57 protein-coding genes and 2 riboswitches (1 of these 59 only partly in view) are annotated in these 57,671 nt (G+C 47.9%); of the genes, 35 read left to right on the top strand and 22 right to left on the bottom strand.

Annotation, left to right across the window (positions count from 1 at the left end; genetic code table 11):
* Positions 1–1,230 carry the 3' end of a PAS domain-containing protein gene (locus B2633_RS00945; RefSeq protein ID WP_483168664.1) on the top strand. The gene continues 1,422 nt to the left of window position 1, outside the view, so only the last 1,230 of its 2,652 coding nucleotides appear in the window; its start codon lies beyond the left edge, outside the window; the stop codon is at positions 1,228–1,230.
* 151 nt (positions 1,231–1,381) lie between these two features.
* Here the strand turns inward: B2633_RS00945 and B2633_RS00940 are convergent, their stop codons facing one another.
* From B2633_RS00940 to B2633_RS00920, 5 genes are all read right to left on the bottom strand, one after another.
* Positions 1,382–2,059 (bottom strand): DUF4489 domain-containing protein, encoded by a 678-nt coding sequence (locus tag B2633_RS00940; protein WP_483168662.1) that lies wholly within the window; start codon positions 2,057–2,059, stop codon positions 1,382–1,384.
* 625 nt (positions 2,060–2,684) lie between these two features.
* Entirely contained in the window at positions 2,685–4,046 is a 1,362-nt protein-coding gene (locus B2633_RS00935) for an MATE family efflux transporter (RefSeq protein WP_483168661.1), read from the bottom strand.
* A gap of 92 nt (positions 4,047–4,138) precedes the next feature.
* Entirely contained in the window at positions 4,139–6,094 is a 1,956-nt protein-coding gene (locus B2633_RS00930; protein ID WP_483168660.1) for an ABC transporter ATP-binding protein, read from the bottom strand.
* Positions 6,095–6,163: 69 nt separating this feature from the next.
* Positions 6,164–7,888, bottom strand: coding sequence for an ABC transporter ATP-binding protein (locus tag B2633_RS00925; RefSeq protein ID WP_483168659.1), 1,725 nt, complete (start codon positions 7,886–7,888; stop codon positions 6,164–6,166).
* A 93-nt stretch (positions 7,889–7,981) separates the two neighbouring features.
* Positions 7,982–8,428 carry a MarR family winged helix-turn-helix transcriptional regulator gene (locus B2633_RS00920; protein WP_483168657.1) on the bottom strand — a complete coding sequence of 149 codons (447 nt, stop codon included), beginning with the start codon at positions 8,426–8,428 and terminating at the stop codon, positions 7,982–7,984.
* 403 nt (positions 8,429–8,831) lie between these two features.
* On the opposite strand from B2633_RS00920, the gene B2633_RS00915 reads away from it, so the two are divergent.
* The 10 genes from B2633_RS00915 (at position 8,832) to B2633_RS00870 (ending at position 18,609) form a co-directional block, all read left to right on the top strand.
* Entirely contained in the window at positions 8,832–9,134 is a 303-nt protein-coding gene (locus B2633_RS00915) for a polysaccharide biosynthesis C-terminal domain-containing protein (RefSeq protein ID WP_483168656.1), read from the top strand.
* 75 nt (positions 9,135–9,209) lie between these two features.
* Positions 9,210–10,319, top strand: coding sequence for a non-hydrolyzing UDP-N-acetylglucosamine 2-epimerase (wecB, locus tag B2633_RS00910; protein WP_483168705.1), 1,110 nt, complete (start codon positions 9,210–9,212; stop codon positions 10,317–10,319).
* A gap of 505 nt (positions 10,320–10,824) precedes the next feature.
* The gene (locus B2633_RS00905; protein ID WP_483168654.1) at positions 10,825–11,076 is read left to right on the top strand and encodes a hypothetical protein; all 252 of its coding nucleotides are present in this window, start codon (positions 10,825–10,827) and stop codon (positions 11,074–11,076) included.
* A 64-nt stretch (positions 11,077–11,140) separates the two neighbouring features.
* Positions 11,141–12,712, top strand: coding sequence for an RNA-directed DNA polymerase (locus B2633_RS00900; protein WP_483168653.1), 1,572 nt, complete (start codon positions 11,141–11,143; stop codon positions 12,710–12,712).
* Complete coding sequence (locus tag B2633_RS00895; protein ID WP_483168652.1) at positions 12,688–13,467, top strand: HRDC domain-containing protein; 780 nt, start codon at positions 12,688–12,690, stop codon at positions 13,465–13,467. The genes B2633_RS00900 and B2633_RS00895 overlap by 25 nt, the downstream gene beginning before the upstream one ends.
* An 88-nt stretch (positions 13,468–13,555) precedes the next feature.
* Positions 13,556–13,867: a P-II family nitrogen regulator gene (locus tag B2633_RS00890; protein ID WP_481038328.1), complete on the top strand. Its 312-nt coding sequence runs from the start codon at positions 13,556–13,558 to the stop codon at positions 13,865–13,867.
* Between the two features lie 718 nt (positions 13,868–14,585).
* Positions 14,586–15,914, top strand: a complete 1,329-nt coding sequence (locus tag B2633_RS00885; protein ID WP_483168650.1) for an ArsB/NhaD family transporter — start codon at positions 14,586–14,588, stop codon at positions 15,912–15,914.
* A gap of 163 nt (positions 15,915–16,077) precedes the next feature.
* Positions 16,078–16,800 carry an AAA family ATPase gene (locus tag B2633_RS00880; RefSeq protein ID WP_483168649.1) on the top strand — a complete coding sequence of 241 codons (723 nt, stop codon included), beginning with the start codon at positions 16,078–16,080 and terminating at the stop codon, positions 16,798–16,800.
* Positions 16,801–16,919: 119 nt separating this feature from the next.
* Positions 16,920–17,375, top strand: coding sequence for a PaaI family thioesterase (locus B2633_RS00875; RefSeq protein ID WP_483168648.1), 456 nt, complete (start codon positions 16,920–16,922; stop codon positions 17,373–17,375).
* A gap of 247 nt (positions 17,376–17,622) precedes the next feature.
* Positions 17,623–18,609 carry an MBL fold metallo-hydrolase gene (locus tag B2633_RS00870; RefSeq protein WP_483168647.1) on the top strand — a complete coding sequence of 329 codons (987 nt, stop codon included), beginning with the start codon at positions 17,623–17,625 and terminating at the stop codon, positions 18,607–18,609.
* A 141-nt stretch (positions 18,610–18,750) separates the two neighbouring features.
* Here the strand turns inward: B2633_RS00870 and nrfD are convergent, their stop codons facing one another.
* The 4 genes from nrfD to B2633_RS00850 form a co-directional block, all read right to left on the bottom strand.
* On the bottom strand, positions 18,751–19,689 hold the full coding sequence (gene nrfD / locus B2633_RS00865; protein WP_483168646.1) for an NrfD/PsrC family molybdoenzyme membrane anchor subunit: 939 nt from the start codon (positions 19,687–19,689) through the stop codon (positions 18,751–18,753).
* 24 nt (positions 19,690–19,713) lie between these two features.
* Entirely contained in the window at positions 19,714–20,364 is a 651-nt protein-coding gene (locus B2633_RS00860; RefSeq protein ID WP_483168645.1) for a 4Fe-4S dicluster domain-containing protein, read from the bottom strand.
* Complete coding sequence (locus tag B2633_RS00855; protein ID WP_483168644.1) at positions 20,343–20,903, bottom strand: Gx transporter family protein; 561 nt, start codon at positions 20,901–20,903, stop codon at positions 20,343–20,345. The genes B2633_RS00860 and B2633_RS00855 overlap by 22 nt, the downstream gene beginning before the upstream one ends.
* 142 nt (positions 20,904–21,045) lie before the next feature.
* Complete coding sequence (locus B2633_RS00850) at positions 21,046–21,753, bottom strand: FMN-binding protein (protein WP_483168643.1); 708 nt, start codon at positions 21,751–21,753, stop codon at positions 21,046–21,048.
* 379 nt (positions 21,754–22,132) lie between these two features.
* Here B2633_RS00850 and B2633_RS00845 point away from each other — a divergent pair, with 379 nt between their 5' ends.
* The 7 genes from B2633_RS00845 (at position 22,133) to B2633_RS00815 (ending at position 28,003) form a co-directional block, all read left to right on the top strand.
* A complete protein-coding gene (locus B2633_RS00845) occupies positions 22,133–23,209 on the top strand; it encodes an FAD:protein FMN transferase (protein WP_483168704.1) in 1,077 nt (358 codons plus the stop codon).
* Between the two features lie 21 nt (positions 23,210–23,230).
* Positions 23,231–23,605: a NusG domain II-containing protein gene (locus tag B2633_RS00840; protein WP_483168642.1), complete on the top strand. Its 375-nt coding sequence runs from the start codon at positions 23,231–23,233 to the stop codon at positions 23,603–23,605.
* A 25-nt stretch (positions 23,606–23,630) separates the two neighbouring features.
* On the top strand, positions 23,631–24,461 hold the full coding sequence (locus B2633_RS00835; RefSeq protein ID WP_483168641.1) for an energy-coupling factor transporter transmembrane component T family protein: 831 nt from the start codon (positions 23,631–23,633) through the stop codon (positions 24,459–24,461).
* Positions 24,458–25,855 (top strand): sensor histidine kinase, encoded by a 1,398-nt coding sequence (locus B2633_RS00830; protein WP_483168640.1) that lies wholly within the window; start codon positions 24,458–24,460, stop codon positions 25,853–25,855. Before B2633_RS00835 ends, B2633_RS00830 begins: the two co-directional genes overlap by 4 nt.
* Positions 25,852–26,523: a response regulator transcription factor gene (locus tag B2633_RS00825; RefSeq protein ID WP_481038340.1), complete on the top strand. Its 672-nt coding sequence runs from the start codon at positions 25,852–25,854 to the stop codon at positions 26,521–26,523. Before B2633_RS00830 ends, B2633_RS00825 begins: the two co-directional genes overlap by 4 nt.
* Positions 26,524–26,850: 327 nt before the next feature.
* A complete protein-coding gene (locus tag B2633_RS00820) occupies positions 26,851–27,150 on the top strand; it encodes a hypothetical protein (protein ID WP_483168639.1) in 300 nt (99 codons plus the stop codon).
* A gap of 322 nt (positions 27,151–27,472) precedes the next feature.
* The gene (locus tag B2633_RS00815; RefSeq protein ID WP_483168638.1) at positions 27,473–28,003 is read left to right on the top strand and encodes a hypothetical protein; all 531 of its coding nucleotides are present in this window, start codon (positions 27,473–27,475) and stop codon (positions 28,001–28,003) included.
* A 33-nt stretch (positions 28,004–28,036) separates the two neighbouring features.
* On the opposite strand, the gene B2633_RS00810 is transcribed toward B2633_RS00815, so the two are convergent.
* On the bottom strand, positions 28,037–28,525 hold the full coding sequence (locus tag B2633_RS00810) for a YfcE family phosphodiesterase (RefSeq protein WP_483168637.1): 489 nt from the start codon (positions 28,523–28,525) through the stop codon (positions 28,037–28,039).
* A gap of 119 nt (positions 28,526–28,644) precedes the next feature.
* The gene (locus B2633_RS00805) at positions 28,645–28,821 is read right to left on the bottom strand and encodes a YgaP family membrane protein (RefSeq protein WP_481038344.1); all 177 of its coding nucleotides are present in this window, start codon (positions 28,819–28,821) and stop codon (positions 28,645–28,647) included.
* Between the two features lie 699 nt (positions 28,822–29,520).
* Between B2633_RS00805 and B2633_RS00800 the strand changes: the two genes are divergently transcribed.
* The 5 genes from B2633_RS00800 (at position 29,521) to B2633_RS00780 (ending at position 35,573) form a co-directional block, all read left to right on the top strand.
* Positions 29,521–30,210, top strand: coding sequence for a M15 family metallopeptidase (locus B2633_RS00800; RefSeq protein WP_483168636.1), 690 nt, complete (start codon positions 29,521–29,523; stop codon positions 30,208–30,210).
* A gap of 81 nt (positions 30,211–30,291) precedes the next feature.
* Positions 30,292–31,383, top strand: a complete 1,092-nt coding sequence (locus tag B2633_RS00795; RefSeq protein WP_483168635.1) for a hypothetical protein — start codon at positions 30,292–30,294, stop codon at positions 31,381–31,383.
* Positions 31,384–31,586: 203 nt separating this feature from the next.
* On the top strand, positions 31,587–33,392 hold the full coding sequence (locus B2633_RS00790) for a MutS-related protein (RefSeq protein WP_483168634.1): 1,806 nt from the start codon (positions 31,587–31,589) through the stop codon (positions 33,390–33,392).
* Between the two features lie 191 nt (positions 33,393–33,583).
* Positions 33,584–34,108 (top strand): hypothetical protein, encoded by a 525-nt coding sequence (locus tag B2633_RS00785; protein ID WP_483168632.1) that lies wholly within the window; start codon positions 33,584–33,586, stop codon positions 34,106–34,108.
* 118 nt (positions 34,109–34,226) lie between these two features.
* Complete coding sequence (locus tag B2633_RS00780) at positions 34,227–35,573, top strand: D-alanyl-D-alanine carboxypeptidase family protein (RefSeq protein WP_483168631.1); 1,347 nt, start codon at positions 34,227–34,229, stop codon at positions 35,571–35,573.
* Positions 35,574–35,759: 186 nt separating this feature from the next.
* On the opposite strand, the gene B2633_RS00775 is transcribed toward B2633_RS00780, so the two are convergent.
* The gene (locus B2633_RS00775; protein WP_483168630.1) at positions 35,760–36,341 is read right to left on the bottom strand and encodes a copper amine oxidase N-terminal domain-containing protein; all 582 of its coding nucleotides are present in this window, start codon (positions 36,339–36,341) and stop codon (positions 35,760–35,762) included.
* A 355-nt stretch (positions 36,342–36,696) separates the two neighbouring features.
* Between B2633_RS00775 and B2633_RS00770 the strand changes: the two genes are divergently transcribed.
* The 7 genes from B2633_RS00770 to B2633_RS00740 all read left to right on the top strand — a co-directional run bounded on the left by B2633_RS00770 (position 36,697) and on the right by B2633_RS00740 (position 44,604).
* Entirely contained in the window at positions 36,697–38,061 is a 1,365-nt protein-coding gene (locus tag B2633_RS00770) for a sigma-54 interaction domain-containing protein (RefSeq protein WP_483168629.1), read from the top strand.
* Between the two features lie 335 nt (positions 38,062–38,396).
* On the top strand, positions 38,397–39,539 hold the full coding sequence (locus B2633_RS00765) for an acyl-CoA dehydrogenase family protein (protein WP_481038353.1): 1,143 nt from the start codon (positions 38,397–38,399) through the stop codon (positions 39,537–39,539).
* A gap of 96 nt (positions 39,540–39,635) precedes the next feature.
* Entirely contained in the window at positions 39,636–40,592 is a 957-nt protein-coding gene (locus B2633_RS00760; protein WP_483168628.1) for a CoA transferase subunit A, read from the top strand.
* A gap of 5 nt (positions 40,593–40,597) precedes the next feature.
* A complete protein-coding gene (locus B2633_RS00755; RefSeq protein WP_483168627.1) occupies positions 40,598–41,470 on the top strand; it encodes a CoA-transferase subunit beta in 873 nt (290 codons plus the stop codon).
* A 32-nt stretch (positions 41,471–41,502) separates the two neighbouring features.
* Positions 41,503–42,681, top strand: coding sequence for a thiolase family protein (locus B2633_RS00750; protein ID WP_483168626.1), 1,179 nt, complete (start codon positions 41,503–41,505; stop codon positions 42,679–42,681).
* 55 nt (positions 42,682–42,736) lie between these two features.
* Positions 42,737–43,591 carry a 3-hydroxyacyl-CoA dehydrogenase family protein gene (locus B2633_RS00745; RefSeq protein WP_483168625.1) on the top strand — a complete coding sequence of 285 codons (855 nt, stop codon included), beginning with the start codon at positions 42,737–42,739 and terminating at the stop codon, positions 43,589–43,591.
* 206 nt (positions 43,592–43,797) lie between these two features.
* Positions 43,798–44,604 (top strand): enoyl-CoA hydratase/isomerase family protein, encoded by an 807-nt coding sequence (locus B2633_RS00740; RefSeq protein ID WP_483168624.1) that lies wholly within the window; start codon positions 43,798–43,800, stop codon positions 44,602–44,604.
* Positions 44,605–44,853: 249 nt separating this feature from the next.
* Here B2633_RS00740 and B2633_RS00735 read toward each other — a convergent pair whose 3' ends face one another.
* From B2633_RS00735 to B2633_RS00715, 5 genes are all read right to left on the bottom strand, one after another.
* Positions 44,854–45,618: a class I SAM-dependent methyltransferase gene (locus B2633_RS00735; RefSeq protein WP_483168623.1), complete on the bottom strand. Its 765-nt coding sequence runs from the start codon at positions 45,616–45,618 to the stop codon at positions 44,854–44,856.
* Between the two features lie 145 nt (positions 45,619–45,763).
* Positions 45,764–46,543 carry an ABC transporter ATP-binding protein gene (locus B2633_RS00730; protein WP_483168621.1) on the bottom strand — a complete coding sequence of 260 codons (780 nt, stop codon included), beginning with the start codon at positions 46,541–46,543 and terminating at the stop codon, positions 45,764–45,766.
* Position 46,544: 1 nt separating this feature from the next.
* On the bottom strand, positions 46,545–47,591 hold the full coding sequence (locus B2633_RS00725) for a FecCD family ABC transporter permease (RefSeq protein ID WP_483168620.1): 1,047 nt from the start codon (positions 47,589–47,591) through the stop codon (positions 46,545–46,547).
* 87 nt (positions 47,592–47,678) lie between these two features.
* A complete protein-coding gene (locus tag B2633_RS00720; RefSeq protein WP_483168619.1) occupies positions 47,679–48,758 on the bottom strand; it encodes an ABC transporter substrate-binding protein in 1,080 nt (359 codons plus the stop codon).
* A 78-nt stretch (positions 48,759–48,836) separates the two neighbouring features.
* Positions 48,837–48,955, bottom strand: a riboswitch (molybdenum cofactor riboswitch).
* Between the two features lie 173 nt (positions 48,956–49,128).
* Positions 49,129–49,965: a class I SAM-dependent methyltransferase gene (locus B2633_RS00715; RefSeq protein ID WP_483168618.1), complete on the bottom strand. Its 837-nt coding sequence runs from the start codon at positions 49,963–49,965 to the stop codon at positions 49,129–49,131.
* 174 nt (positions 49,966–50,139) lie between these two features.
* Between B2633_RS00715 and B2633_RS00710 the strand changes: the two genes are divergently transcribed.
* On the top strand, positions 50,140–51,054 hold the full coding sequence (locus B2633_RS00710; RefSeq protein WP_483168617.1) for a ketopantoate reductase family protein: 915 nt from the start codon (positions 50,140–50,142) through the stop codon (positions 51,052–51,054).
* A gap of 113 nt (positions 51,055–51,167) precedes the next feature.
* On the opposite strand, the gene B2633_RS00705 is transcribed toward B2633_RS00710, so the two are convergent.
* Positions 51,168–51,326: a Spo0E family sporulation regulatory protein-aspartic acid phosphatase gene (locus tag B2633_RS00705; RefSeq protein ID WP_481038365.1), complete on the bottom strand. Its 159-nt coding sequence runs from the start codon at positions 51,324–51,326 to the stop codon at positions 51,168–51,170.
* A gap of 693 nt (positions 51,327–52,019) precedes the next feature.
* Entirely contained in the window at positions 52,020–52,172 is a 153-nt protein-coding gene (locus tag B2633_RS00700) for a Spo0E family sporulation regulatory protein-aspartic acid phosphatase (RefSeq protein WP_483168616.1), read from the bottom strand.
* 264 nt (positions 52,173–52,436) lie between these two features.
* Here B2633_RS00700 and B2633_RS00695 point away from each other — a divergent pair, with 264 nt between their 5' ends.
* The gene (locus tag B2633_RS00695) at positions 52,437–52,808 is read left to right on the top strand and encodes a YmaF family protein (protein ID WP_483168702.1); all 372 of its coding nucleotides are present in this window, start codon (positions 52,437–52,439) and stop codon (positions 52,806–52,808) included.
* A gap of 269 nt (positions 52,809–53,077) precedes the next feature.
* Positions 53,078–54,187, top strand: a complete 1,110-nt coding sequence (locus B2633_RS00690; protein ID WP_483168615.1) for a 4Fe-4S dicluster domain-containing protein — start codon at positions 53,078–53,080, stop codon at positions 54,185–54,187.
* Between the two features lie 145 nt (positions 54,188–54,332).
* Here the strand turns inward: B2633_RS00690 and B2633_RS00685 are convergent, their stop codons facing one another.
* From B2633_RS00685 to B2633_RS00675, 3 genes are all read right to left on the bottom strand, one after another.
* A complete protein-coding gene (locus B2633_RS00685) occupies positions 54,333–54,998 on the bottom strand; it encodes an NAD(P)/FAD-dependent oxidoreductase (RefSeq protein ID WP_483168614.1) in 666 nt (221 codons plus the stop codon).
* A gap of 230 nt (positions 54,999–55,228) precedes the next feature.
* Positions 55,229–55,525, bottom strand: coding sequence for a hypothetical protein (locus tag B2633_RS00680; RefSeq protein WP_483168613.1), 297 nt, complete (start codon positions 55,523–55,525; stop codon positions 55,229–55,231).
* Between the two features lie 34 nt (positions 55,526–55,559).
* The gene (locus B2633_RS00675; protein WP_483168612.1) at positions 55,560–56,018 is read right to left on the bottom strand and encodes a hypothetical protein; all 459 of its coding nucleotides are present in this window, start codon (positions 56,016–56,018) and stop codon (positions 55,560–55,562) included.
* A gap of 294 nt (positions 56,019–56,312) precedes the next feature.
* A riboswitch (TPP riboswitch) is annotated at positions 56,313–56,414 on the top strand.
* A 146-nt stretch (positions 56,415–56,560) separates the two neighbouring features.
* On the opposite strand from B2633_RS00675, the gene thiM reads away from it, so the two are divergent.
* Both thiM and B2633_RS00665 read left to right on the top strand, forming a co-directional pair.
* The gene (gene thiM, locus B2633_RS00670; RefSeq protein WP_483168701.1) at positions 56,561–57,382 is read left to right on the top strand and encodes a hydroxyethylthiazole kinase; all 822 of its coding nucleotides are present in this window, start codon (positions 56,561–56,563) and stop codon (positions 57,380–57,382) included.
* A partial coding sequence (locus B2633_RS00665) for a thiamine phosphate synthase (protein ID WP_483168611.1) occupies positions 57,369–57,671 on the top strand: 303 nt, incomplete at its 3' end. The genes thiM and B2633_RS00665, both read left to right, overlap by 14 nt.

Raw genomic sequence — 57,671 nt, 5'->3', positions numbered from 1 at the left:
CTCGACGAGCCCTGCGATTTCTGCCAGGCCTACCGCGTCTTAGAAACCGGCAAACCTCATTATTGGCGCTTAACCGCGCCCGATGGCAGCATCATTGACGCTTACGATTTGCCCTTCATAGACGTTGACGGTTCTCCGCTCATACTGGAGATTGATATCGACATCACTAAGCAAAAACAGGCCGAAGACGCTTTCCGCGCCTCGGAAGAACGCTTTCACAAGATATTTGACAATAACCCGGACATGATTGCCATCATACGGATGGCGGACGACACGTTTGTGGATGTGAACCACCGGCTGTTGGAAATCACCGGATATGAGCGGGAAGAAGTCTTGGGAAAGACCCCTGAAGAATTGGATTTTTATGGCGATGCCTTGGATGAGGCCAGATCCTATTTGGCAGAGCTGGTCGTGACAGGTGAAATCAGGATACCGGAATGGAAGTTATGGTCAAAAACAGGGAATGCAATTATCACATCAGTATCAACTGTAACCATGAATCTCAACGATGAGATTTGCCGGGTAGTTATAATGCGGGATATAACTAAAGAAAAATTGATGGAAACCGAAATCGCCCGCCTCGACCGGCTCAACATGATCGGGGAGATGGCGGCCGGCATCGGCCATGAAATAAGAAATCCCTTGACCGCAGTACGCGGATTTCTGCAGATGCTGGGGCATAGAAATGAGTATGAAAATGACCGGAGCTATTTCGAGCTTATGATAGAAGAGATTGACCGGGCCAATGCCATTATCAGCGAATACCTGGGCATGGCCAGGGATAAACGCGTTGATCTGCGGCTGCATTCACTGGATGATTTGATAACCACGTTATATCCGATGATCATGTCCGAGGCCAACCTGAGGGAGATGGCGGTTCATCTGGAGTTAAACCAGCCTCCTGCGGCCCTGATCGATCAGAACGAATTCCGCCAGCTGGTTTTAAATATGACCCGCAATGGTCTGGATGCGATGCCGCCCAGGGGAACTCTGACTATCGGCACCGGAACGGAAGGGGATCGAATTGTGTTGTATATCAGGGATGAGGGCTCCGGTTTACCCCCGGAGATACTGCACAAATTGGGAACGCCTTTTTTTACTACCAAAGATACCGGAACCGGACTAGGGCTGGCGGTGTGCTACAGCATCGCGGCCCGCCACCATGCCACCATCGATTATCAAACCAAATCTACCGGTACCACCTTTTACGTGAGGTTCCCCAAAGTATAGGCGCGCAAGTGGGGACGGGTGACAGATGGGGACCGACCCCATTTGTCACCGTCCCCATCTGTCACCCGTCCCACCATTCCTATCTACCCCACCCCTGCGCCAGGGGCAAGTCAAGAACCGTCCCGCTTGCATGAGTCGTTGCTACATTACATTATCTCTGAACAATTGCAGTGATGGCAGTGCTTTCCGTCTCGATTTCATCGACTTTATGGCCGTTTTCCACTTCAATATCAATAATCTCTACGGTATATTCGCAGATACCGAATAGGGAGTGGCAGTCATCATCACAGAAAGTAAAGCTGAACGGAAGCCTTTCAACATCATCAAATTCGAGTTCGTAAGTTTGCAGTATAGTGCAATGCCCGTCGCAAGTTCTCTTTAAGGCAATCACCAATTCGACTTCCTTATCATCCTCTACTTCAATGATGGTTGAAAAATCGATTTTCACGATGGGTCTGATACATGAAGACTTATCAACTGTGACTCTTGCAAGCAGGATGTTGGCAGAACCTTCGCGAACGTCCTTTAAGTTGATGTCAAAGGCCCTTCCGCAAACCAAGAATAAATGCGGCGATGCAGGAGTAGGACAAATCGGTACTCCACCGCTGGCTCTCGAGGTGGTAAAACAAACTCTCGGGGTACCGCCTGTTATGGTGTTGGCCAATACACTTGGACACGAACAGGTAGGACTCACACTGCTGGGACTCACGTGACATGCGCAGCTGTGGCACACTCTGCTGCTGAGCACATTGCTGTGACACACTCTGGTGTTAGCGGCTAAAACACGATTTCTTCTTTTGGACTTGTGACCGCGTTTAAATCTGGTCATTAATATATTCCTCCTTATTAGTTATTGGCAGTGAAGAGATATACTCCCTTGTTTAACATTTTATTCATATTGAAGAAACAGTGTTCCGGATACAGAGTCAAACTATTTTTATTTAGAGGTTTTTATGGTTCTGATTGTCATCGCTATAGCCAACCCGGGTACAGATTAAAACTATTTTTATTTAGAGGCGCCCCCGGATAGTAAGCGGCAGGCAGCGCTAACCAACAATGTAACGCTAACCCATAATAATGCAATTCCGAAGTTTATGTTCCACAAAGTTCTTTATATTATATAAGTAGACGCATACCCGAAAAGTTAATAATTAAGACCATCAACCAGTATTCGGGTAGAAGCGGTTCCGAAAAGTATTTAATTTGTACAGTTCCGGCACGTATCTTTACAGACCCCGGCAAGTATCAGAGTAGACGCGGACCCGAAGAATATTTTTGTAGGTGAGCCCCGGCAGGTTATGAGCAGATGAAACACTGGACGGCATGCTGAATATAAAGCGAGGCAGTTTAATGAGCTACATCATTATAAAAGGTGCACGAAGGGGAACGTCGTTCCTTTTGTCATCAAAGGGCAAATTCGTGGCGGCGTGACACTGGGGGAGGTTTTCCGTGTGTCATTTTGCGGATTGGGCGAGGATGGCCTTTTCCAGCCACTTTTTGCGGCGGTAAATGATGGCGTAGACTACGCCGCGCAGGCCCCAATCGATAACGAACAACACCCATATCGACGCAACCGGCCAGTGCAAGACCATAATGAAAAGATACATCAGGGGTATGCGCACCAGCCAGGTGAATACTGTGGAAATATACATGGGGGTGCGGGTGTCTCCCGAGCCTTTGAGGATGCCGCTCAAGACCATGGTGGCGGCAATGGTCAGCTGCTCCAGTGAAGCGATGCGTACCAGGAGTCCGGCGGTTCTGATGATATCCGGCTCATCGGTGAACAGGGAAGCGATGAAATAGGGAAACAGGGCGAAGAGCACCCCGATGAAACCCATTAAAATCCCTGCCATCTCCAGGCAGCCCCGGCTGTTCTGTGATATTTTATTACGATCAGAAGCCCCAACCGCCTGTCCTACCAGGGTCGTAGCGGCAATGGCCAGCCCAAAACCGGGCATAAATGAAATCGACTCCACCACGATGGCCACCTGATGCGAGGCGTAAGCCACCGTACCCAGGAAGACCAGCAAGTAGGTAGAGGTCAGTTGGGCTGCAGTCGTGAAAAGCTGCTCCACCAGACCGGGGATGCCCAGGCTGAGAACCCTGCGGATGATATTTAATCTCAGGGCGAAAATGCTTCGCCACGGCACTGTCAATTCGGTGCAGTTGCTCATCAAAGCCCACAGGGAGAGGATAAATCCCAGGAAGTGGGCTATACTGGTGGCCACCGCCGCCCCGGCCACCCCCATAGCCGGGAAGCCGAACCAGCCGAAAACCAGGACCAGGTCTCCCACCACATTGAACGAATTGGTGATGATGCCTATTTTCATGGGAATGTCGGTGCGCCCCAGCCCCCGAAAGATCGAGCTGATTATGTAGTAAATCAAGGCCGGCGGGACCAGGGCCAGGGTGATGCGCAGATAGGCGAGGGCTTGCTGGCTGACTGCGGCCTCTACTCTGAAGAGGGCCAGAATCTGCAACAGGTAGACCTGGGTTAAAACTGCGGCCGTCAAACCTATGAACAAGGCCATTAAGAGGCTCTGCCCGGCCACCAGTGCGGCTTCATCAAGCCGGTTGGCGCCTTTGGCCTGGGCCACCAGTATTGATGTGCCGATGCCCAGGGCATTCAAGAATAGAACCAGCGAAAAGAATATCTCAGCGCCCAGGCTGGCAGCTGCCAGCGGGACTGCGCCCAGCCGCCCTACTACAGCCACATCAACGACCCCTACCAGCATGTAGAGAATCATTTCCCCCATGGCCGGCCAGGCGATTTTCCAAATGGTAACCCGCAGGTTTTTATCTCTCCATATCAGCATAGCATTCTCCATATTGAACAATTGGAGACGGTTCTTTTCTGTCACTCAACTGGAGGCGACAACTGGTGGGGAAGGTGCTTCGTCTCTACTTGTCACCCGGCGGCGAACTGGCTGTTGTAGAGGCCGGCGTAGAAGCCGCCCCGGGCCAGCAGGCTCTGGTGCGTCCCCTGCTCGATGATGGCGCCCTGGTTCATCACCAGGATCAGGTCGGCATCGCGTATGGTCGATAAGCGATGGGCGATGACAAAACTGGTGCGCCCCTTCATTAAAGAACCCATGGCCTTTTGAATCAATACCTCGGTGCGGGTGTCCACATTGCTGGTGGCCTCGTCCAGAATAAGTATGGCCGGATCTGCCAAAACCGCTCTGGCGATGGTCAACAGCTGCTTTTGCCCCTGCGAAATATTGGAAGCTTCTTCATTCAAAACCGTATCATAGCCATCCGGCAAAGTCATTATAAAATGATGGGCATGAGCCGCTCTGGCCGCAGCCACAATCTCTTCAAAACCGGCCCCTTCCCGGCCGTAGCCGATATTATCGCGAATAGTGCCGTTGAACAGCCAGGTATCCTGCAAGACCATGCCGAACATGGTGCGCAAACCCCCGCGCCGCATATCCCGGATATCCACCCCGTCTACAGTGATGACCCCTCCCTGCACCTCGTAAAAGCGCATGATCAGGTTAACCAATGTGGTCTTGCCGGCCCCGGTCGGGCCCACTATAGCCACGGTCTGCCCGGCCTTGACCTGGATGCTCAAATCCTCCATCAACAGGGTATTTTCAGCATAACCGAATTTGACATGCTCGAAACACACCTCACCCCGGGGAAAGGGAATGACCGCCGCATCCTCGCGGTCGGGCCTTTGCTCCTCTTCATCCAAGACCTCGAAAACCCGCTCCGCCGAAGCGATAGTGGACTGCAGGATATTGGCGATATTGGCCACCTGAATGATGGGATGGGTGAACTGACGCATATATTGGATAAAGGCCTGCACATCCCCGATGAAGATAGCCCGCTGCGCCACCAGGAGGCCCCCCACCAGAACCACCAGAACGTAGCCGATGTTATTGACGAAATTTATGGCCGGAAAAATAATCCCCGACATGAACTGGGCCTTCCAGCCCACCTCGTAGAGCCCCTGGTTGATCTGCCTAAACTTCTCCACCGAATCCCGTTCATGCCCAAACACCTTGACGACTTTGTGCCCGCCGTACATTTCCTCCACATGGCCGTTCAGCTCGCCCAAGACCTTCTGCTGCTCTGCAAAAAAACGCTGCGAATAGCGTGCCACTATGGCGGTTACCACTGCGCTCAAAGGCAGGGTCACTATAGCGATCAGTGTCATCAGGGGGCTGATGGAAAGCATCATCACCAAAATACCCGCCAGCGTCACCACCGAGGTAATCAGCTGTGTCAGGCTCTGCTGCAGCGTATTGGCGATATTGTCCATATCATTGGTCACCCGGCTCAGTATCTCGCCATGGGTCTGCCGGTCGAAATAGCCTAGGGGCAGGCGGTCAAGCTTATCTTTTACGTCATTGCGCATGACAAACACGGTTTCCTGCGCAACGCTGGACATAATATAGGCCATCAGAAATGCAAATAGTGAACTCAACAGATACAGACCCACCAGCATGAGCAGGATCCTGGCAATATAATCGAAGTCGAATCCGGGCAGGGGCTGCCCTCGCAGCTGCTCAACGTACCAGGCGGGCAGATTTTGCTCAACGGCCTGCTGCAGCTGCACATAGTGGTTGTAGCGAAGCATCACCCCTTCTCCAAGCTTGGTGACGGCCATACCCATCACCTTGGGGCCGACTATGGCAAACAGGGTGCTGGCCACCGCCAGCATAAACACTACCAGCATGCGGTAGCGCTGGGGGCGCAGATAATCCGCCAGCCGTTTCAGGGTACCCCTGACATCGCGGGCCTTTTCGCCGGGCATCCCCAGGCCGCCGCGCCAGCCCCGGCCGTGGGCGTGCCTGGACTTCGGCCTGGGGGGAACCTCCGGTTTACCAGCTTGTTTATCCGGTTCAGACTGCTTCATCAATTTGCTCTCCCTCGGATGGCGGTAATGGGGGACCGCCCCCAGTTGTCACTGTCATCGTCACCATTATCACGCAATCTCCTCTTCCGACAACTGCGAGAAAACGATTTCCCGGTAAACCTCGTTTTCCGCCAGCAGTTCCGTATGGGTACCCATCCCCACCATCCGGCCTTGATCCAGAACCAGGATCTGGTCGGCATCCATAACCGTGCTGACCCGCTGCGCGACGATAATAACCGTGGATTGGGCGGTTTCTTTTTTAAGAGCCGCCCTCAGCCGGGCATCGGTTCCGAAATCAAGTGCCGAAAAACTGTCATCAAAAATATAAATGGCCGCTTTACGAACCAAGGCCCTGGCGATGGAAAGCCGCTGCTTCTGGCCGCCGGAGAGATTGGTTCCTCCCTGGGCGATCACCGCATCGTATCCTTCCGGCAGCTCGGCGACAAATCCATCGACCTGGGCCACCGCAGCCGCATGCCTGACCTCTTCATCGCTGGCATCATTCTTGCCATAGCGAATATTCTCAGCCACAGTGCCGCTGAAAAGAATCGGGGTCTGGGGCACAAAACCAATCCTCATCCGCAGATCATCCTGGCTCATATCGCGCACATCCAGCCCGTCCACCAGAACCTGCCCCCGGTCCACATCGTAGAAGCGCGGAATCAGATTTATCAAGGTTGACTTCCCTGAACCGGTGCCGCCGATAATAGCGGTAACCTTACCGGGGCGGGCCGTAAAACTGATAGCGCTGATAGCCGCTTGTTCCGCGCCCGGATAGGAAAAGGCCACATCACGGAATTCCACCAGTCCGGCAGCAGGTGCGGTTTTGGCCTGAGGCGGGTCGATGATGTCAGGGGCCATATCCAGAACCTCATTGATGCGCGTGGCAGAGGCCTCGGCCCGCGGCAGCATGACAAACATCATAGTAACCATAATAATAGAAAACATAATCTGCATGGCATATTGGATAAATGCCATCATATCCCCGATCTGCAGATTGTTCCCTGCGATGCGCAGCCCTCCGAACCAGATAATGGCCACAGAGGTCAAATTCATGAAAATCATCATCACCGGATTCATGGCTGCCATGATTTTATTCACCTTTATAGCAATGTTGGTCAAATCCCGGTTGGCCGCCTTAAAGCGCCGGGTCTCGCTATCCAGGCGGTCAAATGCCCGGATAACCCGGATTCCGGTCAGATTCTCCCGCAACACCAGGTTAACCCTGTCCAGTTTGGCCTGCATAGCTTTAAATAAAGGCACCACCGATTTGGCCACCAGTCCGATGCCCAGCATCATCAGCGGCAAGACCACCGCCAGGATCAGAGTCAGCCGGGGATCCTTGGAATAGGCCATGAAAATGCCGCCGATGCACATTATGGGGGCAGTGACCATAAAGCGCAACCCCATGACTACCACCATCTGCATCTGGGTGATATCGTTGGTGGTGCGGGTGATCAGTGAGGCGGCACCGATTTTGTCAAATTCATGCAGGGAATAGCTCTCCACCCGCGAGAAAACAAGCTTGCGCAGGTCGCGCCCGAAACCCATGCCGGTCACCGCCGCGAAGTAGCTGGCCACGATGGCCCAGATGCTGCTCAGCATGGCCACCACCAGCATATAGCTGCCGTAGCGCCAGATATAGGCGGTGTCGCCCTTCATCATGCCGTTGTTGACCACATCGGCCATCAAGGTGGGCAGATACAGCTCGGCCAGGGTCTGGGCGAAGAGTATGATGGTCACCACCACCAGGCTTAAGGTATAGGGTTTTAAATAAGGAATCAATCTTAGCATAAAGTTTTTCCTTTGCGACAAATAAACAAATAGAGGGTGACAAATGAGGAAGGTGCTTTTTGTCAGCCCCCATTTGTCTCCCAATTATCACCGTCAGCTCCCGCCGTTTCCCTGTAAAATCTCCTGAGCCCTTTTTATTATCACAGAGAGTTCAGCCAGGTCATCGGGGGGCAGAAGCTTCAAACGCTGGCAGAAGGCTTGCTTGATCTTATCACTGACTTCATCCAGGGTCTGCCTGCCCATTTCAGTGAGCTCCACCCGCTGCACACGCCGATCCTGCTGGTCGCGGTAGCGGTTCACCAGGCCGGCCTCGACCAGTTTGCCGATCGAGGGGGTGAGCTGTTGCTTGGAAATCTGCAGGCAAGCAGCCAATTCGGTCATTGACAAAGGCCCCTGTTGGTGCTGCAAGGCCGTGACAATATGGAATTGCACCGGGCTGAGGCTCACCCTGGCGATATGATCCGCGGGGCGAACATAATTATCGCGCATGTAAACCAGCATTTGAAAAAAATCTTTGACCAAATCTTCCCATTGCTCCATGGATTAAGCCCTCCCATACCGTCTGTATCAGTATAATTCTCTCCTATTAATAAAGTAAATGGATATTTACTAAAACGCCGTCAGACCCCACGGACAACTCCGCCCCGATACGGGCAAAACCAGGCTTGCCCATCCGTATTTACATCTTTGCCCCCCCCGCTTCGAATAAATGAAAAGCCGCTAAAATCCCGGTGAAAACCTATTAAATTCAATAAATCGATCAATTGGAACATATTCCCGCCAGCCTATAATTGAAATAATGTGGTAATATTAGGAAACAGTTGGATTTCAAAAAGAGCCCGGAGGACTTGCAGATCCCCGATATGGCGGATGCATTTACCCGTAAATTATACAGCCCCTATCTCAGCTGTCTGCCTCTTGATAACTTCAGTTACGTCTCAAGATGAATGTGGATAATAGGGGCAGCTTCACTGAATTCATCCGCACCCCGGAGCGGGGGCAGGTGTCGGTCAATATCTCCAGGCCGGGGATTACCAAGGGCAACCGCTGGCACCATAGCAAGAATGATAAATTCCTGGTGGTGAGCGGGACCGGAGTGATCCGTTTTCGCCAGGAGGGGAGCAATGAGGTCATCGAGTATCACGTCAGTGGGGAGAGATTAGAGGTAGTGGATATACCCCCGGGCTATACCATAATATTGAGAATCTGGCGATACGGATCCGGTGACGATTATGTGGGCCAATGAGTGCTTCGATCCGGTCAAGCCCGACACCTGTTATTTGGAGGTATAGGAGTGAGTGCAACAGACAAGCTTAAACTGATGACCATAATCGGAACCAGGCCGGAAATCATCCGTCTGTCCGAGGTGATAAAAAAAGCGGACAGGTACTTCCGGCATATCCTGGTGCACACCGGGCAGAACTGGGACTATAACCTCAATCAGATCTTCTTCGAAGATTTAGGCTTAAGGGAGCCCGATTATTTTCTGGATTCGGTCGGTGCGGATCTGGGCGAGACCATTGGCAACATCATCGCCAAGAGCTATAAGGTGTTAAATGAGGTCAAGCCGGATGCGTTGCTGATCCTGGGCGACACCAACTCGGCCTTGTCGGCCATAGCCGCCAAGCGGCTCAAGGTGCCGATTTTCCATATGGAGGCCGGCAACCGCTGCTTCGACGAGAATCTGCCCGAGGAGACCAATCGCCGCATCGTCGATCATATCGCTGACGTCAACCTGTGCTACAGTGAGCATGCCCGCCGCTATTTGAATTACGAGGGGGTAGCCAGGGAGCGCACCTTCGTGACCGGCTCGCCCATGGCGGAAGTGTTGACCGCCAATCTGGATAAAATCAGGAACAGCAAGGTTTTGGAGTCATTGCAGCTCGAGCCCCGGCGCTATATTCTGCTCTCCGCTCACCGCGAAGAGAATATCGACCAGGAGAAGAATTTTTTCGCCCTGATGGATGCGGTCAATGCCATGGCCGAGAAGTACGGCCTGCCGGTGATATACAGCACCCATCCCCGCAGCGCCAAATTCATAGAGCAGCGCCGGTTCACGTTCCACCCCCTGGTGAGAAATTTGAAGCCTTTCGGTTTTTCGGACTATAACCATCTGCAGCTCAACGCTTTCTGCGTGGTCTCTGACAGCGGGACCCTGCCGGAGGAAGCCTCCTATTTCAAATTCCCGGCGGTGTGCGTCAGAACCAGCACCGAGCGCCCCGAAGCCCTCGATAAGGGGAATTTTGTGTTGGGCGGCCTGGGCGCTGGCGAAGTCCTGCAGGCCGTTGATCTGGCCGTTTCTATGGGCTGGAATGGCGACCTCGGGATCGACGTGCCCGACTACGTGGACGAAAACGTCAGCACCAAGGTTATTAAGATTATTCAGAGTTATACCGGAGTGGTTAATCGGAAGGTTTGGGGGAAGTCGTGAATAGTATAGCGCCCCCCACTGTCAGCACCAATCGTCAACTCAGATCCTGCTCCTTCTGATTCAGTTGGGGTTCTTGATAATGGAAGCAGTTCGGCATCTGCAGGTGCGGCTACCCCAGCCATATATTTCGGCAGGCAAAGGGCCGATTGAGACGAGTCCTTTGTCTGCCGGCCTCTTATTCCCTTCGCAGAATAACGAACGAAGCAACCACAGGATTCAAGTTTGCAAAGTTTATAAACTGCTTCATTGCCTTCTAATCCTCCATTCAATATCCGAACCATACAAACTTGCCGGGTAACTTTCAGCTATATAAATCAAGAATAGAAAAGAAACAGGTATATCGATTATAGAGGCTTTAATTTTATTAAGGCGCTTGTCTTATTCATGTCAGAACCTGTCTATTTAAGAGGAAATAAGTTGACAAGTTATTATTGTTTGGAGACTGGATAAAAGCCTATGCTTTTAAATAAGGAGAATTCTGAGGAATTTTGGAAATCCATCTTTAATGTTAAATACCGTTGTCCCTGATAATCTAGGTAGTATTTTAAATGAACTCCCAATACTTCCAACGAAAAAGGCAATTTTGCTTGGATGGGCCGCCCCTATACCATTAATCATAGAAATGAATACTTTAGAGGAAAAGGATCGTCCAAAATCAAAAGACCCTGAGTTCTGGGGTGTTTGGACTAGAAAAGAAGAAAGAGATATTAATTGGAAAAGCATTAGTGATGAATGGCAGAAAGAGGACAATATTTAGTGATCTTGCTCCCCTGTCGGATGAAGTCAGGTGCTATAACTTATTTCAAGAGAGGAGAGTAAAGATGCTTAAGTTAGCAGAAGGAAGTTTAGATTGGGCATTATTACATATTGAGAATTATGGGGATACTGATATTTTTCCAATACCGTTTGAATTCCAGACTATTCGTAATAGATGGGAACAAGATATTCGTCCATGGTTAAAAAGTCAAGACATCTTAAAATGGATTCCAAGGCCGTATAGGAGATGCCTTACTCCCAAACATAGATACGGCTTTCGAATATCTACTCAACTAGATCCTTTAGAATCAATTGTTTTCACCTCGTTAGTTTTAGAAATTGGTAAAGATATTGAATCAGCCCGGATACCAAAGGAAGAAAATATTGCATTTTCACACAGATTTGCCCCAAACGTTAATGGCAAAATGTACAATCTCGGATATTCATGGGATTCATTTCAGGATTATTGTAGAGAGCTTGTAAAAAGCAATGAATATAGTTATGTTGTTTTAGCAGATATTGCGGATTTTTACCCTCGAATCTATTTCCATCCGTTAGAAAATGCGTTGAGTGAATGTACACAAAAAAATAATCATGTAAAGGCTATAACTTCAATGATAAAGAACTGGAATTTCAATGTATCTTATGGAATACCAGTTGGAGCGGCTGCATCTAGGCTGTTGGCTGAATTGGTTATAGATGATGTCGATAGAGGATTATTAAGTGAAGGAGTAAAACATTGCCGTTACGTTGATGATTATCGCATCTTTTGTAAAAGTGAACGAGAGGCATATGAAAAATTAGCTTTATTAGCCAATACTTTATTCGAAAATCATGGACTTACTTTACAACAACATAAAACAAGGATACTATCCATAAGTGAATTTAATAATTTCCATCTCCAAAGAGAGAACAGCCAAGAGTTAAATAGTTTAAGTGAAAAATTTTATCAAATTCTAGAAGATTTGGGGATGGAAAATAGATATGAAGAAATTGATTATGATGACTTGGAGCCAGATGTAAAGGCTCAAATAGATAGCTTAAATCTAAAAGGTATTCTTGAGGAACAAGTGCTTTCAAAGGAGACGATTGATATTCCGTTAGTTCGCTTTGTGCTAAAACGATTAAAGCAAATAGATAGTGAGGAATCAGTTGATTTTGTATTAAAAAATATAAATCAACTATACCCTGTTTTTAAAGATGTGATTACATATATCACAAATCTCCAAGTGCTAAGTATAGATAAAAAGCATGAAATTGGTAACAAGCTCGTTCAATTGCTTGATGATTCTATTGTTTCGCATCTTGAATACCATCGTCTATGGCTTTTTGATACATTTACAAAAGACCGTGAATGGGATAATGAAGGGAAATTTGTGAGTATATATAATAGTTACCATGATGAATTTTCACAAAGGAAATTAATATTAGCTTTAGGTAGAGCTCAACAACATTCTTGGTTTAAGAGTCGTAAAAGGACTGTAAATCAAATGTCCCCATGGTTAAAGAGAGCATTTCTTGCGGCAGCAAGTTGTTTGCCAGGCGATGAGGCGGAACATTGGTATAGATCGTTACAAACCAGTCTTGATCCACTAGAGTTAGCAATCACGAAATGGGCAAAGGTAACCCCTTTTTAACGGTTCAAGATATCCTGTATAAATTACCAGCTTCTAATTATCCATATATTTACTACATATTCTGTGTCATAGCTGGTAGCACCAATGGGGTTAGAATTGTCGCATCGAAACGTGCCCGTGTATCGTTTGTCCCCCAGAAGCTTTGGCAGAAATTACTGGGATTACTGGGAAACATACAAAGCTTCGATCAATACCGTAATCCGGTCAAGTATAGTGATAAGGTGATTTCTTCAGAAAAGGAAATGTTTGAATTGGCTGATTTCTTCCTGCAATTACACTCGGAAAAAACGGTGGATTATACCCGGAAATACCGGCTTGGAGAAGCAAAAAAGGAAGTATGTGCGGCTACTGAAGCTCATGCCGCCCCTGAAGCGCCACTGGAGGATACCCCGTTACATAAAGAATTAAAGCAATACCGCTACAATACCAGTAAAGCGGAAGGGGTAAAAGCCTGTTTTATTTTCACTAATGCCCAGTTGGAGGAGCTGATCTCGATGATGTCAAAATCTCTGGCTGAACTTAAGAAAGTATCCGGTTTTGGCGAGGTGAAATGCCAAAAGTACGGAACAGCGATAATTGAAATCATTAATAGAAACCTATGCCGCCGTTTACTTAATGGGTTATTGCTTTTGAAGAGGATTTGGCTAATAGCGTGGAAGAGTTATCCAATCATGGTTATACTATTGTTATTGGCTAAGTTAGAGTTGAGGAATATGAGAATTGAGAATATCGGCCCCGTGCCTGCTTGGTCATGATCCTTTTTTCTTTTTGCCTCTTGCCAATCGCTTTTATTGTAATTACAATGGACTACATTAAGTTGTTTATAAAATTAAGGAGGTTTCAGTGGGTTTGGAAGATTACAAACTGATTGTAACCATCGTGAACAGAGGGAAAGCGGAAAAAGTTGTGGATGCTTCCCATCGAGCCGGAGCTGAGGGAGGAACCATTTTTAACGGACGTGGCACAGCTGTTCGACTACTATTAGGTATTAGCATCGAACCGGAAAAGGAAATTGTATTAACTTTGGTTCCGAAAGATAAAGCCCAGAAGATCTTGGATGTCATTGCGAAAGAAGTGAATTTGCACGAACCCAATAAAGGAATTGCTTTTATTGTTTCCCTTGATCAGGTAGTTGGCATCAACACAGACTATTGATAGAGAGATGCGGGATTATGCTGATTTACTGCCAAACAGCAGTAAATAGGTATTCAGTAGTGGGGACTTATTGAGGAGATAACCATAGCATTGGGATTGGGCTGACTTTGTTGGGCTGTCAATCTTGCTGGGAAATCTCCTTATTAGCTTTTTAACACCCCATTGGGCATTGCCGGGTCAAAGCCATAATCATAACCGACACATTAGTGTCAGTCCAACAAGTGGTCCGCCATAGACCGGCGGGATATGGTAAATCATACATAGAGTAAAAAAACATAAGCCCTAGGAAAGCCATCTATGCCTGAATTTTTCCCGTTATTCCGATGGATTAGGCTGCTATTGCCAGATAATTATCAGGTCATTTTATGATACTATTATATAGTTAGATGGATGGAGGGCTTTTTAAAACCCTAATTATCCAGAAACGGTATTCCGGCAGAAGTTTATTCATCCTTCAATAAATCCTCAGTACCCACAGAAAATGGATTGAAATTATAAAGTTAAAAAATAGGCAAATGGAATAAAGAAATGTCGGATTCTTCTAATATTGCTTAATTGATTTGGGGGTTAACTAGCTGATTGCGCCAATATAGATATGCGGCCAAACAGAGTCAGGTTTTTAGCGATTGTCGATATTATTTGTTGTGATCTTTTGCCCCCCTTTTGGATCTTACTATCAGTTCTAGCAGTAAAATAACCTATGGAGGGGGCCACAATTGTGTTAAATGTGGAACAGAACCTGGGCAGCTGGCAGGTCATTGCAGCAGCAGTCATTTTCATTACCAGTTATGCCTTTATCATTTCGGAAAAAATTAATCGATCCATTATTGCCATGTGCGGCGCGCTTTTGATGGTCATATTGGGCATTGTGGATCTGCATGTGGCCTATACGGAGCATATTCATTGGGAGACTATTTTTCTGCTCCTTGGCATGATGATTCTGGTGGGTATTGCTAACAAAAGCGGCATTTTCCATTATATAGCCATAAAAGCAGCTCAAAGCGCCAATGGGGATCCTGTAAAAATATTGACCAGACTTGCCTTGCTAACGGCTCTGGGGGCGGCTTTGATCGATAATGTGACCATGGTTTTATTGATTGCTTCCATCACCATTGTCATTGCCCGGGTTCTGCATATGAATCCGGCTCCTTTCTTAATCACGGAAATTCTAATCTGTAATATTGGCGGAGCGGCTACCCTGGTGGGAGATCCGCCCAATATTATGATCGGTGCTGCGGCAGGCGTTTCCTTTAATGATTTCCTCGTTCATATAACCCCTATTATTATTACTCTGGTATTTATCACTATGATTTTTTTAAAATATTATTTTAAAAAACATCTTCATGTAGATGAAAAATATCAACAAAAACTTATGGATGTTGATCCCAAAGAGTATATCCGGGATACGGAATTGATGAAAAAATCCATTTTTGCCTTTGCCCTTACCTTTTTAGGCTTTGTCTTGCACCAGTTTCTGCATATTGAGCCGGCGGTGGTAGCGTTGTCCGGCGCCACAATTCTAATGCTCATCGGAACCAAAGAAAGCGATTTGGAAGAAGTGTTTCATTCAGTAGAATGGGTAACCATTTTTTTCTTCGTTGGTTTGTTTGTACTGGTGGGAGGGCTGGTCGATGTGGGTATTATCAAACAAGCCGCATCCTGGATGATAGAAGTTACCAGCGGCAACATAGCCCTTACTTCTTTGATCATTCTATGGGGCGCCGGGATAGCCTCCGCTTTTGTTGACAATATTCCTCTGGTGGCCACCATGATTCCCATGGTTCAGGAGATGGGCGTACAATTAGCGCTGCCGGCGGTAGAAATCTCCACCCTCTGGTGGTCCCTTGCTTTGGGAGCCTGTCTGGGCGGCAACGGTACTTTAATCGCTTCTTCAGCAAACTTAATTGTAGCCTCCATAGCAGTTCGGGAAGGAGCTCCTATTTCTTTCGTAGATTTCCTGAAAGTGAGCATTCCGGTGACTTTGATCTCCCTATTGGTGGCTACCGGGTATGTATACTTTGTTTTCATCAAACTGGGTTTTGCATAAGGGGATATCAAGACAAGTTGCATGGTATGGCATTGAATGACTCTTAAGGGTTGCTTCCTGACCCGCCACGCTTTGGTGGCGGATGAACGTCTTGCCTACAGGGGATTCGCAAGCTGCCTGTAGAAAACTTCTTCTTGGTGGCTCAATAAGTTAGGTGATTAATTTGTTTTTGAAAAGAATTTCACTTTTGAGGGAAAACATCAGCTCCTTTAGCGATTATCCTTTTTCCATCCCCGCCATAAAAAGCTTAAATGAAATTGAGCTTAGCCGCAGTACAACCTTTTTCGTTGGAGAAAATGGCTCTGGGAAATCCACCTTAATAGAAGCAATTGCTTACCAATGCAATTTCAACACCGCCGGTGGAGGACGGAACAATTATTATGAGGTGCCTAAGTCTGAAGCCGCCCTGGGTGATTATATCAGGCTCTCCTGGCTGCCCAAGGTAAGCCATGGATTCTTCTTGCGGGCGGAGTCATTCTATCATTTTGCCTCTCACATCGACGAGGTGGATGATACCGGTTTTCGATCCTACGGTAGCCGTTCTCTTCACCACCAATCACACGGGGAATCTTTTCTGGCTTTGTTTTTACATCGTTTTAAAGGGAAAGCCGTCTATCTCCTTGACGAACCCGAGGCGGCCCTGTCTCCGTCAAGACAATTAGCATTCTTAAAGATATTAAACCATCTGACCAACAGCGGAAACGCGCAGTTTGTTATTGCTACTCATTCCCCGATACTGCTTGGTTATCCGCATGCTTCTATTCTGAGTTTTGATAATGGCAAAATAGAGCCGATTGATTATGAAATGACCGATCATTATCAGATTACCAAGTATTTCTTGAACCATAGAGAAAAGATCCTGGCGGATATCCTGAACAATGATTAGTTGATGTCTTTCTGTTGGTATATAGGCAATTATTTATGGAGTATATTGGTTTAAAGCTGTAGAATTTCGATATAATTAATCAAATGATAGTTAATCGGTTTGAGGGGTTTCATATAAGTATGGCAGAGATTGAAAACAGAGGGCTCGATGATGATTTTTTCAACTTCTTATGTAAGGCGTGCGAATCGGCTCCTGTTCACCGGACCCTGGACATTAGCCTGACCTATTTGGGGCAGGGAGCGGCGGGTCTGAAAATGAACCCCGGACTGGAATTTTCGACCATCCGGGGCAGGCTGCACGGCGGAATCATCGCGACTTTAGCGGATACGGCCATGGGTTGGGCATTTATAACCCTGGGGCGTGCCTGTATAACTATAGATATGTATACGAACTATACTGCCACCTGTTTCGCGGAAAATGAGTTGATTGCTGAAGCAAAAGTCATACATTTGGGGAGGAGGACTGGAGTTGCTGAAGCTGCTTTGTTCAATGGCCAGGGGGAGCTTGCTGCCGTGAGCAGGGGAACATTCTCTGTGCAAAAAGACGTTATGGAGGAGTTCGAAAAAGGGATTTGAGTCGGCTTTATTCCGCTTTTGCTGGTCTTCGCCACCCCGGATATTAGAAACCGCTGCCAGGCATATGGAATGTATCTGCGATTGAGTCCAACAAAAAGAACGTCGTCCCGCTGTTGGCTTGTATTCAAGTGGTCTGCCAATAGAGAAACGCTATCCGGGCCGGAGTATCATCAAGAATTATGCCATTAATTGCAATGTCTTGCAGATTTTTCTGCTCCTGTGGCGCCATCTGATAAGGAGAGTATTTATGTACGAGCAAGTTAGAGAAAACATATTTCGGATCGAAATTCCCTTGCCCCGGAATCCCCTTAGGGCTTTGAATGCTTATTTTATTAAGGGCCAAGACAGGAACCTGTTGATCGACACCGGGTTCAATCAGGAAGAATGCCGTCAAGTCATGGATCAGGCCATGCAGGAGATGGGATTTTCTATGGAGGATACCGATATTTTCATAACCCATTGTCATTCCGATCATGCCGGACTGGCCGGATATCTGGCCAAACCGCAAACCCGTATTTTCACCGGGGACTATACCGCACAGGACATCAGCCGCAATCATGACTTTTTTGTATACTTCGATAATCTGGTGCGACAGGGCGGCCTGTTGGAGATGGGATTGACGCAGAACCCGGCCGCACACCCCGGTTACAGGTACCGGACCAATGAAATCGATGCAAACAGCATCAGCATAGTACAAGATGGTACCGTAATCACCGTAGGGGACTACAGTCTAAACTGCATTCTGACAAACGGTCATGCCCCTGACCACATATGTCTGTATGATGAAAACCATCAAATTCTGTTCAGCGGCGATCATATATTGGGGACGATCACCCCTAACAACACTACTTGGGATGAACCCTGGGAGATTAAGGTGGACTATCTGGACGAATATCTGAAAAGTCTGGCCAAGATTGAGGCATTGGATATTGAGCTGACCTTGCCCGGACACAGGGAAATTATCGCGGATTGTTATCATAGAATCAAGGAACTCAGGTCACATCATGATAAACGGCTGCAGAACGCTCTGGATGTGTTAGGGGAAAATACCATGACAGCAGCGCAAGTCGCCAGTAAAATGGAATGGGATTTGAATATCAAGAACTGGGAAGAGTTCCCCACGGCCCAGAAGCTGTTCGCAACTGGAGAGGCATTATCCCACCTGTCGCACCTGGTGTGCAAAAACATTTTAAACAAGGAACTGCGTGATGGGGTGATCCACTACCATAAGTGACAAAAAAGGAGAACAAAATCGCTGCCGTGATGGTTTCAAAAAAACTAAACAACAAACTTTCGGAAAAAGCGAAAAGGAAAGCAGCAGGCTTGGGGAAGGTTCTTTTTTAAAACAGGAAAAAGAACCTTCCCCGTGCCTGCTTTAAGGAATCATTATTCCATCCCATATCGGCAACGCCGCAAAAATAATCAATGCGCGCAGTGCGAATCCCCCCACAAGAACTGAAGAATCGGCAATGATGGTAAGGTAGGAATGGTGTTGTTTTTGCCCTCCTGCCGTCATTTCAGCGGCCGCTGAAGTATCTTTAACCGTTGGCTTGGCGGCTTTCGAAGCCAGATGTTGAACAGTATAGACTGCCAGGGGGAACAACAGCCCCAGCCCAATGAATATACCCCAAAATTGGAGCGCATATTTACCGGAGATGACCAGTGCAGCAGATTTCTTGGCGATCAATCCATTTCCGCCCGAATTCATCACCCACATAAAAACGGCCACAGCGCCTAACTCTGCCAGGATGAGAAAGATATGGGTCAGATCCTCCCGGCCTTTATCAGACGCTTCTTTTTCAAAAATATGCGCCAGCAGCACGGTGATCGATAGCCCGGTGGATAGGGCGGATACAAAAAAGATGACCGGTATTATTCCTGAACTCCAGAAGGGGATGGCCTCTATCACGGAAATCAGAAATCCGGTATAGCCCCCTGTCGCCACCGCCAGTATGGCCCCAGCCCATGTGACCGCACCGGGAACCGCTTCATTTTTATAGGTGAGATACCCTTTCAAGAGGCCCACTAAAATAAAGACGGCCAGAACGATGGTGCCCCAGGTCATGACCGAACTGAAATTAGTAACCAGCCTGACCAGCAGCCAGGGTTTATAAAAACCCTGCCCCAAATCAAACACCAGCAATAATGTGCCGAGGCCCACTATCGGTCCCGCAATGTAATATCCCATTCTTTTAAGCCCGGAATTATTGCCCAGCCAGCCCAGTTCGGCGGCAAATGAAGTCAGATAAGCACCCGCCCCCAGGCCGCCCAAAAACAAGTATGTCACCACCAGCCAATTCCAGTGCATTTCCATGATTTTGATACCTCCTAGCTATTGTTACTTCGGAATGACCACCAGCGAGGGTTTGGTCAGTTCAGGAGCAGGCAGCCATTGAATCTGCGCCACGCCCCCCTCGGTCTTTTGTAAATCAACCAGTCTGCCGAAAGTTAAGGCTTGGGTAGGGCAAGCCTCCACGCAGGCAGGTTTTAGGCCTTTTGCCTGGCGTTCATAGCAAAAATGGCATTTGGTGATTCTGCCGGTTTCTTCACTCAATTGAGGAGCATGGTAAGGGCAAGCATACAGGCAGTATTTACACCCTACACAGATTTCTTTGTCATGCACAACGATCCCGTCTTTATCCCGCTTTTTGTAGGCCTTGACCGGACATACCGAAACACATACCGGTTTTTCACAATGATTACAGCTGATAGAAAGATAAACCTCCGGTCTGCCGCTGCTGATAACCCGACGCCATTTTACGCCGTCTTCCCATTTGTTAGTAGTCTTGCAGGCGGTGGCACATTTCCGGCAGCCGATACATTTTTGCTGATCATGCATGAACCCCAATTGATCAGGGTACTTGGGTATATTTGGATCCGCTTGTGCTAACTGTCCCGGTAAAACACCGACAGCCAGGGTGCCGGCGAATAATGCTCCCATTTTTATGACACTGCGGCGGCTGATTTTTAACTCATTTGATTTGTCCATTTTAGTCTCCTTCCCCCGTGAGTTGGCACAGTGGTAAAAATCCCCTTCTTCCTTAATTCACTTATGGCAATTTCTCCGATTCTTCCGGTGATAGCACCGGTAATCAAAGCAGATACGAGAAGGATGGGGAGATAATAAAATACGATAAACTGACCCAGCAACAAAGAGGCCACGATGATCTGGGCGGTATTATGAATGAATGCCCCCAGGACACTGATCCCTTTGATACTGAAATACTGCGAGAATCTTTTATAAATCAGCAGCATGATCAAGGCGCTCAGGATGCCCCCGCTTAGGCTAAAAGCCAGCATCATTACGCCTCTGGTCAATAACGCCACCACAAAACAGCGGATGATCACTATCAATAGCACATCTGTCAAAGGCAGAAAGACAAGAGCCACTAAGGTAATAATATTTGCCAAGCCGAGTTTTACTCCCGGAACGGGTACTGGCACTGGAATGATCGATTCCAGCAAGGATACTAATATTGCATTGGTAACCAATATGATGATGACTGCATATCTCCGATTTTTGCTCATCATGACCCGCTTTCTAAAAGTGACAGACTTAAAATCCAGCTTTTTGAAAATGAGGGCATCCCAAATTATAAAGTGAATTATCTATGGAACACCCTCTTTTGATTGTCACTTTAGTTGTACCTGTAGACGCAGCTGTTACGGATTATTTAACCGGAATCTTTACCTCTGCCCGGCTATCATAAGCCTTTTTCAGCGCTCCGATGAAATCGCCGTGGGCATCTTTGAGGCTGACACTTGCGCCGGAGGTTACATCTGCCAGAACCTGTTTTTCTTCATCGGTGAGCTGGGAATACTTCGCCTGCTCGTCAGGGTCGGTTGAATTTGCTTTCAAGGGACGGCCGTTTTTATCGGAAGTATTCTTAGCAAACCACGCCTCAACTTCAGCGACTGTTTTGCCTTTAAAAAACTCTTCATATACCGCATATTGTTCCGATATATTCATGCCATAAGCAGCATCGCCGCGTTCGAGCTTGGTTTGCCATTCACTTACTTCTTTGGCAGCTATTTCAACGGTACTGGCGGGGGCGGTCAGATAACCGGCTTGTCCAGGCCAGCCTGAAAAACGAGGTGCGCCTTCATGTTCTGAATCGTTGGGAGAGAGGACTTCCAATGCATCAAAATGTACGCTGATTATTTTGCCTTCCTTGTCAAACGTAGCGTCCGCAGTAACAGTAGAAATAGAGTAAATTTGCCCCCCGGCAGCATCTTTGCCAGGCCCGACACGGAAAACCGAGGTCTGTCCTGATCCATTGGAGACCGTTAATTCCTTGGGCTGGAATATGAATCCGGCAATAAATACCACGATTGCCACCAAAGCAACGACTACGGCAACGATCTTCATCTTTGACATACAAAATCCTCCCACTTGATTTTATTGAATAGTACATAATGAGTTTCACACCTGAGGAGGATATTTTAAATCCTGATTTATGTCCCGGCAATAAGTACATTTGTCCCGAACAGGGCTTTTTGCATCCGCCAGGCTTGCAGAGGCTTGCTTCCTGTCCTGTAAACGTAAAAAGAGTAAATACATTGTTTTCACGGCTTGATCTTTCCAATATCATCATTTTCTTCCGCTTGTCCTGGGCTGTCCCAAAGCTTAAAATGGCTCTAGAAACATTACTATTTTAGTCGTATTTATCCTGTTTAATAAAGGGTATATAAAAGAGAATTTAAGCTGCCTGTTTGTTTAAAGAAAGCGGGCAGCTAACGTTTCACAGCAGAAAGGGATAAAAGTGGCTCTGCGAAGACATCTATTGAAACTGATAGGGTTAGTTTTGGTCATAGTCGCGGCGGCATGGCTATTAACTGCTGTTGCTGCCAACAAGCGCGATGAGATGGCGAACAAAGCCTTTGTGGCGGATTCTTTTGCTATGGGAACAGTCATATCTCAAAAGGTATTTGGGGCAAATGGACAGACTGCGGTTGACGAGGCTACAACGAAGATCGAGGATCTGGATAAACTGCTGACATTTAATGACACGCAAGGGGATATCTACAGGCTTAATCAAAATGCGGGGATTATGGGCATTGAACTGGATCCGGCGACAGTAAAAATCATCAATAAAGCGCAAGAGATATCTGAAATGAGTCATGGGGCCTTCGATATCACAGTAGGCCCCCTGGTAAAAACCTGGCAAATAGGAACAGATGCACAGCGCATCCCGTCACAAGAAGAACTGAACAGATTGCTGCCTTTGGTCAATTACGAAGATATCGACATTGATAATAATGTGGTCACTATCAAAAATAAAGGGCAGATGATCGATCTCGGAGGCATTGCCAAGGGATATGCAGGGGACGCGGTTATTGAGATCTACAGGAGACAGGGCATTACTTCCGCTTTTATCAATTTGGGCGGAAATGTTGTAACACTTGGTAACAAGCCAGACGGCGCCCCATGGAAAGTCGGGATCCGTGATCCCAGGCCGGCAGGAAATCCGAGTGGGAAAGATATTGGAATCGTTAAAGTAACGGATAAAGCGGTTGTTACAGCTGGAGATGATCAACGTTATTTTATGGAAAATGGACGGCGTTATCATCATATTCTGGATCCCAAAACCGGATATCCGGCCGAATCTGATTTGATGAGTGTAACCTTGATCACTGAATCTTCGCTGGATGCTGATGCTCTGGATACTGCCGTCTATATTTTAGGCCTTGAAAAGGGCAGGGAGCTGATCCGGCAGTATGGAGGCGTTGAAGCTGTGTTTATTACAATCGACAAAAAGATCTATGTTACAGAAGGGCTAAAAGAAAGTTTTGAGTTCCTTGGTGAGGGCAGCGGATACGTTTACCAGCAATAACATCGAACGGGGAAGCGAAATATGGAAAACATGAAAAGGTTTAAAAGAGGCGATCTGTTTTTATACTTGATAGGGTTTATCATCATGCTTTCACTGGCGGGATTCTACCTTAAGGGTGAGGCTGCCCAAGGCGAAGAGATCGATGGGCGCACAGCGGTGATAAGCAGAGATGGCAATAGAATAGCGGAGTTAGACTTAGATACGCTGGAAGAACCCCGGTATTTTAAACTTGAGGATGGCATCCAGGTAACCATTGTAGCGGAAAAAGGCTCCATAAAGTTCTTGGAAGCCGAGTGCCCGGATAAAATCTGTGTAAAAACAGGGACATTAACCAAACCCGGAGACCAGGCCGTCTGCATGCCTAGCAGAACCATCGTCAGAATCTTAGATAACTAAAGGATAAACCTCGATGAATAATACATTGAACAGAACGTTGCATCCCTTGAAAAAGGGAAAAGCTCAAGGACTAACCGCCATGAATAAGAAAAATCACAGTACTTTCATAGACTTGGATGGGTTTATTAAAGCCCTTCTGGCGATTGGCATAGCAACGCTGCCGTTTTATTTTGAAAAGCAGGCCAGTTATGAAATATTTCTGGTTTATCTATTGATGGTTACCCTGGTATCAAGAATTCGATATCGCACCTTATTACTCAGCGCCGGGTCGTATTGTATTATCGTGTTGATCCCTTATTTATTCGGGATATTGATGAATATATCCCTTTATTATTTGACTAAAAACGAAGCATTTATCATTCATCAAGGGTCTCAAGAGGTCTTCTCCAGGTTATTCAGATTGTTCATTATCTGGTATGCAAGCATCCTTTATTTCCATACCACCCCCATTGAAACAGTCTTGGGCTTATTGGATAAATTGCTTTTCCCTTTTAAGTTGATCAAGCTGCCGGTTCAGGATTACTTAAAAGTAGTCATGTGCATCGTCATGGAATTGAAGGGGACCGGGGAAAAGTTAAAGACAGGATTTGTAGAGCAGGGCCGCTCCGTGATCGGAGGAAGCCGGCGCAATCTGAAGTCAAAATTAAACGGGATATCGCAAATCATCGTTTCGTCGCTGGTCGATTCGTTCCAAAAGCTGGATGAGTTAGAAAGGATGGTCGAAAAAGTCAGCGCCCAGGACCTGTTCGAGTATGAACTCAAAATGACCAGACACGAGGGGATCGCCGCCTTAAGTATCACTTTGTTGATATTGACGCTTTACATTATTGAAAAAGGGAATGGACTGCTCATATGACTATCATTGAATTCTTATTATATCTAATCTATGGGTTTTCTATGGTCATGATGGGGACTTTCGCCATCATGCAAAAAGATTCCAAGATAATGAACTTCTCGTTAATAAGATCCATTAAGTATTTGGGCTATTTTGGAATTATCCATGGCATGAGTGAATGGATCACCATGATCATCAAACTTGAGTTATGTCATCCCCATCTGTATATTCAAGTTTATTATGTTAACCTGATGCTCAAAGCCTTATCCTTTACATTCCTTTTATACTTCGGGCTGGACTTATTAGCTATTCGGGAAAAGTACAAGAATATTTTGCTGAGAATACCTTTGCTTGGTTTTCTGCTGTATTTATTTGGTTTCTATTTGTTAACTTCTCATTATGGTGTGGATTATCATTTGTCGAATGATCATTTCAAGATTATTAGCATACGTTATTTGATGGCAGTTCCGAGTTGCGCCATAGCTGCCGCCGCTTTGTATGCGAATGCCCGGTTGATAGAGAAAACCAAATCCGCTGAAATAGCGAAAAGGTACAAGAATTTGTCCTGGATCTTCATCGCTTACGGTTTTGTAGAAGGATTGCTGGTATCCAAAGCGGCTTTTTTCCCGGCCAATATTATCAATAACGAGATATTTCCAGAATACTTCATCCTAATCACCTTATCTTTTAAGGCAATCGTCGGATTTATCATCAATTATTCATTGATCAAAGTAATCGATACTTTTAGCTGGGAACAAGAGGAAAGGCTGTTTCAATTGGAAAAACTCAGAATAGCCTCTGAAGAAAGAAGAAAACTGGGACTTGAAATACACGACGGCATTATTCAGCAATTGTATGCCATAGGATTGAAAATTGAGTATCTATCCAGATACAAAGAAGACAAAGCTTCGGCAATAAATATTCTAGAAGAAGTAAAAGTGAATATAACGGCAACTATAAATAAGATCAGGGAATTTATATCTGCCGATGCTTTAGATGAAATTGAACTGGATAGATTAAAAGACAGCCTGGAACAGTTGGTGCGTAAATACAATGAAACTCAAAGTGTAGAGATTGTGCTGAAGTGTAAGCTTTCCCCTTATACAGTGGGTGATTTATTAGCAGAGAAGACCACGCAGATTTATTATATTGTTCAGGAAGCTATCACCAATGTTATCAAGCATTCTCAAGCCGATCATGCTGAGGTCTTATTGGAGGGTACCCCTGATTTTATTTATATAACTATCACTGATAACGGGATAGGGATCTCTCAGGACATAAAGCTGGAGCAACAGTTTGGCATCCGTTCCATGAAGGAAAGAGCCCAAAGAGTCAATGGATTTTTCAAAATCGAAAGCCTGCTTAAAGGTACTCGGATCGAACTTAAAATACCCTGTGAGGAAGCACTGATATGAGCGATTATATTAAAGTATTGATAGTAGATGATCACGATATCGTCAGGGATGGATTAAAGCTGATTTTGGAACTGGATGAGCGAATTATGGTATGTGGGGAGGCCAATGGTCTTCAGGAAGCCCTTGATTCGATACAAAAAACGTGCCCGGATGTTGTGCTGCTTGACTTTCGGCTGCCTGACGGGGACGGGGTCAATGGGTGTTTAACCATTAAGAGGCGCTTCCCTCAAATCAAGATTATTATCTTAACGGCTTTTTCGCAAAATCATTTAGTCATTGAAACAATCAGAGCAGGCGCGGATGGTTATTTGTTGAAAAATATCAAGAGTCAGGAATTAATAGAGAATATCATTAAGGTTTATGAGGGCGATTGCGTCTTAGATACTTCCGTAACCGAGGGCGTTTTCAACAACATTGCCATTCCGGATATCGAATTGCCTTCACAGGACCTTAATCTGAGCTCGAGAGAAAAAAATATATTGCAGATATTGAGCCAGGGCAAGTCGAATTGTGAGATTGCTGAAGCCCTGGGTATCTCCGAAAAAACGGTTCGCAACTATATCAGCACCATATTCAAGAAACTAAATGTTACCAATAGGACTGAGGCGGCGGGTTACTGGATCAGAACGCGAAATAACTATTCCAGTTCGTTTGAGCCCCAGGGTTAATATGCAGAAGTGTGAGAGTCACCTGAGATGACTGAAGGATGCGTCCCGTTTAATGAGGGTATGCCTAAATTGGCGTAAAGTCCAAATCGATATAGAGTAAGGCGGTAGTTTTTAGGGGCAGTTGGCCGGCGTAGTCAACTGCCCCTTTAAATTTGCATTATGCTTTATGGCTTTCTGATGTCAATCCTGTTTGATCCGAGATACGCTGCCGAATAGATCGAGGGCGGGCCAAAACGGAGTGCCGCTGCGTATTATATTAGAGGCATAATTAGGAAGTTAAGTGGCGCCGGATCTGATAAGCCGGTATTAGCAGAGGAGGAGAATATTATGTATTCGGTTGGGGCTATTGTTATAGCCGCAATGTTGTCTGAGGCGGTCTGGGAAACCGGAAAAATGGTCTGGCAAAAAGGCAAAGTGTCAGTGGATCGTGTGGGAGCGCTGGTAGTCGGATTGCTTATTGCTGTAGGAGCGGGTTTGGATATGTTTTTACTGGTTGGCATAAACTTTTTTCATCCACTTATCGGCCAAATACTAACCGGGATACTGTTATCCAGAGGCGCTAACTTTGTCCACGATTTACTGAAATCCGCTGAAGGTATAGTTCAACGGAAGAAAGCTACCCCCTAATTGTTTGGGGGATTTTAATATCAACGATAGGGTGAGGTTATGTACGAGCAAATCCGGGAGAATCTATTTCGAATTAAAATCCCCCTGCCCCGCAATTCTCCTAAGGCTCTCATGTTTTCTCCAGGGCAGGATGAACCTGTCAATCGGCACCAGGTTTAATCAAGAAGCAAGGAATTGCGGGATGGAGTGATACTTTTTTAAGCGACAAAAAGGACCGTCCCCATTTGGCATTTTTGTTTCAAAAAAATTCATTTTTTAATTCGCATACAAATATACTGTTAAATATCAAACATTGTGTTACTATAATTGCGAGGTGATAATGTTGGATATTAAAATTGAGAGCCTGATACCTTTTGAAAAAATCAAGAACGATGTAGATTCGGTTTTTCAGTTGGTTGACAAGAACAATACCGTAGTTCTGCTGAAAAACAACCAGCCGGTATATTTGATAGTCAAATATGCGGCCGATGGGGAAGCCCTTGGAAACATAACAGTCGCCAGCAGCGAAGGCAAAACTGCCGGAAAACGCGGTCGCAAAAGCAAAGCCCCCGGGAGCCGGAAAGCCCGCAAAGGCAAAACCGCCGAAAGCGCCGGCGAAAGCGTCAATACAGGGAGCAGCGAAACCCCCAAGTACACGCTGCAGGAAGCTATGAAGCTGGTTCTGTCGGAAACCGAGGGGAAACAGATGCATGCCGCTGAACTGGCCGAAGAAGTATACCAGCGCGGGTTGTATCTAAAAAAGAACGGCGCCAAGGCGGAATACAACCAGCTGCGCGCCAGATGCACCCATTATCCGGATTTGTTTGAGGCTCTGCCGGGAAATATCATAAAGCTCAGAGAAGTTGTAGAATAGGGGATATCGATGGCGTGAAACGCCCTGCCAAGGCTAAAAGTAATTCAACCCCACTTGGATTCGGCCGGGGAGCAGCTCCATTATAATGTAAGACAGCCATTTTTCACGGCGCTTATTAGTCATTGAGCCGGGATTTATCATCAGAATGCCCCTTTTGGTCTGTACCAGAGGCTGATGACTGTGCCCGAAAATTATCAGGTCCACATTATCATCTGCGAATTGATCATAAGCCCTTTCCAGGGTGGTTTTGTCGTGCCCGTGACCGTGGAAAATCCCGATTCTATATCCTGACAGAGTAATCACCTGTTTCTCCCTGGTGGCGCGTCTGATCCTGATTTCATCGCAATTTCCCCACACACTGTACAGCTTCTTATAACTCTTCATAAATTCGTAGGTCTCAAAGCTTACGAAATCGCCGGTATGAATAATCACTTCGACTTCGTGAAAAGCATTCCTCACCAGAGCCAACCAGTCGTCCGCAAGCTCGGTTATATGAGTATCGGAAAGAATCCCTATTTTCATGGTATAACCTCCTAACCCAAGTGGAACGGTTCTTGCTTTCTCCCGGGAGAGCCGCCTGTGTCTCAGGCGCCATGAGTGGGGGCTTTGTAGGTTGACCAACCCAGCAAATCGTAAATCACTCAGTAGGCCAGCAAACCTTCGATAATCATAGCCACACCTAGAATACCGAGTACAATGCTTACCCAGCCGCTCATAACCAGGGGATTAAAAATAACCAGGTAGAGCAGAACCAAACCGGCAACAAGCCTGATGATACGGTCTAAATAGCCCAGGTTGCGGCGCAAGGACAAATGCACGTCATAACACCTCCATATTCCCATTATGCGCATTATTCAAACGGGTGATTCACGGCCGGCGGGAAAGTATCGACTTTGGCTGACCCGCGCGCACAAATTCTTGATTTGCTTTCTGCCGAGGCACAAGGCAGAAGCGTTCCCGGCTTGCGCAGGAATAATAGTTTTGAATCGCGAATATTCAGGTGAATTTGATTCTAATTGTAGAGGTGTTGAAAATGGAATACTATGCTGGCCTGATTTTATTTAAAGGAGTCATGTATGAGCATCTTTGAAATTATTATGCTAATATGTTTTGGATTTGCGTGGCCATTTTCGATTTATAAATCCTATAAATCCGGTTCTAATGAAGGAAAGAGCCTGATATTTCTGTTCATTGTTTTTACAGGGTATATTGCCGGGATCTTGCACAAAATATTATACAACTTCGATATAGTTGTATATTTATATGCTTTAGATGGAGTTTTGGTGGGAATTGATATTTTGTTATTCCTGAGGAACCAAAGAAGAGCAAGCGGGAACTGTTCTTGACTTGCGCTTTAGTATAATCCCGTGGTAGTTTCATATAGGGGATGATTGAGCCCCGATCGGCTGCAAGAAAATTTTAGAATTAAAATGTATCCCTCCGTCATACTTGAAGCTGGAAAAGTCATTTTTAAGAGAGTGCTTTCCTCGATAAAAACGGGGAAATGAAGGTGAGCTATGGATTATCATAAACCAATACCGTTAAAACAACCCCCCGTTCTCGATGCTATAGAAGTTGAAGAGAACGGCGAACCGCTGGTATGCTTGTCAGACTATGGGGAGGATTTCATATTTGAACCGGTGTATTATAATAAAGGGATTCAAGGCTCGATAAATACACTCTATGCCCGGGAACAGGTTGCCCAAAAACTATTGAAGGCATCCAAATTATTGCCGCACGGTTACAAATTCAAGATTTTCGATGCCTGGCGGCCCTTCGATGTCCAAATGAGTTTGTACAACAGTTTTTTACAGGAGAATCTGGAATTGAAATCTGCCGGTAAATCCCTGGAGGAAATCCGTAAAATAACCCGCCAGTATGTTACTTTTCCCAGCCGGGACCCTATGAAACCCTTTTTACATGCTACGGGCGGAGCCATCGACTTGACGATTGTTGATCAAGGCCGGTATGTCGATATGGGTACCGAATTTGATGCCTTTATGGATAAAGCGCATACATGCTATTTTGAGATAAATAATAGTGATGCGACCATTACCAGAAACCGCCGTTTATTATATAATGTCATGAGCGAATGCGGTTTCGTAAATTACCCTTTTGAGTGGTGGCACTTTGATTACGGTGACCCGGTTTGGGCGTTTTATAATAGCTGCAATGCCATTTACGGAGGAATCGGCAGCTGCGAATAATTCATATTGATTACGCTCTCTGAAAGTGTGTGTAACAAAAAGCTGCAAGAAACACTATCAAGAAAGTTGATGTTCATTTAAATGAAAAATAATCGGTTGGGCAAGAATAGAAAGTCCATGAAGTACGTCACGGTTATGCTGGTTATCGTTACCGTATTGCTCTGGCTGCTTTGTCTGGCGGTTGAATACATTCTGGGCTCCCGCTCGGGAGATTTTGAGTTTTTGGCGATAATGGAGACAGTGGCCGAGAATCTTATCGGTATACTCCCCCCGCTTATTATCTTCAACTTTGCTTACGAATATTTTACTAAGCTGTATGTATCCGAAGAAATATCGGAAAAAATCGCTGAGACCATGATGAGCAATACCGATGTTATCGATCGTTTCAGCGATGAATCCAAAAAGGATTTTGTCTTCGCCTCTCTGAACTCGATTCTCAACAAGGAAAAAGGCGAAGTTGTCTACAATATCATCAAGCCGTACATAGATTTTGAGTTTAATATTAGGAGAAATTTTAAGTATTTTATTAGTTTGGATGAATATCGCGGCAAGAACTGGCTTTTCTCTTGCGATGATTACTATGCTGTCACTGAAAGAATCTCGTATACTAAGGTGCTGTCGAGCAATAAAACATTCCAGAGTGTTTTTAAACTGGGCTTTTTTGTGCAAGATGCCGATCTCGATGAAAAACTCAAAGCCGATACTTATCTTTTTAGAGAGAACTTGCAGATAAAGAACCAAGACCTGATAAGATTGATAGCTCTCACGGATGAGGAAAAATTAGATTTTGTAAAGAACCAGCTGGCGCTAAAAGTCTTGATAAACAAAACCGCAGCACAGCTAGTGAGTGTTGAAATCGGGGAGAACGGCATTGAGCTGGTATTTGAGACCGTTCACTTGAATTTGACCGAAGCGCAGGTCGAGATATATTTTGTCATGCCCCAATTAAAAAGTAAAAACAAATTTTTGGTATCCATTCCCGAACCCACCTGCAAAGTAGATATTTCTTTCTATTACCCCCGCGATTACTTGAATGTCACTTTAATTCCTTTTTTGAACGGAGAGTACAACAGCAAAGATGCTGTTCAAGTGGACGGCGTCAGAAATATCGAGTTTGATAACTGGGTCATCCCCATGAGCGGAGCCGTTTTTATCTGGGAAGAATGCAAGTAGCCGCGCAAAAGATTGGTTTTATTCCCCATAATACAGAACCAGACGGTTCTGGTGTCAACTCCACACCTTTCCCAGTACATGGGTGTAGAAAAACATAACAATTAACTGGTGCCAAACTGTTTGCGACTGGGTACCGGGTCTTAATAATGGGTCTTAATAATGTATGGAAATGATTCCACATCTATTTTAGGTTGGGTATGAATATGAATGAGTCAATTGATAAATTTGGGAAACGTTGGCAAGACTATATCAGTAAAACGGAAAAGCTGGACAAGTATTCAGACAGATTAAGCTCGCTGCGTTTATACTGCTTCCTCATCGGTGCTTTATTAACCGGGATGGTTTTTTACTATAGCGGACCAACCCCTGGATTTATCCTTTTAAGTATTTCGTTGAGCACTTTTTTATGCCTGGTCCTAAAGCATGATAAGGTTATCAGGCAGGCCAACCGATATCGCTATATGGTAGAAATAAATCATAAATGCGTGCAGCGGCTGGAAGGGGATTGGACCTGCTTTGATGATGATGGAAAAGAATATGCCAATCCTCAACACAGATATATTGATGATCTGGACATTTTCGGACGCAGCTCGCTGTTTCAGTGGCTAAATACCAGCAATACCTATCAGGGAAGAGAATTTATCCGAGATTGGCTGGAAAATCCTCTGCAGGATAGGGCGAGGATTACCGAAAGGCAAAAAGCCGTCCAGGAACTCGCTTTGAAGCTGGACTGGACTCAGGATTTACAGTGCCTGGGCATGGGGGCAGCGAATTTTAAGAAAAATCCTGAAAACCTCTTTGCCTATGTGGAAAATGCAGAGCAGCTGTTTTCTAAAGCTTGGATCAAGGCTATATTTTATATCCTGCCCGTTATGACCATCGCATCTTTTATTCTCGGGTATGGAGCTCGATCTGTTTCGATATATATACCCCTGGTTTTGTTCGGCTTACAGTTCATTGTTAATATCTGGGGAAGCCGGCGGGTAAACCAGATTCTGGATACGGTCCATACCTATAAAAACAAGCTATCTGTTTATCAGGGACTGTTCGAGCATATCGAAAAGGAAACGTTTCGCGAGCCTTATCTGTTGGAACTACAATCCGGGCTGTTTAATCAAGACGAGCCCGCCTCACAACAGATAAAAGTTCTGGACAAGATTGTCGGAGCGATTGGATTTAAGTATAATCCGATTATTTATTTTATTCTTAATAATGTAATTTTTATGGATTTCCATTGTGTATTTGCCCTGGAAAGATGGAGAGCCAAATCCGGTTCATACTTGCGTAAATGGGTCTATCATCTCGGCATATATGAAGCCCTGTCAAGCATGGCTTTGCTTGCCCAGTTAAACCCTCATTGGTGTTATCCTGAGTTTGATCAGAACAAGCTTTTTATTAACGCCGAGGATATAGGACATCCGCTCATTGCTGCAAAAAACAGAGTTGTCAACCAACTTAGCGTGGAAAACCAGATATGTGTTGTTACGGGCTCCAACATGTCAGGAAAAACGACTTTACTAAGGACCATAGGGGTAAATTTGGTGCTGGCCTATGCCGGGGCTCCGGTATGTGCCAGGCATTTTGCCTGTTCAATCATGGATATCTTTACTTCGATGCGGATCAATGACGATTTAAATAGCGGCATCTCTACATTTTATGCGGAATTGCTGCGGATAAAAATGATCATTGATTATGCCCAAAACCATGTTCCCATGATATTTCTCATTGATGAGTTGTTTAGAGGAACCAATTCACGGGATCGGGTTGCGGGGGCCCGGAATGTTCTTATGAACCTTAATAAAGATTGGATTATCGGTTTGATATCGACCCATGATTATCAATTGTGCGATTTTGAAGATGAGCCGGGCGGTAGGATCAAAAACTATCATTTTATTGAAACCTACTCAGACGATGCAATACAGTTTGACTACCGCCTAAGATCAGGACCATGCAAAACCAGCAACGCCAGGTATCTGATGAGGATGATTGGCATTGACATATTGGATTAGTTTCGCGGAATTGTCGGCGGGCTGACTCCGGCGTCCGGGTGACAGGCTGACAAGGGTGAAGGGGACCGTCACCGTCCCTAACGGTCACCCCCGCTTGCGCGCATGCCTTTAATGCCTTTAATAACCGGTCCCCGCTTACGGCATAATTATGATAATATAGACTAGGAAATTATCTGAAAAGGTGAAGCTCAATGAGTATTTTCGGTCAAGCGATCAAGGGCACAGTTGGATTGCTGGCTAATGGACTTGATTGCATTATCACCGCAAGTACCCGTCAGATCGGGAAAAAGTACAGAGATAGCGACCTTGTTAAAACCGCCGGTGAGATCGGATCCAATACGGTGCGGGTGACGGAAAACACGGTTAAAACCTTGACCGACGTAGTGGATGGAGGCCTTGAGGCTGGAGCAGGTTATCTTATAAAGGATGAAATAAAGGTAGACAGCGGCATAAAAAGGGCTAAAACCGCGGGTAAAGATCTGGTTTCGGGTGTGGAACGAGGAATTGCCAGTACTTATGAAGCAGGCGCCAAGACCACCGGCAGCGCAGTGGAGGCCGGGAAGCATTATTTCAAAGGCGACAAAACGATGGCCCGTCAGGAGCTGGCCAATACCAAGACGCATGCTAAAGAATTGGGTAAATTAATAGTGGTGGGTTTGCTGGCATTTGGGGCTATGGATAATGGTGTTAAAAACAAGAGCAACCAAATAGTATGATAGCAAATACCTCAACCGACCAGAAATATAAACCGCAACGTCAATGCGCGTTGCATCGTTGCTGATTAATACTGAACCAACGACATATCTGGAGCTTTTTATATAGATTATGAATTATATGAATGATATTACTGATGCGATTAGAAGTTTTATTAGGTATGTAGATGCTGCGGCCGTTAAGCTGAAGCAGCCGGTGAAAATATATTTAGCTGTAGTGCTTGCGGTGCTGCTTGCGGCGAGCGCTCCTATCCGCGCCGCCGCGGCGAATGAAGCTTTTCAAACGCCCCAGATCGTATCTGAATCGGCGGTACTGATGGATGCTAAAACCGGGCAGGTTTTATATGAGAAAAACATGCATACCCAGCTGTACCCGGCCTCCATTACCAAGATCCTGACCATACTTCTGGGAATAGAACACGGCCAGCAGCAGGATAAGGTTACTATGTCGCGGGAAGCGGTGTTCAGCATCCTCAGGGGATCTTCGCATATCGCCCTTACAGATGGCGAAGAGATAACCCTTGAACAGGCCTTGATGGCGGCCATGCTGCCTTCGGCCAACGACGCCAGCAACGGCATCGCCGAACACATCAGCGGCAGCGTGGAGGATTTTGCGGTGTTGATGAACCAGCGTGCCCGTGAAGCCGGGGCCTTGAACAGCAATTTCGTCAACCCCCACGGGTTGCCCGATGAGGAGCATGTGAGCACTGCCTATGACATGGCTATGATCACCAGGGTTGCCTTGCAGAACGATAAATTCAGGGGGATTTTTGGAACGGTACGCTACACCATTCCCTCGACCAACAAGCAGCCTGAGTCCCGTGATTTGTGGTCGGAGCACAGAATGCTCACCACCAACAAATTTTACTATGAGGGAGTGATAGGGGGCAAGACCGGCTATACCGCGATATCCCAGAATACGCTGGTGACGGCCGCCCAGCGCGGGGATCGCGAACTCATCGCGGTGGTCATGAAAAGTCAGGCTTACGGGGTGTATACTGATACCATGGCCCTGTTTGATTACGGATTCAATCAGTTTACAGAAGCCAGCTTTAATCCCGCTGAACTTGTAACCCCTTCCCGCGGCCAGGACCAAACCAAACTTATAGCCGATATTTTAAATCAAAATCAAGATACTATTTTTACCCGGCTGATTCACAACAGTATCAGCCCTGAGGAGGTATCGGTTGATTACCGGCTGGTGGATGAAAGTCAGAACAAACCGCCTGATCTGCAGTTGAATATTCGACTTGACTCCGCCGGCAGCCTGCAGTATGCCGATTTGGGATCGGTGTATCTATATAATTTTGATCCTGCGGAAGAAAACGGCCGGCCGGCTTGGGTCAGCTTCGTTGTCACGGCCTTCAAGGTGCTGGCATATCTGATAATAGGCATTGTAGCCCTGTTGTTTATCTTGCGCTGGTTCATCAGAGCGCGCCGCATGCTGAAGCGCAGAATCAGGCTATAAATCCAGAATCGCCAGCGGGGAGGTTCTTAAAACGGCAGACTGTCTAAGAAGTTAAAACCGCCCGTCATGCGGGCGGTTTCAGCTGATATTGCTGTTATACAGGATCCCTATTCACATTAACCGGGTGGTTATTTCATAAATCACACAACATAAAATCCAATTTGGGCTGGCTTATGTAATAGCTCTCTATTCAAGCGCGGATTCATCCGCAATGGGATCTTCTGCGCCTTCATCTGAATTCTCATCGGCAGCCCCGTCATCAACGATGTTTTCGTCAGTGGTCCCCTCGCCGGTATTCTCATCGACAGTGCCTTCATCCGGAACGGCTTGATCGCCTTCAGGGTCAGAGGCCACTATGTCCACAGTAGAGGTTTCACTGTTCCATAAAACCGTATAACCCAACGCCTCAGCCGCATAACGAATGGGGATGCAGGTCCGGTCCCCGGTTAAAACTGCCTTGGTGTCCATTTCTTTTGCTTCCCCATTAACAGTGTAAGTATTGTTCCCAATAACAAATACTACAACGATCCCGTCTTTTTCAAAGGTAGCCTGATATTGTTCTGCATCCCAGCTCACAGTTGCCCCTAAAGCTTCCATCGGAGCTCTCATCGGAACCAGGGTACGATTATTTTCATCTATGTAAGGCTTTTGGTCCACAAACTCCACGGCCTGTCCTTCGATCAACACTGGAATGTCGGCAGCGATTGCCTGTGTGGCAAACAAGCCTATCATCAGAATCGCAAATACCAGAATCAATTTTTGCTTCATGAGTACCTCCTAATCTTTACCTGAACTCTTAAGTACAACTGAAATAACTCTCCCGGTTTGTCCTGATATTTAATATATGTTAAGCAACTGCTGTAGGCAACCAGGCTAATTTGAACATTATGGCCGAATATCTAACAATAACTCCATATTTCATGGAAATATTATCATGTTTATTTGAGAGATTAGCCTCATAGGTAAATATTACATATACAGGGTGACCACTGGGTGGCGACTGCCGAAGGGCAATATTGGGGGACGGTCCCGGCTTGCATCCTTGCCTCAGGCATAAAACTAATAAATAGCCATATTATGGTTATAAGACCAGTAAAGGTATTAGGGCTGGGGAGGAGAAAACTTGGATAGCAGTCTGACCGTTCCTGGTATCTTTGATGATAATCCCAACATTTGTTTAATTGTGGTGGATAAAGAGGGCTTAGTCAAATACATGAATAAGACCTATCTGCGGGTGCTGAAATTGTCTGCAGACAAGGCATTGGGGCAGCCGATCGCCTCCATCACCCCGGCCACACAGACCACCAAAGTCCTTCGCACCGGCAAGGCGATAACCGCCTATAACTGGAACATCAACGGCTATCAGATGATCGCTTCTGCAGTTCCGATTTTCAAAGAAGATGAGTTGGTGGGCTGCTTCTCTTACAGTATTTCCATGAATATCTGGGACCACAAGAATATACTGGAGAACCTTCTGGCGGAAAACAACATGCTCAAAGGCGAGGTTTTGAATGCACATACCTCAAGATACTCTTTTGATGATCTGATTGGGGAAGAACGCGTATTTCTCCAGGCCAAAATTCTGGCCAGGCAGGTAGCCCGGCAGGATAATACCAAGGTGCTGATCATCGGCGAAAGCGGCACTGGCAAAGAGTTGTTCGCCCATGCCATTCACAAGGCCAGTATACGCTGTAACCGCCCTTTTGTGCGGGTTAACTGCGCGGCCATTCCGGAGTCACTGCTGGAGGCCGAGCTTTTTGGCTATGAGGACGGGGCCTTCACCGGAGCCAAAAAAGGAGGCCGGTTGGGGAAATTTGAACTGGCTAACCACGGCACCATTTTCCTCGATGAAATCGGGGAAATGCCCCTGGCCATGCAGAGCAAGCTCCTGGTAGTTTTGCAGGAACAGGTCATCGAGCGTTTGGGGGGCAACAACCCAATCGATATCAATGTGCGGGTCATTTCGGCCACCAATCGCAACCTGGAATTGATGGTGCAAAAAGGGTCATTCCGGGAGGACCTGTTTTACCGGCTGAACGTGATGCAGATAGAGATACCCCCCTTAAGGAATAGAAAAGGCGATATCTTGCACATGGTCAGTACCTTCTTGAATGGTTTAAACCAGAGATTAAATATGAATATCAAAGGGATCAAGGGTGAGGCCCTGGACATCTTGCTCAAGTATTCCTGGCCCGGAAATGTCCGGGAATTGGAAAATGTCATGGAAAGGGCCATGAGCCTGGCCCACATGGATCAGGTGGACATGATCGGGAAGAGGCATCTGGCCTTCATCTGTGCCAAATTAAAACTCAATTGCTTTGATGGCAGCAAAGGCTTGAAAACCATTGTGCAGGAGTTTGAAGAACAGCTCATCTGCGACGCCCTGGCGGAGACCGGGCAGAACAAATCGCTGGCCGCCCAATACCTGAATATAGACGTTTCTTCCCTGTACCGCAAAATGAGAAAGTACGGCATACCTATCGACTGAGCGAAAACAATCCCCCCGCCCGAACTTCCAACCAACAGAGCCCCCTTTTCCCAGGTTTTTCATCATCATATGGCACATCTGAAAATCCATTCTTATTTCTGCCACAAGCCAAACTACGGACTTGAAGGTCTTATCCCCGCAGTCTGGCAATTCTGCCTGAAAATAAACTTCGGCTCACTTCGAAACTAACCCTGTTAATCCCGGTATATTGGGATTTTTAAGCCATGCAAAATCGTGGCATGAAGTTTGCAAATTTGGTAGCCAGAAGTTCAGAAAGGGGGGATAACCGGAATTCTGCCGTTTAACTGTTTAGCTGAGAAAAGGAAGGGATAAACATGGGATTTGGCTTTACTTACAATGAGGATCAATTGGCACTGCAGCGCACTGTGAGGAAGTTCGCGGAAAACGAGATCGTTCCGGTGCGCCATGATTATGACGAGTCAGAGGAATTCCCCTGGCCGGTAGTTAAGAAAATGCACGAACTAGGGATTTCCTGCATGAACGCCCCGGAGAAATACAACGGCATGACCTTTGGCAACGTCGGTCTGTGCATGGTGGTCGAGGAGATCTGCAAGGCCTGTTTGGGCATCGCCATCACCCCCCTGGCCAACATGCTGGCCTCGGAACCGGTTCTGTACGGCGGTACTGAGGAGCAGCAGGAGTGGTGGTTCCCGGGCATCTGCGAAGATGGGCAGCTGGCTTCGTATGCGGTTACCGAGCCCGGGGCCGGGTCAGATGTGGCCGGTTTATCGACCACCGCCAAAAAAGACGGCGACTACTACATCCTCAACGGCACCAAATGTTTCATCACCAATGCCCGCTATGCCGACAAGTATACCGTTCTGGCCACCCACGACAAGAGCAAAGGCAACCGGGCCCAGTCATTTTTCATGGTTGACCGCAACACCGAAGGCCTTTCCATTGGCAAAAGCGAGCATAAGATGGGCATGCGCTGTTCCGACACCTCAGAACTGATCCTGGACAATGTGAAGGTGCACAAGAAGTTTCGCCTGGGTGAAGAAGGGGACGGCTTTAAGCTGGCTATGAAGGCCTTCAACTCCTCGCGCCCCTTTATCGCGGCCGCTGCCGTAGGGGTGGCCAACGGGGCCTTTGAATTCGCCCGGGATTACGCCAAAGAACGGCGGGCCTTCGGCAAGCCCATTGCGAGTTTTCAAGCCGTCCAATTCATGCTGGCGGATATGAAGATGAATATCGAAGCTTCACGGCTGCTATACCAAAAGGCCGCCTGGCTGCTGGATGAAAAGATGATGGCCGCCGAGATCTCCGCTATCTGCAAATGTTTCGCCGCCGATATGTGCATGCAGGTCACCACCGACGCGGTGCAGATTCTGGGGGGCTATGGATTCTGCCGGGATTATCCGGTGGAGAAGATGATGCGCGATTCCAAGATACTGCAAATCTTTGAAGGCACCTCGCAGATCCAAAGGGTTATTATCGCCAAAGACCTGCTGGCCTAGCGTAATGGCCCCATTAGCGGACCGCCTGCGGGAATATGCTTTGGCCTGACCGCAGCAAGCAGGGAGTGCTAGTAAAACTGAAGGAGGAGTAAGAGAATGCTTTTTCAACCCATGCCGGTTAAAAAAGGCCGCGCCAAACCGCCAACATACAAAATCATGACCGCCAAGGAGGCGGTAGAAAAGTACATCCATGAAGACTGTTACCTGGGCATGACTGTCAGCGCCGCTCCGGCGGCCCTCATATGGGAGATAGTGAGGCAGCGTGACCGCATCAAAACCCTGGATCTGGTCATCACCAGCCAGATCGGGATGTCGTCCGCCCTGATCGGGGCCGGTCTGGTCCGCAAGATCGAGATGGGCTATAACTGGGGCGGTATTGAAGGGGAAGACAAGGTTTTCCGCCGCGCCGTGGAAAAGGGCATCCCCCGGCCTCTGGAAGTCGAAGACTACAGCAATTTCGGGGCCGCCATGCGGTGGGCCGCGGCTTCCATGGGATTGCCTTTCATGCCTACCAAATCACAGCTGGGCTCTGACATCATCAAGTACAATCCCAAAATAAAGGTAATGGACGATCCCTATACCAACCAGCCGATAGCCCTGGTTCCGGCTTCATATCCGGATGTGGCGGTAATCCATGCCTCCCGGGCTGATGAAATCGGCAATGTGCAATGCTTTGGACTGTATGGCAACACCGACACTCTGGCCCGGTCGGCCAAGCATGTCATTGTCAGCGTGGAGGAAATAATCACTTCGGCGGAAATCCGGCGCATGCCCAACCTCACCACCATCCCTTACTACTATGTCGACGCCGTGGTTCATGCTCCTTTCGGGGCGCATTGGCGGGAATCCAATTATTACTACCATCATGACCTGGCCTTTGGGCTGGATGCTTACCGGCAGTTCGCCACCCGGGAAGGCTTCGAGGAATGGGCTGAAAAATACATCCTGGGTACCAGGGACTGGAACGAATACTGCCAGCTGGTGGGTTATGACCGGCTTTACCGCCTGATGCAGAGCGAACACAAATATCAGCAATTCGGAGAGGTGAGGTGATTATTATGTCCCAATATACCCGTGATTACAATATGCCCGAGCTAATGGCGGCCACGGCAGCCCGAGAGATCCAGGACGGGGAATTGGCCTTTATAGGAGTCGGTATGCCCTTGATGGCAGCTACGGTGGCAAAATTCAGTCATGCCCCCAATTTCAACATGATGGTTGAATATGGCGCTATGGGACCGGCGCCGCTGCGTCTGCCGATGTGCGTGGATTGTGCGGTCAACAATGAGCGGGCTTACTTTGCGGGCAGTCAGCGAGAAGTCATGGGGGCCCAGCAGGCCGGTTTTGTGGATGTGGCCTGCATCAGCGGAGCCCAGATTGACAAATATGGCAATCTGAACTCCACCGCCATCGGTGACTACTATGCCCCCAAGGTTCGCCTGGCGGGAAGCGGCGGGGCCAATGACCTGGCCTCGTCAGCCGGACGGACCATAATCATGATGCGCCAGGATGGACGCAACTTCGTGAATGAAGTCGATTACCTTACCTCACCCGGGCATTTGAGCGGTCCGGGGGCGCGAGAAAAAGCCGGTCTGGTCGGGTCAGGTCCGGCCGCCGTGATTACCACCATGGGCGTATACCGTTTCGATGCTGAAACCAGAGAGATGTACCTGGAAAAGATTCACCCGGGAGTGGATATTGAAAACATCAAAAAGGCGGTGCAGTGGGATCTGGCCATATCGCCCCATCTCACTGAGACCGAGCTGCCCACCGAGGAGCAAATCATGATCATGCGCACCCTGGATCCCCTGGCAGTATACCTGGGAACGGGCCGCCAGACCCTGGCGGGCGATTTCGAGGCCTTTATGGCGATGTTCGAGAACAGCTATCACCCCATGATCAAGTTGATGCGTAGCAAAGGCATGATGTAAACCAGTGTTTAGCACAGGAAGGTGGAATAGATATGCGCGAAGTAGTCATCGTCAGCGGAGTCAGAACACCGATAGGGGATTTCCTGGGCTCCCTCAAGGATTTTACGGCGGTGCAGCTGGGCACTATGGCCTTAAAAGCCGCTATAGAAAGGGCGGGCATCGAGCCGGCTCAAATCGAAGAAGTCGCCACCGGGCATGTTTACCAGGCAGGCTGCAAAGGCAATCCCAGCCGGCAGGTGACCATACACGCCGGATGCCCGGTGGAGACGGTATCAGTAACCATCAACCAGCAGTGCCCATCCTCGATGCGCGCCGCGGAGATCATCGGCCAGCAGATCATGCTGGACAAGATCGACATCGGAGCGGCAGTCGGCCACGAGAGCATGACCAATATACCTTATCTGCTCTTGAAAGCCCGCATGGGATACCGCATGGGCCCCGGCAAGCTTGAAGACGGCATGATGTACGATGCTTTCATCGATGCTTTTTACAACTATCACGCCGGAGTGACCGCGGAAAACCTGGTCGATATGTACAACATTTCCCGCCAGGAGGCGGATGAATGGGGACTGATGAGCAACCAGCGGGCCTGTCAGGCCATTGCCGAAGGCAAGTTCAGGGAAGAAATCGTTCCTGTTGAGATAAAGAGCAAAAAGGGTGTAAAGATTTTTGATACTGATGAGCATCCCAACCCCAATGCCAGCCTGGAGAGCATGGCCAAACTGAAGCCGGCCTTCAAAAAAGACGGCATCATCACCGCCGGCAACGCTTCAGCCATCAATGACGGCGGCGCTGCCATGATATTGATGGGAGCCGATAAAGCAAAGGAGCTGGGAATAAAGCCCCTGGCCCGCATCGTGGCCACCGCCTCCGCATCGGTTGATCCGAGCATAATGGGCATCGGAGTAGTCCCCGCAGTTAAGCGGGTGCTGCAATTCGCTCACATGAGCATGGATGATATCGAACTTTGGGAGATAAACGAGGCCTTCGCCACGCAGGTCATAGCCTGCAACCGGGAGCTGCAGATAAATGTCGATAAAATCAATGTCCTGGGCTCGGGGGTCTCGCTGGGTCATCCGGTGGGCCAGACCGGAGCCCGGCTGATCATCACCCTGATGCATGAGATGCGCCGCAGCAAGAAACAGTTCGGATGCGCCACCCTCTGCGCAGGGGGCGGGCCGGCTATGGCCACCATCATCGAAGCATTGTAAATGTTGGGGGGCGATGGCTGGCATCGCCCCCATGATTAAGAAGGAGGCAGTCAATATGAGTATTTCCAAAATCGGCGTCGTGGGAGCCGGAACCATGGGCAACGGCATAGCACAGGTCGCGGCTCAGTCGGGGCTCAAGGTCATACTGGCGGACATCGATCAGGCATTTATAGACAAAGGCTTGATAAACATGGTCAAGAACTGGGATAAGGATCTGAAAAAAGGCAAGATCAGTGAAGAACAGAAAGCCGGGTTTATCGGCAATATCGCCACTTCTACCGATAAATCCGCTCTGCAAGACTGCGACCTGGTGGTCGAGGTGATCATCGAGAATATCGATATCAAGAAGCAGCTATTTAAAGAACTCAATGAAATCTGCGCGGCCCAAACCATCATCGCCACCAATACCTCGGGATTCAGCATCACTGAGATAGCGGCCGCCAGCGGCAGGCCGGACAGAGTGGTGGGGACTCATTTCTTCAATCCCGTGCCGGTCATGCGTCTGGTGGAGGTGATCCCCGGAAGCGAAACCAGCCGGGAGACCGTCGAGACCGCCATGGAATTCTGCAAGATCATCGGCAAAACCGCCATCGAGGCCAAAGAAGCCCCCGGTTTCATCGTCAACCGGCTCCTGGTACCCTATCTGAATGACGCCTGCCATGCCTATCAGGAAGGTGTGGCTTCGGCAAAAGACATTGACGAGGCCATGAAGTTGGGAGCCAATATGCCCATAGGGCCGCTGGCTTTGTGCGACCTGGTAGGGATTGATGTGCTTTTAATGGTGACCGAGTATTTCTTCAAGGAATTCGGCGATCCCAAGTTCCGCCCCTCGTTGGCCATGAAACAGAAGGTCCGCGCCGGGCACCTGGGAGTGAAGAGCGGCAAGGGCTTCTATGATTACAGCAAGTGAGGAAATATGCACTTAGTGTAATACCGATAATAGGGCCCGGCTTTATGCGACCTGATAGTAGATGTCTTGTTGATAATGCCTGAGTATTTTTTAAAAGAATTCGGCGCTCCCAAGTTCGGCCCCGCGTTGGTCATGTAACAGCAGGCCCGCGCCGGGCACCCGGCGGTAAGAGCGGCCCGGGCTTCTATGATGGGCAGGAGGGAAAGATGATTGAATTAAAAGAAGGTGAGGATATGAATTTTGAGACCTTAAAATATGAACAGCAGGATCATATCGGGATATTAACCTTAAACCGCCCCGAGGCATTGAATGCCCTCAATGACAGGTTGATCGGGGAACTGGATCAGGCTATGGATAGGGTTTGCCATGATGAAACAGTAAAGGTCTTGATCATCACCGGCGGTGAAAAGGTATTCGCTGCCGGCGGAGACATCAAGGCCATGCTGAAGTGCGATCCCCAGATGGCCAGGGAATATGTAAAGCCTATCCATAAGGTTTTCAGGAAGATAGAGGAGCTGCCCAAGCCCACTATCGCGGCGATTAACGGCTTCGTTTTGGGAGGCGGGGTAGAGCTGACTCTGGTGTGTGATTTTCGCGTTGCCGCGGATAACGCCAAGTTCGGCTTCCCGGAAATTAATCTGGGGATTTTCCCGGCAGCAGGCGGCAGCCAGCGCTTGCCGCGCTTGATCGGCATGAGCCGGGCTAAAGAACTCATGTTTACCGGGGATGCCATAGATGCCGGCCGGGCTTTTCAAATCGGGCTGGTCAACCAGGTGGTACCCTCCGGAGAAGTGATGGATGCCGCCTTGAAACTGGCTGCAAAGCTCAGCAAGAAATCGCCCCTGACCATGGCAACATTAAAATCGTCGCTGCACAGCATTTTAAATTCCGGCCAGAATACCGGGCTGGAGATGGAACTGGAGAAATTCTGTTTCCTGTTCGCCTCCCATGACCAAAAAGAAGGCATGCAGGCTTTCCTGGATAAGAGAAAACCTGAGTTTACGGGGAAGTAGACTGAACGAGTGACGAGGAAACAGGCGGGCGTTTTGTTCGCCAAACGATGGTGATGCAAGCGAACGGTTCTTGACTTTCGCATTTGGCGAAAGTCAAGAACCACCTGCATCCTTCTAAAGCGCAATATATAGGGACTCGGGATTTAGAGAGACACCACTGTTAAATGACTATGAAAGTGCCAATAGGTGGCGGTTGGAGCAGTAAATTACGATGATAGACGCTGTTGACAGATCAACTGCTCAATGTGATTATTCTTCTTTTATCCCCACCACCCGTATCCTTTTATAATCCACGATCCATTGGCCGTCTTGCAGCGTACTGTCTCTGAGCTGGTCTTTTATCTGCCCAAAGATCATCTGCTTCTGATCCGCGGTATAGTTCTTGAACAACAGATCGGCGAACATATCCAGCCAGTTGCTCAGCCCATTTTCCCCGTCTTCCAGAATGGTGGGCCTGACGAAATAACGGGCGTAGGTTACACAAAAGCCATGCTCTTCCATTAAACTGGTGTATTCGCCGATGCTGGGATAATACCAGGGGAGGTCTGCATCGCTGACGGGGTGTCCCATCTCCCGCAAACATTTCATAACCGCCCGGGTAACATTATTGACGTTGCCTCGTCCGCCGAATTCGGCGACAAAGCGCCCCTTCTTTTTTAGGGCTTGCCAGATACCGGCCAGGGCCTTTTCCGGTTCTTTGATCCAGTGCAATACCGCGTTGGAGAAAACGGCGTCATAGCGTTCATAAATATTCAAAGAGCAGGCATCGCCGGGCCGGAACTGGATATCCGGGTACTTCTCCCGGGCTCGTGCCACCATTTCCTTTGACGCGTCCAATCCTTCCACTGTGGCGCCGGATTGCTTTATAAGATGGCTTAAATCGCCGGTGCCGCAGCCCAGATCCAGGATGAGTTCACCACTTTGCGGCTGCAAGAGTTCGATCAAATCTTCTCCCAGTTTGGATACAAAGGCATGTTTTTCATCATACAGATCAGGATTCCACTCTTTTACCATTTACTGATACCCCCGTAAACTGATGCTCTTTAATTCTTCATTATGGGCATCTAATTCCCGGTTGGTCAAGCCGAACCTGCGCAAGCAGGGGGGTGACTATGAACGACAGCCAAGCAAAAAATACTTGCCCAGGACTTTCACTGTACTATAGACTTTCAGGGAGGCAGGCCACCCGCGAAATCTCATTTACATAGACGATTTGCAGCCTGGTGCCGTACAATTCGCTCAGTCGTTCCTGTTGCAGAATCTGCTCAACGCTGCCGGTTTCCATATACCCGCTACGGGAGAGAACTCCTGCGATCCCCCCCAGGAGGATGGGATGGTCAGGATTGTGGGTGGTCATTATTACGGCATAGTCCTTATCGGCCAGGTTTTTTATCAAACGAAGAGCCCGTAGCTGATTGCCGTAATCCAATGCTGAGGTGGGCTCATCAAACAAAATGATTTCGGGCTGCTGCACGATGGCTCTGGCTATGCACACCAGCTGCAGTTCCCCACCGCTGATTTGGTTCACCGACTTGTTGGCGAGATGGGAGAGGTTCATCATAGCGATGGTTTCATCAACCAGCTTATAGTCCGGCTTCCGGGGCCGGCTGAACATTCCCAGGTGCGGGGTGCGCCCCATAACGACAAATTCACGTACCGAGTAGCCGTAGGAAAAATAGATGCTCTGAGGCAGATAGGCTATCTTCTGGGCGACTTGATGGGCAGACATGCGGCTCATATCTTTTCCCTGCAGCATAATTTGCCCGTGGCTTAAGGGACGGATGCGGGCCAGGCAGTTCAGCAGTGTCGATTTCCCACAGCCATTAGGCCCCAGGATAGTGAATAGATCTCCCTTGTCGATGCTGAAACTGACATCCTTAAATATGGTGCGATGACCTTCATAGGCGAAGGCAACTTCTTTGACTTCCAGCAATGCCATATTAAATCGCCCCCCGTTGTTTGATCAGTATCCAGGCGAAAAAAGGGGCGCCGATAAATCCGGTGAGAATGCCCAGGGGCAGTTCTCCTCCGGTCAGGGTTCGGGCAACAGTGTCGATGAGTATCAGAAAGCCCGCGCTCATGAGGGTGGCAGTAGGCAGCAGCCGGACATTGTCACTGCCCACTATCATACGGGCTATATGGGGCATTATCAGTCCGATCCACCCCACCGTGCCACTCAAGCATACCGCGCAGGCAGTCAACAAGGTGGAACAAGTAATGGCCACTCCGCGTTCAAAACGCAGATTCACCCCAAGAGTTCGGGCTTGTTCCTCGCCCAGGGAGAGGATATTGATACGCCAGCGCATGGCCAGTAAAACCAGGCCGGTAAGAATCATTATGGGGGCGGTGGCAAACAAGTTCTCATAGGTAACCTTGGCGATGCTCCCCAATTGCCAGTAAACCATGTCCGCCAACTCGGTCTCAGTGTCGGCAATGTATTTCATCAGGCCTAACAAGGCCATCATAAACCCGCTGATGATGACACCCGACAGAACCAGGGCGATGGTCGATTTACTGCGCATCAAGGTAGGGATAGCCAGGGCCATGCTGACCGCTGTGATACCGCCGCAGAAAGCGAACAGCTGAATCTCGGTATTGCCTAAGCCCAGCAAAATGGCTGCGGCGGCGCCCACACAGGCCCCGGATGAGACCCCCAGTATATCCGGGGATACCAGAGGATTTTCAAACATGCCCTGGTAGGTAGCTCCGGAAAGAGCCAAGGCCCCACCCACCAGAATTGCTGCCAATATTCGGGGCAGGCGCAGATTCATGACCACGTTGTGCATGGTCTGAGTCCAGGTTGGGTCCACGGGGAATACATAGGATCCTAAAATGCGGACTACCTGCTCATAGCTGACATAATAGCGACCCAGACAAAGCGCCGCTATAGACAGGATAAAGACCGCCAGACACAGCAGGAGCAGCACTCCGGCGAGAGGCCGCTGATGGCGGGGTGTTTTGCTTTCAATCACACTGGTGCTATTCATGACATAATCCTTTTGCATCAATCTGCAAGGCGGCAGAGCCGCCGCCCTGCCACCTAAGTGCTTTATGGAGATCGGGATAGGGTTTTGCTATAGCCCGGTGGGTGAATTCTTGCCTGCCAGAATGGCATCGGCATATTCACTGGAAAGATCGTAGCTTAGAAAGTTCTTGTAGAAATCTATGGTCATCTGCTTCATATCCACACCGTCAAACTTGTCGGGATACAGGGTCTTAGCCATCCACACTACCTGTAGAGCCGATTCGGACCCGAAGCGATCCCACTGGAAAGTACCCTGAGGAACTCGATAGACATGCTTTGCCTTGATGGCCTTCAAATCTGCCAGGTTGGAATCTTCCATCAGGGCTTTATAAGCGCTGGCCTGGTTCAGGCCGCCTATCACGATATAATCAGGATCTAGCTTGAGCAGCTGCTCAGGGGTGATCTCTTTGTTCATACCCTGAAATAGTTCAGCAGTTGCAAGCTTCCCACCGCCCATGTTGATCCACTCTTCCTGCATGGTTCCCGATCCGCCGGTAGAATAAGCTGTCTTGCCGGCCTGCCCGTCAAGATAATAAACCGTTGGTTTATCTTCAGCTCTGACATCGGCCAGGCGATCCTGGACAAGTTTGATATTGCCATCCAGGTAGCTTACATAAGCCTGAGCCCGGGTGACCGCATTTCCGCCGAGTGCTTCACCGGTCTTCAGAACCGATTCCTTAAGAGCCTGGTAATTATTGAACATCATGTACATAGTTGTCAGACCCGCATTGCGGAAAGCCTCAGCGTCATTAGCGTTGGCGGTGATTACCAGGTCCGGCTTCAAGGCCAGCAGTTCTTCGGCGTTTACCGTGGAACCGCTGCCAAAGCCCGGTTTCTCTTTGATAGCAGGATTTACGTACTGCATCCAGGTAAAGCTCTCAGTCTTGAGAATATTGAAATAGGCAGGCTGTTTGGCTGTTGCGCCAAGAGTTATCATGATCTGGTTGCTGGAAGGCCAGCAGTTGGCTACGGTATTGACCTCGGCGGGCAGTTTCACTTCAACCCCGGCCATATCCACTATTGAGCGCTGGGGAGCGGTTGAGGCGGGTTGAGGCGCCTTGCCGCAGCCTGCGGCCATCGTCATCACAGCGATGACTAACATCATAGAAACGAACCATTTTCTCCTCATTTATGTACCCCCAATCGAAATTATATTTCATCAAAAAGATAGGCATGCGCCATAAGAACACATGCCTATCTTATTGATAAACGGTTATAATGGCCTTCTTCTCAAACACGGAAAGCTTGCCGATTTCCCAACAAACTCATCGGTTTTGGCCCATGGGCTCAGCCTTTAGGAACCAAAACTCGAAGTCCCAGATATTCTATTCGATTGGTACCCGCATTGCATAATTTGTCAGAAGTATAAGCTAATCACTCTGGATAACTAAATAACTAACAAAATTCTACCATATTCTCTGAGAAACCTAAATGTAAGAATTTCATGTATTTCCCGGGCTGCTGAAATGCGTAATGCGAATAATTCCGGCCTGGGCCGACTAAACATTCAGGGGTTTAGGCTCCCACCACATTATATAAGTTTTGGTTTCGATGCGGAAAGTGCAGCTGCCGTCAGGATTATCAAGCAGCCATTTATCGACATTGCTGCGGAAAATGTGCTCGTTCTCGGGCGGAAATTCGCATAATACCCTGAGATCATCGTAGGCTTCGAGCCGCGACCCATAACTGCCAGTAAAACCATCTGTGACTACCTTTAGTGATGGATCGATACCCAGGTCGTAGAGGATATTGAAGGTGAGGTTATAACCCAGCATGCGGTTCATGGGGGGCAGTGGCTTCACCTCTTCAGATGCTCCGATAAACAAGCTGTCCCGAGCATGTTTGAGGCTGGGGCTTTGAGCGAAACTCAGTACGAATACATATTTCCTGGCTGCCCCATTTAGCTTGACGAGATCGTGTAAACCCGCTGATCGGGAGGCGATAACCACATCATGCTGTTCCAGATTGTCCCCGATAATAGCATCATCCCAGTTAAGCAAGCGGGTATACAAATTGTCCACTCCGGCCAGCCGGGCGTTGCCTTCGCATACTTCCAGCATCTGTGGAGCGACATCCAGCGCTGTAACCCGGGCGACTTTCTGGGCTACCGGGATTGCCAACCTTCCCGGACCGCATCCTATATCGAGAACCGTGTCTTCGGGTTCCAGAATAAAAGTCTCCACCTGGCTTTTGGTATATTCCTTCTCCAACTGAACCATCTTGTTGTACATGACTGCGGTCTGGCCCCACATTTTTGCGGGGTCGCTGTTCATTCGTTCATATGCCGGACCGAAGCTTAGCTTCTGCAGTGCTTCCCAGTTAACAAGTCCCTTCATAATAAATCCCGCTCCCTTATTTTTAAAAACTAACTTCTACAAAAAATTACATAATTCCTTTTGAACAAAAGGAAGCAACGGAGACGACACTTTTGCTTCATCTCTTGCCCCTAGCGGATTAATGTAGTTAATTGGTATCATTAAAGGAAATTTGACGACACTGCGGAGGACAATATGAAATATCTTGTAATCGGAGCCGGAGGTACGGGCGGAAGCATTGGGGCCTTCATGACCGAAGCGGGCAAAGATGTCGCCGTCATTGACAGGGGGCAGCACCTGGAGGCTATTCGGGAACACGGTCTGAAAATGGAGACCACCCGCAAAGGGAATTACACAGTCTATCCCATGAAAGCCAGTGACATGCATCATTACCGGGAGCAGCCCGATGTGATATTCATCTGTGTGAAAGGTTATTCGCTGCTGGATACCATCCCTTTTATAAATAGGGTCGCCCACCGAGATACGGTAGTGATCCCCTTGCTTAATATTTATGGCACCGGCGGGAGGCTGCAGGCCATGCTGCCGGAAATCCTGGTGACGGATGGATGCATTTATATAGCCGCTGAGATCAAAAGGCCGGGCGCCATCCTGCAGGCCGGCGACATTTTCCGGGTGGTATACGGAGTGAGAAACTCCGATGAGTACCGGCCGGCGCTTGAAGATGTGGCTAGAGATCTGGAGGAAAGCGGCCTCACCGCCCTGATATCGGATAACATCCAAAGGGACGCCCTGCAGAAATTCTCTTATGTATCCCCGATGGCGGCTTGCGGAGCCTATTATGATATCGATGCCGGAGAAATGCAGAAGGAGGGGCGGGTCAGGGATGCCTTTATCACCTTGATGCGGGAAATCGATACCCTGGCCGAGGCCATGGGCATTCACTTCAGCGTGGACATCGTTAAGACCAATCTGCAGATTCTTGATAATCTGTCACCCAAGGCCTCTACTTCGATGCAGAGGGATTTAAAGCAGGGTAAGGATTCGGAAATAGACGGGCTGATATTTGAAGTGGTGCGTATGGGCCGGCAATATGGGGTGCCGGTTACCACTTATGCCATGATCGCCCGCAGTTTCGGATTCAAAGACTAGTTAAGCAACAAAGACATCTTTGTGAATAAATGTCTATGAGGCCGGAGGCACGGGACGGCGACAATTGGGGACGGTCCTTTTTGCCACCGTCCCCAGTTGTCAACCCTGGCTATTTACTCTTTTCTCTCTTCCGGGTGAACTCGATAATACTGGATGATAAGGTCGTCTAGCTGCTTGCTCAACCTGATAACGTCGGGATGCTTTAATCCTTTCTCTTCCCCCAGTTTAGTCAGCTTTAAGCGTAAGTCTTCTATTTTTGTAATGATATCCATGATCAATTCCCCTTTGTACCATAAGCAAATTGTCCGACTAACAATACGCAGCAGGTTAGAACCCCTTGCAGGATCGGACAATATATCCAGTTTGATACCAATACGCTATGGATTTTATTTAAATGGATCTCCGACCTTCGGAAGGATATAGCATTTAAGCCCGGCAGACTAAACACTAAAATAGTCGGCAGGATCTCAAGGTTATTTTGAGTTACTCATTGAACTCAATATTTACCGGGGTTTTAAAGATAAGCCTTGATTTGTCGATGTGCCATATAATGCGATAATTACTTCTTCCCAATAAACGTTAAAAGTGTCTTCGTACTAGTAATTCAATAAAACCAATGTTGTCGGCATGTTATGGACAAATTCCATTGAGCGCTTCCTTAAATTCAGCATAGCATTTTTCCCGGCTTTTCAATTCTAACTTACCGCTGTCCACATATCAATATGTCTTATATTTATTAAATATTGCGTCAATTTCCAAGATTTGTCTCTGAGTTGTGGCGTTTTCGACAATAGAACCTGCTTAATCGCAAAAGCAAGCCTTTACAATGGGTATTCACTGCAAATCTTAGCTTCCTGCTATTTCCAGTATTCAGCAAAAAAGACTTATTTCCTGCAATGGTATTTGCTTTTTTCTTCCGGTCACTCCCATATATGAAAATATATGGGATGTCAAAGGAGCCGCCGTCAGACAGGCCGGAAGTTGTCCCGATAATATTCGGTAATAAGTACATCTAATCGTTCACTAAGTTCACTGATGAAGGGATCTTGCAGTCCTTTCTCTACAACCAGCCTATCAAGTTTGCAACGCAGATCTTCAATTCGTTGCGCCAGATCCATAACTGTCTCCTCCTAATCAAACTGGATTGATTTTTATATCGCGTAACATATAGTAAAAATTTAGCAATCCGCCTGTCATTATTTCGACAAACGCAGGTGACAGGGGAAGCGCTTTAAAAAATGAGATGAAAAAGAACTCTGAATTCTTTGATCAAGTCATTTCCAGTAATCTATAATGCGATCGCTTTGCCCTGTGTAACACCCAGGAATAATTATCCATATGATATACCAATTAATTGGAAGGAGGTATCTCATTTGCCAAAAATTAAAATCCATGCCGCCAAGAATGATTGTATACCGGATCATTGTGAGCGGGAATGCGAAGCAATTCAGACTCATGTTCACGAATTCGCTGGAAGCACTACATTAGAGGGTGCTATTCTCCATAACCACAGGTTCGCGGGCGTTACCAGTGAAGCGATTCCGTACAGAAAAAGCCATGTCCACGCCATTCTGGTCAACACTGATTTCTTCTTCAATCATTACCATGAAATCGGGATAAGAACGGGTCCGGCAATTTATATCGATCACGATAAGCATATTCACTTTGTAGAGGGTGAAACTACCACCAACTTCGGCCATGACCACGATTTCCAGTTTACCACATTCATTGAAGATCCTCTGTTAGTTGATTAGATTAGCTCCCCCAAACCGCCCATCATTAGATAATAAGGATGGGCGTAATTTTTGGGGCTAAAGGCTAGTAGGGAGGCAAGCGCGACAAAAGAGAGTAAAGCATGGGAAGGCGTAAGTGGGATGCTTTCCAACCCCATTTACTCAGTCTCGTATCCATGCCTTTCCCGGAGACCTGCGTCCGTCACCTTCCCCCGCTCCCGTCGCTGGTACAAGAAAAATTCGGTTTTGTGTTACTATTATTGAGTACGAACTGTATAGGAGGTTATTTTATGGGGCACATAATTCACTCCAAAGACGAGGTCTATCGTGCTTTGGCGGTACGCCTCAATAAAAATCCGGTGGGAGCGCCGATAAACGACACCCTGATGGCAATTTTGCAGCGCCTTTATACCGAAGGCGAGGCTATGATAGGAAGCAAGTTCCCGATGATTCCGGTAAGTATCGAAAAAATCGCGGGTATTACCGGTATGGATATGGAACGATTGAAACCAATACTGGATGGCATGGCTGAACGGGGACTGGTGATGGACTTGCCCCGTAAGGATACGTTTTACTATATGCTGACACCGATGGTTGTCGGCTTTTTTGAGTATACTTTCATGCGGGCCGGCAGGGAAGCTGATATGAAGGAACTGGCCAAGCTTTTCAGCAGCTATTTTGATAATAAAGAGGTTCAGACTGAGTTCGCCGGGCGGGACACCAAATTCATGCGCACACTGGTGTATGAACACCTCATACCCATAGCGGTCGAGACTGAGGTCCTGGACTATGAGCGGGCCGGGGAGATCATCCGCCAGTCCGGCGGGGGCTCGCTCTCTATATGTCCCTGCCGCCATAAAGCACAGCATCTGGGTAGAGCCTGTGATGCGCCGCTTGAAGTATGCACTACCCTGGGCCCGGCTGCGGAGTGGATAATCAGGCGGGGTCTGGGTAAACCTGCCAGCGTAGACGATTTGCTGCGGGTGCTCGATGAAACCGAAGCCCTGGGGTTAGTCCATAACTGCGACAATGTCTTGAACAAGCCCACTTATATATGCCACTGCTGCGGATGCTGCTGCGTGGTTATGACCGGCATCAACAAACACGGACAGTATGCCACCCATCCCAGCAACTTCATTCCGGTATTCGATTCCTTAAACTGCATCGGCTGCGGTATATGCGCTGATAAATGCCTGATCGGGGCCCTCGCCATGGAGGAAGACCGGGATGGAAACGAGGTCCCGTTTGTGGATGAGAAGGTCTGCCTGGGATGCGGGGTTTGCGCAAACTTCTGCCCCAATAGCTCTGTAACCATGTCCCGCCGGTCGGTTGTGCACGTTCCACCCCGTAACGGGCGCGAAAAATTCCAACGCATCGCCCGGGAGAAAGGCAAAGCCTGATCGATACCGGCTTCAGGAGAACTATTTCATAAAGTCGACTGCTGCGCATCTCCGTCGCAGCGGACTTAGACTTCGCTTCAACTATACGATGAGATGAATGGGGAGACGCGGATGTTGCTTGGCCACCAATACCCAACCAAAAAGGCTAACTCTCCAGCTGGTTTATGAATTCCTCCAGGCCGACGCGGTCAATGTATTTGCCGATACGTTCATGTTTTTTGCCACTCTGGGAATAGACCTTGACGATCCGGTCCACTTTTTCGAGGATCTGCTCTTCATCGAGGTTATCATAGATGGTCCTGGCGATTCGTGGAGTGGTCCCGCCGTTACCGCCCACCATCAGCCTGAAGCCTTTGGGCATGCCCATCACCCCGACATCGCGGAAATGATTCTCCCCGCAGGAGTTGGCACATCCGCTTATGCCCATTTTGAACTTGCTGGGCAGCTGCATGCCGTGATATCGTTCGTCCAGCTTCAACCCCAGACCGACCGAATCCTGCTGCCCGCGCTTGCAGAAAGTGGTTCCCGGGCAGAATTTTATGCTGCGCACGCATAGACCGATAGCGTAGCTGGGCTTCATGTCCAGATCCCGCCACACCTCATCCAGGTCTTCTTCTTTCAGGCCTACAATAGCCAGGCGCTGAGCCGAGGTCAGCTTTAAGGCCTGGGCATGGTATTTTTCCGCTACATCGGCTATTCTTCTCAAAACCTCCGGGGTCACCAACCCGCCGGGCATGTGAGGAACCACCGCGAAGGTTTCTTTGTCCCTCTGCAAGACGGCGCCTTTATCAAGTAAATCGGTTGCGGCCATTTCATTAAACCTCCTTGAAGCATTTAAGCTCTTTAGACTATTATCATCTGATCGATTAAAATCATGCATGCTTCGAACAGGATGGTACCAAAGGCCTCAAGTGGACGCTTGCCGCATTTCCGGGTAGCTGACAGCCAGTGGAGGGTGATACGGAATGCCGTTCGACTGACGGGAGTTAAGCGGAATCATCGGATAAGATTAATGGGGGTGAGTAACTGTTCCGCCTGTCCTTACGAAAAAACCTCCTCGGAGGAGGAATCTTTCTTATCAGATAACTTAATGCGAAACAGACCGGCCGCGCTATCATAGTCACCAGGAGCATCTTCAGCAATGGATAGATTGAAAACCCCCGCAATGCTAGGGAAATCGCTGTCAACAGCGGGGCATGAAATACATAAACCGAAGGCGTTCTGGGAAAGAAAACCGGGCAGGCTGGCTAAAAATCCGCCGCGGCAGGAGATGATTCCGGGTGAATAATAAGCGAGTTGCCGATCCGATTGCCCCCAGAGGGGCAGATGAACCGGCAACCATGAACCCCGCTTTAGATTCCATAGTCTGCCCTTAAAAATTCCTTTGTGACCGGCCTATCGGTGTGTTATCGCGAATAATGAACAGGAAAACGGGTAAAAGGGCCAATAGAATAGACAGCACGGTATAGAGAATCGCCTGGGATGTATAGATTTCAAATAATTTGTAAACAAACAATGCCGCAAAGACCAATAATGCAACACTTATAAGAACCCCTAATACCGGAATCCCGGCTAAGATTCCGCCGCCCACAAATATGACCGGACACCACAAACCCAAATTATCCAGGTGATAACCGAATACATCCATTTCCTCCACTAATAAACCCATAATGTACAGGTCGGCAATTGGAATCCAGGCTAACCAGGGATTTTCAATACCCCGGTTAGCAGCCAGGGTTTGTAGTCCAATCGATTTTAAAACATAGAAGACCACCCCGATTCCGGCAAAAAACATGGTGGTGATTCCCGCCACTGCCAGGGCTGTACTCATACTAAAACAACTCCTTTATTTTCAATTTTTTATGAAGTAATCGCACCAAGCCACATATTCGACATGATGCCTGGTCTCTCCTGTTAAATTGAGGAAAAAATCAGGGGTTAACTTCCTGAATAATTTGTTCTGCCGTTAAATTATGCACTTTCCCAAGACCTTGGTGGTCAGGAATAGTCCATAATTATTATATTTTAATAGAGTGTAAGGGGTGATGGTTGATAAATCCCCTTTAGGCTTAAAAGAGAAAAGGATATTGACATAATTCGCTTAACACGTTTATCCTTAATGAAACTGAATATGTTCGGGAGCTTGTGAACAGGCTGAGAGGAAACTGCAGTTTCGACCGTACCTGATTTGGATAATGCCAACGTAGGGAACACTGGAAATATTGTGGGATGTGCTATGTTACGGCACATCCCATTTCTGTGTGGATCTGAAGTGCGGTAAAAGCCCTTTTACAACCGACGAATCTGGAGGATCTGAAGTAAAAATCATCAAGAATAGAGGAGGTAATTCACATCAATAAAATACTGAACGACATTGCCGAAGCATTGGCCAGAGTGCGTGAAACCACCCCCCTGGTGCACAATATCACCAATTATGTAACCGTCAACGATTGCGCCAACATCCTCCTGGCCTGCGGCGGGTCTCCCATTATGGCCGATGATATCGAAGAAGTTGAAGATATTACCTCAATTTGCCAGGCTCTGGTGATCAACATCGGCACCTTAAATCAAAGAACCATCGCGTCCATGATCAAGGCCGGCAAAAAGGCCAATCAACTCGGACACCCGGTGATCCTGGACCCGGTCGGCGCCGGTGCTTCCCATCTCAGGACCGGCTCGGTTTTTAAGCTGTTGCAGGAGGTTCGATTTGATGTGGTCCGCGGCAATGTATCGGAAATCATGACGGTTAACTCGGGAGCCGGCAGCACCAAAGGGGTTGATGCCAGCGCAGACGACCGGGCTCTTCATCAAAACACCGGCCGGGCTATTGACCTGGGCAGGCAATTGAGCCGGAAAGTCGGGGCGATTACCGTGACTACCGGGGCGGTGGATATAGTAGCGGACCCTGCAAATGCATTTGTGATAAGAAACGGTCATCCTTTCCTGGGAAAGGTATCAGGTACAGGATGCATGCTGAGTGCCATGATCGGCGCGTTTTGCGGGGCCAATTTGGACCGACGGCTGGAGGCGACGGCAGCGGCGGTTTGCATGATGGGAATAGCCGGGGAATTGGCTTATGAAAAGACAGAGAAATATCAGGGTGGTACGGCAGCCTTTAAAATCCACCTGATCGATGCCATGAGCCAGATTGATGAGAATATATTGAAGGCGAGGACCAGAATTGAAAGTAGATAGAGCATGTATGCTGTTATACGCCGTGACTGACCAGAGTTGGCTGGGAAGCAAGACTGTTGCCGAGGTGGTCGAAGAGGCTGTTGCCGCCGGAGCTACCTTTGTTCAGCTCCGGGAAAAGGAGGCATCTGATCGGACATTCATGGAGGCCGCCCGGGCTGTGAAGGCTGTAACTGACAGGTACCAAGTGCCCCTGGTGATAAACGACAATGTGGCCGTCGCCATGGCGGTAGATGCGGACGGGGTGCATGTGGGGCAGGAAGACATGCCGGTGGCGGCGGTGCGCGGGCTT

Origin of the sequence: Syntrophomonas sp. UBA1041 (assembly GCF_002316705.1) — a bacterium.
GTDB lineage: Bacteria > Bacillota > Syntrophomonadia > Syntrophomonadales > Syntrophomonadaceae > DTU019.
This window is presented reverse-complemented; position numbering and strand designations above follow the sequence as displayed.

Excerpts from the sequence above, each read along its gene's own strand:
- B2633_RS00940 (WP_483168662.1), bottom strand. The coding sequence starts at position 2,059 with ATGACCAGATTTAAACGCGGTCACAAGTCCAAAAGAAGAAATCGTGTT.
- B2633_RS00935 (WP_483168661.1), bottom strand. The coding sequence starts at position 4,046 with ATGCTGATATGGAGAGATAAAAACCTGCGGGTTACCATTTGGAAAATC.
- B2633_RS00930 (WP_483168660.1), bottom strand. The coding sequence starts at position 6,094 with ATGAAGCAGTCTGAACCGGATAAACAAGCTGGTAAACCGGAGGTTCCC.
- B2633_RS00925 (WP_483168659.1), bottom strand. The coding sequence starts at position 7,888 with ATGCTAAGATTGATTCCTTATTTAAAACCCTATACCTTAAGCCTGGTG.
- B2633_RS00920 (WP_483168657.1), bottom strand. The coding sequence starts at position 8,428 with ATGGAGCAATGGGAAGATTTGGTCAAAGATTTTTTTCAAATGCTGGTT.
- B2633_RS00915 (WP_483168656.1), top strand. The coding sequence starts at position 8,832 with ATGAATGTGGATAATAGGGGCAGCTTCACTGAATTCATCCGCACCCCG.
- wecB (WP_483168705.1), top strand. The coding sequence starts at position 9,210 with ATGACCATAATCGGAACCAGGCCGGAAATCATCCGTCTGTCCGAGGTG.
- B2633_RS00905 (WP_483168654.1), top strand. The coding sequence starts at position 10,825 with ATGTTAAATACCGTTGTCCCTGATAATCTAGGTAGTATTTTAAATGAA.
- B2633_RS00900 (WP_483168653.1), top strand. The coding sequence starts at position 11,141 with ATGCTTAAGTTAGCAGAAGGAAGTTTAGATTGGGCATTATTACATATT.
- B2633_RS00895 (WP_483168652.1), top strand. The coding sequence starts at position 12,688 with ATGGGCAAAGGTAACCCCTTTTTAACGGTTCAAGATATCCTGTATAAA.
- B2633_RS00875 (WP_483168648.1), top strand. The coding sequence starts at position 16,920 with ATGGCAGAGATTGAAAACAGAGGGCTCGATGATGATTTTTTCAACTTC.
- B2633_RS00870 (WP_483168647.1), top strand. The coding sequence starts at position 17,623 with ATGTACGAGCAAGTTAGAGAAAACATATTTCGGATCGAAATTCCCTTG.
- nrfD (WP_483168646.1), bottom strand. The coding sequence starts at position 19,689 with ATGGAAATGCACTGGAATTGGCTGGTGGTGACATACTTGTTTTTGGGC.
- B2633_RS00860 (WP_483168645.1), bottom strand. The coding sequence starts at position 20,364 with ATGGACAAATCAAATGAGTTAAAAATCAGCCGCCGCAGTGTCATAAAA.
- B2633_RS00855 (WP_483168644.1), bottom strand. The coding sequence starts at position 20,903 with ATGAGCAAAAATCGGAGATATGCAGTCATCATCATATTGGTTACCAAT.
- B2633_RS00850 (WP_483168643.1), bottom strand. The coding sequence starts at position 21,753 with ATGTCAAAGATGAAGATCGTTGCCGTAGTCGTTGCTTTGGTGGCAATC.
- B2633_RS00840 (WP_483168642.1), top strand. The coding sequence starts at position 23,231 with ATGGAAAACATGAAAAGGTTTAAAAGAGGCGATCTGTTTTTATACTTG.
- B2633_RS00830 (WP_483168640.1), top strand. The coding sequence starts at position 24,458 with ATGACTATCATTGAATTCTTATTATATCTAATCTATGGGTTTTCTATG.
- B2633_RS00825 (WP_481038340.1), top strand. The coding sequence starts at position 25,852 with ATGAGCGATTATATTAAAGTATTGATAGTAGATGATCACGATATCGTC.
- B2633_RS00820 (WP_483168639.1), top strand. The coding sequence starts at position 26,851 with ATGTATTCGGTTGGGGCTATTGTTATAGCCGCAATGTTGTCTGAGGCG.
- B2633_RS00810 (WP_483168637.1), bottom strand. The coding sequence starts at position 28,525 with ATGAAAATAGGGATTCTTTCCGATACTCATATAACCGAGCTTGCGGAC.
- B2633_RS00800 (WP_483168636.1), top strand. The coding sequence starts at position 29,521 with ATGGATTATCATAAACCAATACCGTTAAAACAACCCCCCGTTCTCGAT.
- B2633_RS00795 (WP_483168635.1), top strand. The coding sequence starts at position 30,292 with ATGAAAAATAATCGGTTGGGCAAGAATAGAAAGTCCATGAAGTACGTC.
- B2633_RS00790 (WP_483168634.1), top strand. The coding sequence starts at position 31,587 with ATGAATGAGTCAATTGATAAATTTGGGAAACGTTGGCAAGACTATATC.
- B2633_RS00785 (WP_483168632.1), top strand. The coding sequence starts at position 33,584 with ATGAGTATTTTCGGTCAAGCGATCAAGGGCACAGTTGGATTGCTGGCT.
- B2633_RS00780 (WP_483168631.1), top strand. The coding sequence starts at position 34,227 with ATGAATGATATTACTGATGCGATTAGAAGTTTTATTAGGTATGTAGAT.
- B2633_RS00775 (WP_483168630.1), bottom strand. The coding sequence starts at position 36,341 with ATGAAGCAAAAATTGATTCTGGTATTTGCGATTCTGATGATAGGCTTG.
- B2633_RS00765 (WP_481038353.1), top strand. The coding sequence starts at position 38,397 with ATGGGATTTGGCTTTACTTACAATGAGGATCAATTGGCACTGCAGCGC.
- B2633_RS00760 (WP_483168628.1), top strand. The coding sequence starts at position 39,636 with ATGCTTTTTCAACCCATGCCGGTTAAAAAAGGCCGCGCCAAACCGCCA.
- B2633_RS00755 (WP_483168627.1), top strand. The coding sequence starts at position 40,598 with ATGTCCCAATATACCCGTGATTACAATATGCCCGAGCTAATGGCGGCC.
- B2633_RS00750 (WP_483168626.1), top strand. The coding sequence starts at position 41,503 with ATGCGCGAAGTAGTCATCGTCAGCGGAGTCAGAACACCGATAGGGGAT.
- B2633_RS00745 (WP_483168625.1), top strand. The coding sequence starts at position 42,737 with ATGAGTATTTCCAAAATCGGCGTCGTGGGAGCCGGAACCATGGGCAAC.
- B2633_RS00740 (WP_483168624.1), top strand. The coding sequence starts at position 43,798 with ATGATTGAATTAAAAGAAGGTGAGGATATGAATTTTGAGACCTTAAAA.
- B2633_RS00735 (WP_483168623.1), bottom strand. The coding sequence starts at position 45,618 with ATGGTAAAAGAGTGGAATCCTGATCTGTATGATGAAAAACATGCCTTT.
- B2633_RS00730 (WP_483168621.1), bottom strand. The coding sequence starts at position 46,543 with ATGGCATTGCTGGAAGTCAAAGAAGTTGCCTTCGCCTATGAAGGTCAT.
- B2633_RS00725 (WP_483168620.1), bottom strand. The coding sequence starts at position 47,591 with ATGAATAGCACCAGTGTGATTGAAAGCAAAACACCCCGCCATCAGCGG.
- B2633_RS00720 (WP_483168619.1), bottom strand. The coding sequence starts at position 48,758 with ATGAGGAGAAAATGGTTCGTTTCTATGATGTTAGTCATCGCTGTGATG.
- B2633_RS00715 (WP_483168618.1), bottom strand. The coding sequence starts at position 49,965 with ATGAAGGGACTTGTTAACTGGGAAGCACTGCAGAAGCTAAGCTTCGGT.
- B2633_RS00710 (WP_483168617.1), top strand. The coding sequence starts at position 50,140 with ATGAAATATCTTGTAATCGGAGCCGGAGGTACGGGCGGAAGCATTGGG.
- B2633_RS00705 (WP_481038365.1), bottom strand. The coding sequence starts at position 51,326 with ATGGATATCATTACAAAAATAGAAGACTTACGCTTAAAGCTGACTAAA.
- B2633_RS00700 (WP_483168616.1), bottom strand. The coding sequence starts at position 52,172 with ATGGATCTGGCGCAACGAATTGAAGATCTGCGTTGCAAACTTGATAGG.
- B2633_RS00690 (WP_483168615.1), top strand. The coding sequence starts at position 53,078 with ATGGGGCACATAATTCACTCCAAAGACGAGGTCTATCGTGCTTTGGCG.
- B2633_RS00685 (WP_483168614.1), bottom strand. The coding sequence starts at position 54,998 with ATGGCCGCAACCGATTTACTTGATAAAGGCGCCGTCTTGCAGAGGGAC.
- B2633_RS00675 (WP_483168612.1), bottom strand. The coding sequence starts at position 56,018 with ATGAGTACAGCCCTGGCAGTGGCGGGAATCACCACCATGTTTTTTGCC.